General features: G+C 37.5%; 50 protein-coding genes and 6 tRNA genes (2 of these 56 running past the window's edge). 28 read left to right on the top strand and 28 right to left on the bottom strand.

What is annotated here, in order from left to right:
• Together H4J57_RS11720 and topA are read right to left on the bottom strand one after the other, a co-directional pair.
• On the bottom strand, positions 1 to 1901 hold the 5' portion of the coding sequence (locus H4J57_RS11720) for a fused MFS/spermidine synthase (RefSeq protein WP_182243021.1). Its footprint begins 175 nt before the window's first position; 1901 of the gene's 2076 nt are visible here — the first part of the coding sequence; its start codon is at positions 1899 to 1901; its stop codon lies beyond the left edge, outside the window.
• Positions 1902 to 2238: 337 nt separating this feature from the next.
• Complete coding sequence (gene topA / locus H4J57_RS11715) at positions 2239 to 4944, bottom strand: type I DNA topoisomerase (protein ID WP_182243019.1); 2706 nt, start codon at positions 4942 to 4944, stop codon at positions 2239 to 2241.
• 390 nt (positions 4945 to 5334) lie between these two features.
• On the opposite strand from topA, the gene H4J57_RS11710 reads away from it, so the two are divergent.
• Positions 5335 to 6441: an arginase family protein gene (locus tag H4J57_RS11710; protein ID WP_070376168.1), complete on the top strand. Its 1107-nt coding sequence runs from the start codon at positions 5335 to 5337 to the stop codon at positions 6439 to 6441.
• A gap of 85 nt (positions 6442 to 6526) precedes the next feature.
• Here H4J57_RS11710 and H4J57_RS11705 read toward each other — a convergent pair whose 3' ends face one another.
• A complete protein-coding gene (locus H4J57_RS11705) occupies positions 6527 to 9046 on the bottom strand; it encodes a hypothetical protein (protein WP_182215465.1) in 2520 nt (839 codons plus the stop codon).
• Positions 9047 to 9219: 173 nt separating this feature from the next.
• Between H4J57_RS11705 and H4J57_RS11700 the strand changes: the two genes are divergently transcribed.
• Positions 9220 to 10572 carry a dicarboxylate/amino acid:cation symporter gene (locus tag H4J57_RS11700; protein WP_182243017.1) on the top strand — a complete coding sequence of 451 codons (1353 nt, stop codon included), beginning with the start codon at positions 9220 to 9222 and terminating at the stop codon, positions 10570 to 10572.
• Between the two features lie 591 nt (positions 10573 to 11163).
• Here the strand turns inward: H4J57_RS11700 and kdsA are convergent.
• From kdsA to hemA, 7 genes are all read right to left on the bottom strand, one after another.
• Complete coding sequence (gene kdsA / locus H4J57_RS11695) at positions 11164 to 12012, bottom strand: 3-deoxy-8-phosphooctulonate synthase (protein WP_182243016.1); 849 nt, start codon at positions 12010 to 12012, stop codon at positions 11164 to 11166.
• 36 nt (positions 12013 to 12048) lie between these two features.
• On the bottom strand, positions 12049 to 13311 hold the full coding sequence (locus H4J57_RS11690) for a DUF819 domain-containing protein (RefSeq protein ID WP_070376163.1): 1263 nt from the start codon (positions 13309 to 13311) through the stop codon (positions 12049 to 12051).
• 71 nt (positions 13312 to 13382) lie between these two features.
• The gene (locus H4J57_RS11685) at positions 13383 to 14183 is read right to left on the bottom strand and encodes a SirB1 family protein (protein WP_070376162.1); all 801 of its coding nucleotides are present in this window, start codon (positions 14181 to 14183) and stop codon (positions 13383 to 13385) included.
• A 59-nt stretch (positions 14184 to 14242) separates the two neighbouring features.
• Positions 14243 to 14605 carry a SirB2 family protein gene (locus H4J57_RS11680; protein WP_182243014.1) on the bottom strand — a complete coding sequence of 121 codons (363 nt, stop codon included), beginning with the start codon at positions 14603 to 14605 and terminating at the stop codon, positions 14243 to 14245.
• Between the two features lie 20 nt (positions 14606 to 14625).
• On the bottom strand, positions 14626 to 15513 hold the full coding sequence (prmC, locus tag H4J57_RS11675) for a peptide chain release factor N(5)-glutamine methyltransferase (RefSeq protein WP_220470304.1): 888 nt from the start codon (positions 15511 to 15513) through the stop codon (positions 14626 to 14628).
• Positions 15514 to 15521: 8 nt separating this feature from the next.
• Positions 15522 to 16610, bottom strand: a complete 1089-nt coding sequence (gene prfA, locus H4J57_RS11670; RefSeq protein ID WP_070376160.1) for a peptide chain release factor 1 — start codon at positions 16608 to 16610, stop codon at positions 15522 to 15524.
• Positions 16611 to 16773: 163 nt separating this feature from the next.
• A complete protein-coding gene (gene hemA / locus H4J57_RS11665) occupies positions 16774 to 18033 on the bottom strand; it encodes a glutamyl-tRNA reductase (protein WP_070376159.1) in 1260 nt (419 codons plus the stop codon).
• Between the two features lie 232 nt (positions 18034 to 18265).
• Here hemA and lolB point away from each other — a divergent pair, with 232 nt between their 5' ends.
• From lolB to H4J57_RS11650, 3 genes are all read left to right on the top strand, one after another.
• The gene (gene lolB, locus H4J57_RS11660) at positions 18266 to 18901 is read left to right on the top strand and encodes a lipoprotein insertase outer membrane protein LolB (RefSeq protein WP_182243012.1); all 636 of its coding nucleotides are present in this window, start codon (positions 18266 to 18268) and stop codon (positions 18899 to 18901) included.
• A complete protein-coding gene (ispE, locus tag H4J57_RS11655) occupies positions 18894 to 19817 on the top strand; it encodes a 4-(cytidine 5'-diphospho)-2-C-methyl-D-erythritol kinase (protein ID WP_182243010.1) in 924 nt (307 codons plus the stop codon). The genes lolB and ispE overlap by 8 nt, the downstream gene beginning before the upstream one ends.
• A 129-nt stretch (positions 19818 to 19946) precedes the next feature.
• Positions 19947 to 20894 carry a ribose-phosphate pyrophosphokinase gene (locus H4J57_RS11650; RefSeq protein ID WP_070376156.1) on the top strand — a complete coding sequence of 316 codons (948 nt, stop codon included), beginning with the start codon at positions 19947 to 19949 and terminating at the stop codon, positions 20892 to 20894.
• A 119-nt stretch (positions 20895 to 21013) separates the two neighbouring features.
• On the opposite strand, the gene H4J57_RS11645 is transcribed toward H4J57_RS11650, so the two are convergent.
• Positions 21014 to 22135, bottom strand: coding sequence for an alanine--glyoxylate aminotransferase family protein (locus tag H4J57_RS11645; RefSeq protein WP_182243008.1), 1122 nt, complete (start codon positions 22133 to 22135; stop codon positions 21014 to 21016).
• Between the two features lie 344 nt (positions 22136 to 22479).
• Here H4J57_RS11645 and H4J57_RS11640 point away from each other — a divergent pair, with 344 nt between their 5' ends.
• The 10 genes from H4J57_RS11640 to H4J57_RS11595 all read left to right on the top strand — a co-directional run bounded on the left by H4J57_RS11640 (position 22480) and on the right by H4J57_RS11595 (position 26542).
• A complete protein-coding gene (locus H4J57_RS11640; protein ID WP_182215475.1) occupies positions 22480 to 23100 on the top strand; it encodes a 50S ribosomal protein L25/general stress protein Ctc in 621 nt (206 codons plus the stop codon).
• A 19-nt stretch (positions 23101 to 23119) separates the two neighbouring features.
• The gene (pth, locus tag H4J57_RS11635; protein ID WP_182215476.1) at positions 23120 to 23704 is read left to right on the top strand and encodes an aminoacyl-tRNA hydrolase; all 585 of its coding nucleotides are present in this window, start codon (positions 23120 to 23122) and stop codon (positions 23702 to 23704) included.
• Between the two features lie 43 nt (positions 23705 to 23747).
• The gene (gene ychF / locus H4J57_RS11630; protein WP_182243006.1) at positions 23748 to 24839 is read left to right on the top strand and encodes a redox-regulated ATPase YchF; all 1092 of its coding nucleotides are present in this window, start codon (positions 23748 to 23750) and stop codon (positions 24837 to 24839) included.
• 292 nt (positions 24840 to 25131) lie between these two features.
• Positions 25132 to 25479 carry a DUF3718 domain-containing protein gene (locus tag H4J57_RS11625; RefSeq protein ID WP_182243004.1) on the top strand — a complete coding sequence of 116 codons (348 nt, stop codon included), beginning with the start codon at positions 25132 to 25134 and terminating at the stop codon, positions 25477 to 25479.
• 216 nt (positions 25480 to 25695) lie between these two features.
• A tRNA-Met gene (locus H4J57_RS11620) sits at positions 25696 to 25772 on the top strand.
• Between the two features lie 37 nt (positions 25773 to 25809).
• Positions 25810 to 25894 (top strand) — tRNA-Leu (locus H4J57_RS11615).
• A 52-nt stretch (positions 25895 to 25946) separates the two neighbouring features.
• Positions 25947 to 26021: transfer RNA gene (locus tag H4J57_RS11610), tRNA-Gln, on the top strand.
• A 102-nt stretch (positions 26022 to 26123) separates the two neighbouring features.
• Positions 26124 to 26198 (top strand) — tRNA-Gln (locus H4J57_RS11605).
• 132 nt (positions 26199 to 26330) lie between these two features.
• Positions 26331 to 26415 (top strand) — tRNA-Leu (locus tag H4J57_RS11600).
• Positions 26416 to 26467: 52 nt separating this feature from the next.
• Positions 26468 to 26542, top strand: a tRNA-Gln gene (locus H4J57_RS11595).
• 101 nt (positions 26543 to 26643) lie between these two features.
• On the opposite strand, the gene H4J57_RS11590 is transcribed toward H4J57_RS11595, so the two are convergent.
• The gene (locus H4J57_RS11590) at positions 26644 to 27855 is read right to left on the bottom strand and encodes an FAD-dependent monooxygenase (protein ID WP_182243002.1); all 1212 of its coding nucleotides are present in this window, start codon (positions 27853 to 27855) and stop codon (positions 26644 to 26646) included.
• A 252-nt stretch (positions 27856 to 28107) separates the two neighbouring features.
• On the opposite strand from H4J57_RS11590, the gene miaB reads away from it, so the two are divergent.
• The 6 genes from miaB to H4J57_RS11560 all read left to right on the top strand — a co-directional run bounded on the left by miaB (position 28108) and on the right by H4J57_RS11560 (position 35336).
• Positions 28108 to 29550, top strand: coding sequence for a tRNA (N6-isopentenyl adenosine(37)-C2)-methylthiotransferase MiaB (gene miaB, locus H4J57_RS11585; protein WP_182215480.1), 1443 nt, complete (start codon positions 28108 to 28110; stop codon positions 29548 to 29550).
• 36 nt (positions 29551 to 29586) lie between these two features.
• Entirely contained in the window at positions 29587 to 30633 is a 1047-nt protein-coding gene (locus H4J57_RS11580) for a PhoH family protein (protein ID WP_182215481.1), read from the top strand.
• Positions 30633 to 31091 (top strand): rRNA maturation RNase YbeY, encoded by a 459-nt coding sequence (ybeY, locus tag H4J57_RS11575; protein WP_182215483.1) that lies wholly within the window; start codon positions 30633 to 30635, stop codon positions 31089 to 31091. The genes H4J57_RS11580 and ybeY overlap by 1 nt, the downstream gene beginning before the upstream one ends.
• Positions 31092 to 31199: 108 nt before the next feature.
• Complete coding sequence (locus H4J57_RS11570) at positions 31200 to 32075, top strand: HlyC/CorC family transporter (RefSeq protein WP_070376146.1); 876 nt, start codon at positions 31200 to 31202, stop codon at positions 32073 to 32075.
• Positions 32076 to 32080: 5 nt separating this feature from the next.
• Entirely contained in the window at positions 32081 to 33658 is a 1578-nt protein-coding gene (lnt, locus tag H4J57_RS11565) for an apolipoprotein N-acyltransferase (RefSeq protein WP_182243000.1), read from the top strand.
• A gap of 16 nt (positions 33659 to 33674) precedes the next feature.
• A complete protein-coding gene (locus H4J57_RS11560; RefSeq protein WP_182242997.1) occupies positions 33675 to 35336 on the top strand; it encodes an amidohydrolase in 1662 nt (553 codons plus the stop codon).
• A gap of 61 nt (positions 35337 to 35397) precedes the next feature.
• On the opposite strand, the gene H4J57_RS11555 is transcribed toward H4J57_RS11560, so the two are convergent.
• Together H4J57_RS11555 and H4J57_RS11550 are read right to left on the bottom strand one after the other, a co-directional pair.
• Entirely contained in the window at positions 35398 to 36366 is a 969-nt protein-coding gene (locus tag H4J57_RS11555; protein WP_182222684.1) for a diguanylate cyclase, read from the bottom strand.
• 2 nt (positions 36367 to 36368) lie between these two features.
• A complete protein-coding gene (locus H4J57_RS11550; RefSeq protein WP_182215489.1) occupies positions 36369 to 37478 on the bottom strand; it encodes a response regulator in 1110 nt (369 codons plus the stop codon).
• A 173-nt stretch (positions 37479 to 37651) separates the two neighbouring features.
• Between H4J57_RS11550 and tpx the strand changes: the two genes are divergently transcribed.
• Positions 37652 to 38314, top strand: a complete 663-nt coding sequence (gene tpx / locus H4J57_RS11545) for a thiol peroxidase (RefSeq protein ID WP_182242995.1) — start codon at positions 37652 to 37654, stop codon at positions 38312 to 38314.
• Positions 38315 to 38609: 295 nt separating this feature from the next.
• Positions 38610 to 39101, top strand: coding sequence for an Hsp20 family protein (locus tag H4J57_RS11540; protein WP_182242993.1), 492 nt, complete (start codon positions 38610 to 38612; stop codon positions 39099 to 39101).
• A gap of 136 nt (positions 39102 to 39237) precedes the next feature.
• On the opposite strand, the gene H4J57_RS11535 is transcribed toward H4J57_RS11540, so the two are convergent.
• The 4 genes from H4J57_RS11535 to H4J57_RS11520 are packed head-to-tail and all read right to left on the bottom strand — an operon-like array spanning position 39238 to position 43180.
• On the bottom strand, positions 39238 to 40473 hold the full coding sequence (locus H4J57_RS11535; RefSeq protein WP_182230468.1) for an ABC transporter permease: 1236 nt from the start codon (positions 40471 to 40473) through the stop codon (positions 39238 to 39240).
• Positions 40466 to 41206, bottom strand: coding sequence for an ABC transporter ATP-binding protein (locus tag H4J57_RS11530; protein WP_310733593.1), 741 nt, complete (start codon positions 41204 to 41206; stop codon positions 40466 to 40468). The genes H4J57_RS11535 and H4J57_RS11530 overlap by 8 nt, the downstream gene beginning before the upstream one ends.
• A 33-nt stretch (positions 41207 to 41239) precedes the next feature.
• Positions 41240 to 42445, bottom strand: a complete 1206-nt coding sequence (locus H4J57_RS11525; protein WP_182242991.1) for an efflux RND transporter periplasmic adaptor subunit — start codon at positions 42443 to 42445, stop codon at positions 41240 to 41242.
• Positions 42446 to 42460: 15 nt separating this feature from the next.
• Complete coding sequence (locus H4J57_RS11520) at positions 42461 to 43180, bottom strand: YIP1 family protein (protein WP_182242989.1); 720 nt, start codon at positions 43178 to 43180, stop codon at positions 42461 to 42463.
• 312 nt (positions 43181 to 43492) lie between these two features.
• On the opposite strand from H4J57_RS11520, the gene H4J57_RS11515 reads away from it, so the two are divergent.
• The 3 genes from H4J57_RS11515 to H4J57_RS11505 all read left to right on the top strand — a co-directional run bounded on the left by H4J57_RS11515 (position 43493) and on the right by H4J57_RS11505 (position 45450).
• Positions 43493 to 44467 (top strand): methylenetetrahydrofolate reductase, encoded by a 975-nt coding sequence (locus H4J57_RS11515; RefSeq protein ID WP_404842436.1) that lies wholly within the window; start codon positions 43493 to 43495, stop codon positions 44465 to 44467.
• Between the two features lie 73 nt (positions 44468 to 44540).
• Positions 44541 to 45245 (top strand): ABC transporter substrate-binding protein, encoded by a 705-nt coding sequence (locus H4J57_RS11510; protein ID WP_182242987.1) that lies wholly within the window; start codon positions 44541 to 44543, stop codon positions 45243 to 45245.
• Positions 45246 to 45261: 16 nt separating this feature from the next.
• Complete coding sequence (locus tag H4J57_RS11505; RefSeq protein WP_259366450.1) at positions 45262 to 45450, top strand: hypothetical protein; 189 nt, start codon at positions 45262 to 45264, stop codon at positions 45448 to 45450.
• On the opposite strand, the gene H4J57_RS11500 is transcribed toward H4J57_RS11505, so the two are convergent.
• Genes H4J57_RS11500 through H4J57_RS11490 form a run of 3 tightly spaced genes read right to left on the bottom strand, consistent with a single transcriptional unit; the run spans position 45451 to position 47834 of the window.
• Entirely contained in the window at positions 45451 to 45789 is a 339-nt protein-coding gene (locus tag H4J57_RS11500) for a HopJ type III effector protein (protein ID WP_182222109.1), read from the bottom strand.
• A 28-nt stretch (positions 45790 to 45817) separates the two neighbouring features.
• On the bottom strand, positions 45818 to 46957 hold the full coding sequence (locus H4J57_RS11495; RefSeq protein ID WP_182242985.1) for an RNA polymerase sigma factor: 1140 nt from the start codon (positions 46955 to 46957) through the stop codon (positions 45818 to 45820).
• Between the two features lies 1 nt (position 46958).
• On the bottom strand, positions 46959 to 47834 hold the full coding sequence (locus H4J57_RS11490) for an alpha/beta fold hydrolase (protein ID WP_182242983.1): 876 nt from the start codon (positions 47832 to 47834) through the stop codon (positions 46959 to 46961).
• Between the two features lie 197 nt (positions 47835 to 48031).
• Between H4J57_RS11490 and H4J57_RS11485 the strand changes: the two genes are divergently transcribed.
• A complete protein-coding gene (locus H4J57_RS11485; RefSeq protein WP_182222105.1) occupies positions 48032 to 48271 on the top strand; it encodes a hypothetical protein in 240 nt (79 codons plus the stop codon).
• A 260-nt stretch (positions 48272 to 48531) separates the two neighbouring features.
• Here the strand turns inward: H4J57_RS11485 and H4J57_RS11480 are convergent, their stop codons facing one another.
• The 6 genes from H4J57_RS11480 to H4J57_RS11455 all read right to left on the bottom strand — a co-directional run bounded on the left by H4J57_RS11480 (position 48532) and on the right by H4J57_RS11455 (position 54330).
• The gene (locus H4J57_RS11480; protein WP_182242981.1) at positions 48532 to 49449 is read right to left on the bottom strand and encodes an ABC transporter permease; all 918 of its coding nucleotides are present in this window, start codon (positions 49447 to 49449) and stop codon (positions 48532 to 48534) included.
• Positions 49446 to 50306 carry an ABC transporter ATP-binding protein gene (locus tag H4J57_RS11475; protein ID WP_182242979.1) on the bottom strand — a complete coding sequence of 287 codons (861 nt, stop codon included), beginning with the start codon at positions 50304 to 50306 and terminating at the stop codon, positions 49446 to 49448. The genes H4J57_RS11480 and H4J57_RS11475 overlap by 4 nt, the downstream gene beginning before the upstream one ends.
• Entirely contained in the window at positions 50303 to 50659 is a 357-nt protein-coding gene (locus H4J57_RS11470) for a GntR family transcriptional regulator (RefSeq protein WP_182218583.1), read from the bottom strand. The genes H4J57_RS11475 and H4J57_RS11470 overlap by 4 nt, the downstream gene beginning before the upstream one ends.
• A gap of 251 nt (positions 50660 to 50910) precedes the next feature.
• Positions 50911 to 51300 carry an acyl-CoA thioesterase gene (locus H4J57_RS11465; protein ID WP_070376128.1) on the bottom strand — a complete coding sequence of 130 codons (390 nt, stop codon included), beginning with the start codon at positions 51298 to 51300 and terminating at the stop codon, positions 50911 to 50913.
• 135 nt (positions 51301 to 51435) lie between these two features.
• Positions 51436 to 52914, bottom strand: a complete 1479-nt coding sequence (locus H4J57_RS11460) for a VCBS repeat-containing protein (RefSeq protein ID WP_182242977.1) — start codon at positions 52912 to 52914, stop codon at positions 51436 to 51438.
• Between the two features lie 531 nt (positions 52915 to 53445).
• Entirely contained in the window at positions 53446 to 54330 is an 885-nt protein-coding gene (locus tag H4J57_RS11455; protein WP_182222102.1) for an alpha/beta hydrolase, read from the bottom strand.
• Between the two features lie 294 nt (positions 54331 to 54624).
• On the opposite strand from H4J57_RS11455, the gene H4J57_RS11450 reads away from it, so the two are divergent.
• Positions 54625 to 57075, top strand: a complete 2451-nt coding sequence (locus H4J57_RS11450; RefSeq protein ID WP_182242975.1) for a DUF748 domain-containing protein — start codon at positions 54625 to 54627, stop codon at positions 57073 to 57075.
• A gap of 170 nt (positions 57076 to 57245) precedes the next feature.
• Here H4J57_RS11450 and H4J57_RS11445 read toward each other — a convergent pair whose 3' ends face one another.
• Positions 57246 to 57671: the 3' portion of a LiaF domain-containing protein gene (locus tag H4J57_RS11445; RefSeq protein WP_070376125.1), read on the bottom strand. 216 nt of this gene lie beyond the right edge of the window; only the last 426 of its 642 coding nucleotides appear in the window; the start codon falls outside the window, past its right edge — the gene reads right to left on this strand; the stop codon is at positions 57246 to 57248.

The raw sequence follows: 57671 nt of genomic DNA, 5'->3' as shown, positions 1-57671 counted from the left end.
GCTAGCGTTTCCACATAAACAATTTCTTTATCTAATACATCGGCTAAACCACGCACTAAAGGTGTTAAATTAAGGTGTGAATTAGAAATGTGTATCGCTAATACGCCATCTTTTTTTAGGTGCTTAAAATAAAGCAGCAATGCTTCTTTTGTTAATAAATGCTGTGGGATGGAATCACCCGAGAAGGCGTCAATGACTAATGCATCAAACTGTTTGCTTCCTGAATCTTCAAATTGTTGCTTTAAACTAACCCGACCATCACCTAAAACCACTTCAATGTTGGCAGCAGAATCTTTTAAGTAACTAAAATAGTTATTAGCGGCAAAAATAACCGCAGGGTTTAATTCATAAAATATATAGTGGTCAGTTTTATTACCATAAGCAGCTAAGGTACCTGCGCCCAAGCCCACAAATCCGGCATTTATATTTTGAGCACTCCCCTCTTGTACTCTTTGTTTGGTCAGTTGCTCAAGTGTAAGAGCAACACCGGTATTTTTTCTATAGTAACTTAATGGCGTTTTTTCATTGCCTTTCTCTAATGATTGCGTACCGTGTGATGTTGTTCCATCAATCAAACGACGTTGCACTTTATTATTAACTTCTACATCTTTAACACTTAAAATTCCGTAAAAATTGCGTTCACTTGCCACATTAGTTTTAACAAAAAGCGTATTAAGATAAAACAATCCCACGGTAAAACTGACCGCTAAAATAAGATTAGATGCTACCAACCAAGTTTTTGTTTTTATTGCCGTATTTCTTTGTGAATAAATACTCAAAGCTAAAAGAACAAAGACACTAATAATGGCTAAAGGAAACTCTAAAAATTGATCAAAGATATTTTGCGCAATAAAAGCAACAAAGGCACTACCTAAAAAGCCACCCAATGACATAAATAAGTAAAACAAAGTTAACTGCTGAACTTGCGGTTTTAAACGTGCTAATTCCCCATGACAAATCATACACGCACTAAATAATATACAAGCGTAAATAACCACTTGTGAAATAATGTCGAGTTGCGAGCCAATAAAGTACATCAACAAAGCTAAACAAGCCGTGAGTACAAATAGCGCAAACCAATATTCTCTGACATACCACTTAGAGCTATGAAAACTAATAATAAAAGTCAGTAGGTATAAACACAGCGGCACTATCCATAAAAAAGGCACAGGGGGAATATTTTGTGTCATAGCATTGGTGGACGCCACTAATAAAATAACACCAACCATGGCTAACGCTATCCATAAAACTTTATCCAATAATGTGGTTGTTACGACACTTTTATCCAACGCTTGCTGAGTACTTTGCTCAACAGAAGTAAAGCTTAATTTTGACATTTTTAATAATAACGTTACCAGTAGTAACGCATAACAACCATACCCGAACGTCCAATAATTTGATTGTTGAGTTGTGGTTAGCAGCGGTTCAAATAGAAAAGGAAAACTAATTAACGCCAGCAAAGAACCTACATTGGATAATGAATACAATTGATAAGGGAGTTTTCCTATTTCGATATAAGTTAACCATCGCTGTATTAACGGGCCCGTTGACGACAAAATAAAATAAGGTAACCCTATCGATACGGTTAATAACAGTAGAATATTTTGAAGTGGCGAACTTGTCTGTGATATATCACCCCAATCTTGAATGCCAATAGGAAGAAATAACACACTGACAAGTAGAAAGACCGAGTGAATAATTAATTGTTTTTTGACAGATTTAACTTGTGTTAAACAGTGAGCGTAAAAATATCCTAATAATAGAAAAGCTTGAAAAAACAATAAACATGCAGTCCAGACAGCTGAACCACCGCCAAAGTATGGCAAAATCAATTTAGCAATAAGGGGTTGTACTTGGAATAATAAAAAAGCACTTAAAAAAATAATCGCCAGATATAGCATTTAATATATTTCTCTTAATCGTCAATCTAACTAGCTAATTGCTGGTTACGCTTGTGTTACCTAATGTGGGCATTTTTTAATCCCCTTTATCATGAGCACGTCATTCTTTCACATCGACGTACATGGATGTATTAATGCCGCGATGTCAAAGAGCGGCCATGTGATCATGACATACTATTCATCCTGAACACGTCATTATTTCACATCGACATACATAGATTTATTAATACTGTGATGACATGGCTGTCAAAAAGCGGCCATGTCATCATGCATACTGTTCATCCTGAACATAAAAAAAGCGCTACATAGCGCTTTTTTTTATTTTAAGCTAAATATATTATTCAGCTTTCGGTTTTGCCTTAGCTTTAGCTTTTGGCTTTGCTTTAGCCTTGGCTTTGGGTTTTACTTTTTTCTTTGCTTCTTCAACCCATTTACCCTCAACATACTTTGCATTCCAGCCCGTTGCTTTAGGTTTTGCGCCATCAGCTTCAGGTGCAAGTTCCGTCATGACATACTGTTCTTTGGTTTTACGACTATAGCGCACAACGGCTAAGTTTCCGTCAGGATCCTTAATAGGCGCATCGGCTAAATAATAAAATTTACTCGATATTCTGTCTCTAAAACGCTGTAGCTCTTCAACTTTAGGTGCACGTGTTTCTCTTGAGCGCGGAAAAGTGTTCGCAGCCAAGAAAATACCCGCTGCGCCATCACGTAAGACAAAGTGTGCTTCTGACTTTTCACAAAGCAATTCAGGTAGTTGCACAGGATCTTCTTTTGGAGGAGCCGCTTCACCACTTGCTAGTAACTTACGTGTGTTTTTACATTCTGCATTGGTACAATCAAAATATTTACCAAAACGGCCTGACTTAAGCTCCATTTCAGCCTCACAACGATCACATTCTAAAATGGGACCATCGTAACCTTTTATTTTAAACTCGCCGGTCTCAACTTCAATACCATCACAAACAGGGTTATTACCACAAACATGTAGCTTACGCGTTTCGTCAATTAAATAACTGTCCATCGCAGTACTACATTTATCACAGCGTCGCATGGCACGTAATGCATCAGTTTCTTGGTCTTCCACTAATACACTGACCGCTTCTTCGCCAGAAGTAAGGTTCATCGTTTGCGTACAGCGTTCTTTTGGCGGTAAAGCGTACCCAGAACAACCTAAGAAGACGCCAGTAGAAGCAGTACGAATACCCATTTTACGACCACAGGTCGGACAATCAATATCTGTTAATACAGGTTCATTATTACGCATGCCACCTTCTTCAGTAGGCATATCAGCTTGGCTTAACTGTTTAGTGAAGTTTTTATAGAAACCGTTAAGGACATCTTTCCAATTAGCTTTACCCTCAGCCACTTCATCAAGCTCTTGCTCCATGTTGGCGGTAAAATCATAATTCATTAAGTCTTTAAAACTTTCAGATAAACTGTCAGTAACAATTTCGCCCATTTTTTCGGCGTAAAAACGTTTTTTATCTAAGCGAGCGTAACCACGGTCTTGAATAGTAGAAATAATTGACGCATACGTTGATGGGCGACCAATTGAACGCTTTTCTAATTCTTTTACTAGTGATGCTTCACCAAAACGAGCTGGTGGTTTAGTGAAGTGTTGCGCTGGATTTAACTGCTCTAGGGTTAATACTTCACCAACAGATAAATCAGGTAAATGCTTGTCATCACCTTTTGATAATTGCGGATGGACTCTTGTCCAACCGTCAAATTGCATGACGCGACCTTTGGCCTTTAAATCAAAGCCTGAAGCACCTACAGTAATGGTACTAACGGTATAGCGCGCAGCTGTCATTTGACAAGCAACAAACTGTCGCCAAATTAGGTCGTAAAGCTTCTTAGCATCGGCTTCAATGCCTTCCATAAATGCAGATTCTATTTTAACATTTGATGGACGAATCGCTTCATGGGCCTCTTGTGCACCCGACTTACTGCTGTAAATTTTCGCTTTTTCAGGTAAATAATTTTCACCAAAGTTTTTAGCAATATAACCACGACACATTTCAACCGCATCTTTACTTAGATTGGTTGAATCGGTACGCATATAAGTGATGTGACCTGCTTCGTATAAACGCTGAGCTAAACCCATAGTACGCTTTACGCCAAAACCTAATTTAGTACTTGCTGCCTGTTGCAGTGTCGACGTAATAAAAGGAGCAGAGGGGGTACTTTTTGACGGTTTATCATCACGTTTATTTACGGTATAGGATGACTTTTCTAAGCTTGCTAATGCTGTTTTCGCATCTTTTTCGTTGGTCGGCTTAAATGCTTTACCATTTTCGTGGGTAACATCTAATGGAAAATCTAAACCAGAAGCGGTTTTTGTGTCAGCGGTGATTTCCCAAAATTCTTTCGGGTCAAACGCTTTAATCTCACGTTCTTTTTCAACAACTAATTTAACAGCAACCGACTGTACGCGACCGGCAGATAAACCACGGGCAACTTTTTTCCACAATAATGGGCTAACCATAAAGCCAACAACACGGTCAAGAAAACGTCTTGCTTGTTGAGCATTAACACCTGGCATACTTAATTCACCGGGTGTAGAGAAAGCTTGCTGGATAGCGTTTTCAGTTATTTCATTAAAGACAACACGTTTAAATTTGCTGTCATCGCCGCCGATAATTTCTTTTAAGTGCCAAGCAATCGCCTCTCCCTCGCGATCCAAATCGGTTGCGAGATAGACAGTGTCGGCTGAACCGGCAAGTTTAATTAATTCAGCAACAACTTTTTCTTTGCCTTCGAGTATTTGATAATTTGCTTCCCAATCGTTTTCAGGATCAATACCCATGCGGTTAACAAGTGCTTGCTTATCTCGTTTAGCTTTATATTTAGCTTTTGCTGCAGGTGCCATTTTTCTGACTTCAGCAGGAGATTTCGCGGCAACTTTTTTACCAGTACTACTGTGAGGAAGATCACGTACATGACCGACACTAGATTTCACAATAAAGTCTTTACCAAGATATTTGTTAATTGTCTTCGCTTTGGCTGGTGATTCGACAATAACCAGAGATTTTGCCATATATATATACTTTCCTACGTCACTGGCTATTTTTTTTGCCAGTATAATTACATTTCGGTCAGAACTGTCTAAAAATTAGCCGAGCAACTCATTTTTAGCACAAAAAAACCATAAATCATTGAAATTAGAATTCCTATTAGATATATCGGTAAATAAGCAAGCTGACAAGTTATTATTTTTAATAACATCGCCTAATTGAGCTGTTTTCGTTATAATGACGTAAATATTTCGGTATTACTATTATAAAAACTTTCCTGCCAACGATAATTTAATTCTATCTTAAATTCAATTGTTGCCAGTCAAAAAGCCTATATCACCGTGTAAAACAATATTCATTTAATTCTTACTATCAATGTAAATTATTCGGATAAATAACAAGAGTACAAATATATGACAACATCATGGACTAACTTACAGGAAAAACTAACCAACTGTTTATGCCCAGCAGGTAACGGTGTTTTTACCGTCAATACCGCTAAAGAGCGTAAAGAGCAATTGCATCAAGCCTTGTTCGGTCAATCGACAGACATTGATAATATTTGGAAAGAGTCATTAAAAGGGCTTCCTGATGCGTCAAATGCCGTTATTTTAGGTGTTGCCTCTGATTGCGGTGGCGGAATTTTACGTGGAGCAAATTGGGGGCCATTATTTGTCCGTTCAACTTTACTTGAACAATACCCTGAGCTTGAAGCATTTGATATGGGAGATGTTCGCGTTATTCCACATTTACTTCATGATAAATATTTAAATGAAGCAACGCTTTCTAACTGTAGAAAAGCCCTTTATAAAGATGAAAACAGCCCTTATGCTGTTAGCCCATTAACCATTACTGAAGATGTATTACACGACTTTTATGCTGAGTTCCCACAAAAAGGTATTTTCGGCATTGGTGGCGATCACTCAGTAAGCTACCCGTTAACAAAAGCTTACTTGCAAGCAAAGAAAAAGCGCGGCATTCGTGCAGCTATTATTCATTTTGATGCTCACACTGATTTATTGGTTGAACGCCTTGGCATTGATTTATGCTTTGGCTCTTGGTGTACCCATATTTTAGATGATTTACATGAAAAACATCATTTGATTCAAGTGGGTATTCGCTCGAGCGGTCGTCCTAAGTCGCATTGGGAAAACACTTTTGGTGTAAGACAACATTGGGCTCATGAAGTGAAAGAGCTGGGCGTTGAAAAAATCATTGAAAATATTTTAGCGCAATTAAAAGATGAAAACATTGATGAATTGTATGTAAGCTTTGATATTGATGCACTTGATGAAACTGTCGCTGCTGCCACAGGCACACCAGAGCCAGATGGTTTATTTCAAAATGAAGCGATGGATATACTTCGCGCTTTAGCAGCAAAATACCGTATTACCGGTGCCGACATGATGGAAATTGCTCCTTTTACCGACAGTACAGGTTTAGGAAAAGAGAGTCGTGATAAAACGTTAGCGGCTGGCGCAGAGATCTCTGCCTTTTTAATAGCAGAGATGGCTAAATAAATTTTTAGCTTTATCTGTTATCGATAAACAAAAATAAAAAAACCGCTTAACAAGCGGTTTTTTTTATAGGTGGAAAAGTTAATTATTATTGAATAATAATACTAACACCACTAAATACAGTTGTTACACCACCAGGGGTTTCAACTTTTATTTCTAATGGTCCACTGGTTGGTTCCGCTTTACCTTTAATCGCAACACTAAATTGACTACCGCCGTTACTAGAATCCCCTGGCCATGTATAACTAGGGGTACCAACGACAGATCCAACACTAGCTACAAATGACACAACAGTACCAGCCGGCATAGGTTGATTGTGTAAATCAGCGATAACAACACTAACTGTTCCGGTACTTTCGCCAGCAATATAGAGAGAAATATCGTTTCGGTCAAAGTTTGGTGACGTATCTACAACGGCATCGTTTGTTGCTGTGACGGTTATATACGGTGACGTACCTGACATAATAATAACGGTAGAGCCACGAACATTGGTTGACACTTTTTGCGCTTTTTTGGTCGGATCAGGTTCATCATCTGGATTAGCACAATATTGATTGGCTACCTCGGTACCTGGATTCGTTATATCATTTAAACCACATAAAATGCCATTATAGACACTGTTTTCTATATCGAAAATTCCATTGCTATTAAAGTCAACAAACTCTTCTAACTCACCACCAGCTTGTGTGCTCACTTCTACTGGATTGTATAAATTGTCTTCATTATGGTCAACAAAGGCCTCCTTTAGGTCGTAAAGTCTATCGCCAACATCTTTTCCTTGAAACAAAGTGTACTCACTCTCATCAAAGCGACCATTACTATTTTTATCAGGAAATGACTCTTCACCAATAGCGGTTGCTAATATTGTCACTCTTCCGCCATATTCCTGTCCAAGATAATTATTACCATTTGGCAAAGGTTGGCGAGCACAAAAGATCGCTGGATCATCATTTTCAGCCACACTACAAAAACTACTGGTTAATACTTGTCCAGCTGGACGAGGGTTTTGACTGGTCCACATAACAGAGCATGCACCATTAGTTGTTGTACATGAGGAACCTACAGAACCACCTTCAGTAGTAAAGTTAACAGCGGTTCCATCTGGTACTGGATTATTAAATGCATCAGCCATGCGAACAACAACAGGTACTTCTACACCATCAATGCCCCAAGCTTCAGGGTTTGCGACCCCCCGAGCCAAGCTAAAGCTATCTTGGTCCGGTAAACCCGTTGAAACGACGAGTTGACTAGATTGAGTAAATACAAAAGTGCCACCTAATGACTCTGTCGATGCTGTAACACGCACTGTAGTTGCAACAGAGCCTGAATTAACAACTGTTTGTACTAAACCTTGGTCGTTAGTGGTCGCAAAATTTTGACTTAATTTTATACCACCCACATTGGTATTTAAGGAAAAATTCACTCGACGGTTATTATAGGGATTACCATCGGTATCTTTTACTTTGAACATCACCGTTGAACTTTCAGAGCCTCCAACAATACCAGCGCCTATTATACCAATATGCTCTGGCGATGCAGACACATACTCGATACTACCAATGTCAGCAGCTAAAACGCTAACAGATGCTGTTGCTGATAAATTAATGCCCCCAGCATTAGCAGTGACATTAATCGTGTCATCACCTACACACCCCTGTGCTAGATAAGTACTTGTCGCCGCACCATTAGAGGTAGTAATCGGTGTACTTAGTGTAGCGGTTGATTGTGCCGTACACCCAGATGAAAAATTAACATCTACAGGTTCAGTAAATAGATTACCTTGATCATCAACAATTGATACTGAAATAACACTCGTTCCGCCTGCAGAAATATTAGTTAAACTGACATCAGCAACACCTTCTATAAATGGGCTACCTGCTCCCATAATGACAGTTGAAGAACCAACAACAAAAATTGTTTGACCCGATTCTCCACTGGTAATTGATGCAGTAATAGTTCCTGCACCTAAGTTTTCACCTGCATAGATATCAACAATCGCTTGATTATTTGCATTTGTGATAGCAGATGGGATAGGTATATCACCTACAGTAGAACTAAAAGTAACAATCAAAGGAGCACTAATACCATCAATTGTCGCAATTATTCTTGCCGGTTTTGATGACGTAACCGTGTCAGTGGCATTGCTATCACCATCTATTAAAGTGACATTAATATTAATATCACCGACAACACCTATATCATCACCTTGTGTTTTAAAGCCTAATGGTACTAACGAGATCTCACCAGAAGAAAGAGAAGCGGATATCTCACCAGCACCACGAACACTACCTGCTGTGAGGGTAATCGTAGCGATACCATCTTCATTTGTTAAAGCAGAACCAGAAGATGGCGAAAAGGCTCCTAAATTTGTTGCGAAGGTTACCGCTCTGTTTGAAACAGGAGCACTGCCTTGCATTACTGTTGCTGTAACCGTTACCGGCGCAGCACCGGTCACCGTACTATCGGAAATATTGAGTGAAATAGTACTGGCAACAGATCCACCTGCAACCGGAGTTTCCACTCTAGATAAACCGCCATCACCACTACCACCACAACCACTTAGTGCGATAATTAAAATCCAAAAACTCAAACGTTGAAGCAGTGCCATACAAGCATCCCTTAGTATTTTTATTTACATCTCTATTTATAGTAACTTATATTCTAAAAATTTCATTAAAAATAGCGCTATAGTTGCTTTTTAATCAATAGCTTTTTTATCAATGAATTACCTGTTAATCTACTATTCATAATTTATAATAAAAAATAACGTTGCATTTCTTTATGACTGATAAAAAAAAAGCTAGTTTAACCGCTAGAATTGTTACTGGCATGCTTGCCGGCATCGCGGTAGGCGTATCCTTACAATTTCTTATGCCAGACAAATCAGACTTTGTTATCCCACTCTATTTCTTTGAACTTTCATTACGATCATTTTTGGTTGACGGGATTTTTGAAGTCATTGGACAAATTTTCATTTCAAGTTTAAAAATGTTGGTAGTACCACTGGTTTTTGTATCGCTGATTTGTGGGACTTGTTCCTTAAAAGATACCACAAAACTTGGACGTATTGGCGGTAAAGCCATTTCACTCTATTTAATTACAACAGCTATAGCGATTAGCTTTGCAATGTTTTTAGCGTTATTAATAAGCCCTGGCGAAGGGGTCAACATGGCCTCGGACACAACGTTCACTAGTCGTGAAGCGCCTTCTTTAGCGCAAGTGTTTATTCAAATGTTTCCGAGTAATCCGTTTGAAGCTTTTGCAAAAGGCAATATGCTTCAAGTCATTATATTTGCTTTGTTATTTGGTATTGCTATAGCGCTTTCAGGTAAAGCCGGCGAACGTGTTGCTAGTTTATTTGAAGACATGAGTACCGTTATCATGCGCTTGGTAACTATATTAATGAACCTTGCTCCTTATGGGGTGTTTTGTTTATTAGCGAGTTTATTCACTGATATGTCACTTAAGGTATTCGGCAACCTAATTGTTTACTTCTTAGTCGTTTTCTTTGCACTAATTTTACATGCTACGGTAACTTATTCTACTATCTTAAAAGTAATGACTGGTTTAAACCCAATTACTTTTTTGAAAAAAATGCGTGATACCGTTATCTTTGCATTTTCAACAGCCAGCAGTAATGCAACCATTCCGGTAACACTTGAAACTGTTACCAAAAAAATGGGTGTTAAAAATTCAATCGCTTCGTTTACCGTACCTCTAGGTGCAACCATTAATATGGATGGCACGGCTATAATGCAAGGCGTAGCTACTGTATTTATTGCGCAAGTGTTTAATGTTGATTTAACATTTAGTCAATATTTAATGGTAATACTTACCGCGACCTTAGCTTCAATTGGCACAGCTGGTGTCCCAGGAGTAGGTTTAATTATGCTAGCCATGGTACTAGACCAAGTAGGTTTACCTGTAGAAGGCATAGGTTTAATTATAGGTGTTGACCGTTTACTTGATATGACACGAACCGCCGTTAATGTCACGGGTGACAGCATGGTCTCAATTGTTGTAGCTAAATCAGAAAATCAGTTTGATGAAGATATTTTTTATGATGAAAATGCAGGAAGTAAAATTGAGAATATTGATTTTCAAGACTTAGAAAAAAACCAAAGTGGCGATTAGCATTTACAAGACAGAATAATAAACAAAAAAAAGGTGCTTTAAAGCACCTTTTTTATGTTTTGGGTATTTAAAACATTAATACTTATAATACCTTGCTAAGCAAAAACAATATTGCAAGCGCCCTTATAAGCACTATCAAATTTGTACAGATATCACCTTATCAACGGATGTTTACCATACACTATTTGCAATGTCATAGTGGTAGTAAGCCGATCGCTGGTGCTAATATTCAAGTTAAATAATACTAATTTCTAGTAGAGTATCACGTTAAACTGAAGCTGGTTTTCGACAGAAAAATAGCTAAAGTTGATACCGACAGCTTAAAGTCGGCTCCATGTCGAGGTGATGTCGCCGGTATTATTATACTGCTCTACTTACTCACCTACAAAACTCAATCAAAAGAGCCAGATGAGGATCACCCTAAGTGATTTCAGCGCAATTTAGTATTGTTCCATACTCGTGCTAAGGACACCCCCGAATAACCACTATAAAAAAATACGACTAAGATGACTAAGCAAGATATTATATCAGCTATAAAAAAACCTGAGTAGCTACTCAGGTTTTTGTGTTTTAACGCCGCTTTTATTGTTACTAATCAGTCAATAATGGTTCAAATGATTTAACTAGATCGTCAATTGATTTCATTTGCTGTAAGTAAGGCTCAAGTTTATCAAGCGGCAACGCACAAGGGCCATCACATTTAGCGTTATCAGGATCAGGGTGTGATTCTATAAATAAACCTGCTAAACCTAATGCCATACCACTACGCGCTAATTGTGCAGCTTTAGCACGACGACCACCTGCAGAATCAGCTCGGCCGCCCGGCTGCTGTAAAGCATGAGTGGCATCGAATATGACTGGCGCATAATCTTTCATTTCATCCATGGCTAGCATATCAACAACAAGATTATTGTAACCATAACAACTACCGCGCTCGCAAAGAATAACTTGCTCATTGCCTGCTTCTGCGAATTTATTAATAATATGGCGCATTTCATGTGCTGCTAAGAACTGTGGCTTTTTAACATTAATAATCGCATTGGTTTTTGCCATAGCAACCACTAGGTCTGTTTGGCGCGCTAAAAATGCCGGTAATTGAATAATATCAACCACCTCAGCTACAGGTTGCGCTTGATGTATTTCATGCACGTCGGTAATGATAGGTACGTTGAAGGTCGACTTTATTTCTTCAAATATTCTCAGACCTTCCTCTAAACCTGGTCCTCGGTATGAATGAACAGACGAACGGTTCGCTTTATCAAAAGATGCTTTGAATACGTAAGGAATATTGAGCTTTTGTGTCACTTCTACGTAGTGCTCTGCAATGCTCATTGCTAAATCACGTGACTCTAATACATTCATACCACCAAATAAAACAAACTGTTTATCGTTAGCGATTTCAATATCGTATTTAGTCAATTTAATTGAAGTTATTGTCATAATTTTTCCAAAATAAAGTCTGGAGCTAACAAACGATTAGCTACCAATAATTCTTAATAACTGGCCACATAACCAAGCCATATAAGTACCTAAAGCATAACCTAACACCGCCAGTAGTACACCGACCGGCGCTAAAGAAGGATGAAATGCTGATGCGATAACGGGCGCAGAAGCAGCACCACCGATATTGGCTTTACTGCCAACAGCTAGATAGAAGATCGGTGCTTTAATCATTTTGCCAACAATAAGCAGTAAAGCAACGTGGACCAACATCCAGATAACTCCAATGGCTATGTATTTCGGTGACTCAACAATTTGAGTAACATCCATATGCAAACCTATTGTCGCGACTAATACATATAATAAGCTACTACCAACTTTCGAAGCTCCTACGGCTTCAAGTTTTCTTACTTTAGTAAACGACAATGCCAATCCTATCGTAGTCACTAAGACGATTATCCAGAATAGTTTTGAATGTAAGCTAAATTTTTCTAATTCAGGAAAGTTTGTCTGAAAATAAGGGACTAAAAAGTCAGCGGCAAAATGTGCTAAACCAGCAGCGCCAAAACCTACCGCTATAATCATCATAAAGTCTTTTAGTAACGGCAACTTGATATTTTCACGTTGAGCAGACTCTACTTTATCAATTAATCTATCAATTGCTGAAGTGTCAGCGCCACTCTTCGCATCAATACGCTTATGGTTTGCTGCTAAATAAAGTAATACCGCCATCCACAAGTTGGCTACAACAATATCAACGGTCACCATAATGGTGAATATTTTGCCATCAGCGCCATAAATTTCTTTCATCGCCAACATATTTGCGCCGCCACCAATCCAACTACCCGCAAGCGCAGCCATACCACGCCAAACAGCTTCAGGACCAGTTACACCAAGTAATTCAGGCCAAATAGCAGAAATAACTAAGAGCGCAATTGGGCCGCCAATAACCACACCAACCGTGCCGGTTAAAAACATAATAATCGCTTTATTACCAAGACCAACAATTGCTTTTATGTCGATGCTCAAAGTGAGTAAAACCAAACAAGCCGGCAATAAATAATACTTGGCGACTTCGTCTACTTGACTCAATTCTGCACTAACAATGCCAAAAGTGTTTAGCAAAGAGGGTAATAGGTAGCACATAAGTAATGCTGGCACGTATTTATAGAACTTCTTAAATGCGGGGTGTTCACTATTTGAAGTATAAAAAACGAATCCAAGTATTAGTGCGAGTAACCCCATAACCGTGGCGTCATTCGTGATAAAAGGTGTATTGTTGATAATTTGATCTTCCATTGATTAACCTTGTTATTTTTATTTGATTTATTGGTTTTATTTGTAAACTACAGCCTTATTTCTAAGGCTTATTAATGTAATACCGTATCAGCTATAGTGATTTTGTCCAATTGCATTTTTAATAATTGCGCAGCAGGATCTTTTGGACATTTGTCGACAAAATATTGGTAATCATCGTAAGCGACTTTAAAACAATCGAGTTGATGCAACAAAAAACCTCGGTCGCGACGCTCAAACGGATCTTCTGGGCGTAACGCTATTAATATATCGACACACTTTAATGCTTGAGCAAACTGCCCTTCGCGGATCAAAGCATTTTTCAATGAGCTAACGTGCTTAACAATTAAGCTTAACCTTGAAATATCTTCAATTTGGTCGCTTTGTGGATCGCCATCAAGTTCATCCATACATAAATCAAGCTCCTGCCAATTTAAAGACTCTCCAGTAATGGGATCAAAAACAATCGCATAAACATCATCACAGACGACGCGAATCATATTTTTCTTTGGTACGTACACCACATCAGCTTCAAAACCACAAAGACGAAATATATGGCAAAGCACTATACTTTTTAGCGCCGGGGCCATTAACTTAAAATCGAGTCCACTTTGTAACTTATGAGCACTAACGGGCCAAAAATCACGTTGATTATCAATAAAAAGTTGCCCAATGAAAAGTTCATTGATTAATTGCTCAGCTTTTTCAAGATACTCTTCTGTATCAGAAATTAATTCTGAACATTGTTCAACTATTTGACTAAGGTTTGTTGGCTCAAAGTCACTATCACCAAAAACAACTTCTTCAATAAGTACAAAAGCTTCAATAAGTGATTTATCGTCATCATTGAGCTCGGAAAATAATAATTCATTCATGCTGTAATTTTTAATTGCTGACTCTATTTATAGTTATTGCTTATTTCAGGGTATATTTATTATAAAAATATCGTTTGTTTTGTTGTCGCTATTCGCACCACTAACATAATCCAGCCCATAGCTACTAAATAACCTATCACTTGCATCATTCGGTTACGAGCTAACTTCAACGTGTAATAGCCGGTAAAAATATAAAAAATAATGGCAAGTATCTTTTCGCCTAGCCATAAATATTCTATTGGATTTATCGCTAACTTGACAGCCAGACCAACACCTAATAGTAATAAAAAAGTGTCAACGATATGAGGGCTGATTTTCAACCATTTTTTATCTAATTGTGCTGAATTCATCAAGGTTAATGCAAACCGGTAGGTGAACAATATAATGCTTATTGCCGCCAGAGTCATATGTAAATGTTTCATGCAAAACCTTATATTTATCTTTATTCTTCTTGTTGTACATAAATACAGCAAGTAACTCGGTCATTTCCGCCGTAATCTTTAAATGTTTCAATCGACTGATAACCCAATTGCTTTAATATATCGCTAACGCCAGCCGCTTGTTCAAAGCCATGTTCAAAATAGAGTGCACCATTATTGGTTAAATAACCTTGTGCGTCTTTGGCAATACGTTTGATATCTGCAAAACCATTATCCCGAGCAACCAGAGCAGATAGCGGTTCAAACCTGACATCGCCTGCAATTAAATGCTGATCGGCTTCATCTATATAAGGGGGGTTGCTAACGATAATATTAAACTTTTTATCTACGGCTACATTAGAGAACCAATCACTTTGATAAAGCTCTACCTGTGGTAACTTTAGCCGTTGAGCATTTTTTTTAGCTAAACTAATCGCAGCGTCACTAAAATCAATGCCGTGAACTTGCCACTGCTTTTGTTCTGAAGCAAGCGACAGAGCAATAGCTCCGGTACCCGTACCGAGATCCAAGCACGATAAATCACTTGCTAGATGGCGTGCTAAAATATGTTCGACCAGTAACTCTGTATCTGGACGAGGAATTAAGGTTGCTGGTGATACGTAAAAAGGCAGTGACCAGAATTCACGTTCTTGTGTAATATAAGCAATAGGCTCGCCTTGCAAACGGCGCTCAAACAAAGCTAAAAAAGCGTAGAATTCATGCTCTGCTAACTTTTTGTCAGGCCAAGTTAACAAATAACTTGTTTCTTTATTTAAAACAAAGGCAAGTAGGATTTTACAATCGAGTTTTGCGCTATCAGAAAAGGCAGCGAGTAACTGCTGCCCTTGATTAATTATTTCAGCAAAACTCTGCTGGCAATATGTTATTGACGGTTTTAAGGATTCGCTCAAACCAATAACTAGTTTTGCTCAGCAAGAGCCGCAAGTAAATCGGCTTGATTTTCTAACATAATAGGCTCTAGGACCAAATGCAAGTTACCTTCAAGGACTTCGTTCAAACGATATAAAGTCAAGTTAATACGGTGGTCCGTCATACGCCCTTGCGGATAGTTGTAAGTACGAATTCGTTCTGAACGATCACCACTTGCCACTAAATTACGACGTGAAGACTCTTCTTCACTGCGGCGTTTTTCATCTTCTGCTTGTTGTAAGCGAGCTTGTAATACCGACATCGCCTGCGCACGGTTTTTATGCTGAGAGCGTTGTTCTTGACACTCGACAACTACGCCTGTTGGAATATGGGTAATACGAATGGCAGAATCAGTTTTGTTAACGTGCTGTCCACCCGCACCTGATGCGCGAAAAGTGTCAACTTTTAAATCTGCTTTATTAATTTCAATCGCGTCAGCTTCTGGTATCTCAGGCATAACAACAACGGTACAAGCAGAAGTATGCACTCGACCTTGAGATTCAGTTTCAGGAACACGTTGCACACGATGACCACCAGACTCGAACTTCATTTGTCCGTAAACGCCTTCACCAAGCACTTTGAAAATGACTTCTTTATAGCCACCTTGTTCACTTTCATTGGTGTTCATAACTTCAATACGCCAGCCTTTCTTTTCACAGTAACGGCTATACATGCGGTATAAGTCGCCAGCAAAAATTGCCGCTTCATCACCACCGGCTCCTGCACGTAATTCAACAAAACAGTTATTGTTGTCGTTTGGATCTTTAGGTAATAGTAAAATTTGTAATTGATCGGCTAATTCTTCAATGGTTTTCTTAGCTGATTTAAATTCTTCTTGCGCCATTTCACGCATTTCAGGGTCTTCATCTTTTAGCATTTCTTCAGCTAAAGCAAAGTCTTCTTCTGCGCTTTGGTAGTCATTAAACACACTAGTGACTGCTTCTAATTGAGAAAACTCTTTTGATAAGGCAATAAATTTTTCTTGATCTGAAAGTGTTCCAGGATCAGAAAGCAAGGCTTGAACTTCTTCAAAGCGCTCGACTAATATTTCAAGTTTTTGATAAACAGATTTATTCATTAAGAAATCTTATAATTAGGAAACAGCGGATAAAAATTGGTGATGTGCAGTTTAAAGGGTTAGTTGAGCACTTTCAATCAAAGGTGTAAAAAAGCTGTAAATACCCAGCTAAGCTCAAATGTTCATCAAAATACGGTTTGGGTGTGTTGTAAGGTCGAGACCGTTATTTAATGTTATAAATATCGCGTAAGTATACCAATTTATCTAATTCGCCACCTTGGGCAGCCGATTGAATAGCGCTAGTGGGTGCATGCATAAATTTATTGGTCAACTTAGTGGCTAACTCAGCCAAAATAGCTTCTGGTGACTTATTACCCTGCAGTTGTAACAATGCTTTATCAAGTAACAGATCGCGATGTTCTAAACATTGTTTACGGTAATCTATAACGGTATCTTGGGTATTTAAGCCACGAAGCCATGACATAAACACATCAGATTGAGTAGAAACTATTGCCTCAGCTTGAACCGCTTCTTTGCGACGATTGGCTAAATTTTTCGCGATAATGCCTTGTAAATCATCAACCGTATATAGAAAAACATCTTCTAGATCACCAACCTGTTCTTCGATATCACGAGGAACCGCTAAATCAACCATAAAAATAGGACGATGCTTACGCTTTCCTAATGCGTGTTCAACCATACCTTTACCTATAATGGGTAAAGTACTACCGGTTGAACTAATAACAATATCGGCATCAGCCATTTTGTCAGGGATTTGCGCCAAGGTAATAACGTCAGCGCCAATAGCACCAGCCATTGCTTCTGCACGGGCAATTGTGCGGTTAGCAACAGTTATTTTACCCACTTTATTCTCGTATAAATGTTTAGCAACCAGTTCAATCGTTTCACCGGCCCCCACTAATAGTACTTTTACATTTTCAAGACTGGCAAAAATATGTTTTGCTAGATTTACCGATGCAAAAGCAACCGAAACCGCACTCGCGCCAATTTCAGTTTCAGTGCGAACTTGTTTAGCAACACCAAAAGTACGTTGAAATAAACGGTCCATGACTAAAGACATAGAACCAGCAGCTTTCGCTTGGCTATAGGCTTGCTTCATTTGACCTAAGATTTGCGGTTCGCCTAAAACTAAAGAGTCTAAGCCACAAGCAACCCGCATCATGTGGTTAACGGCCTGTTGATCAGTATGCCAATATAAACTTGGCGTAATAGTTGAAGCAGGAACATTGTGATGTTTTTCTAACCAGCGGACAACTTTTTCTTGGGTAACCCTTACATCGCCTTCTTGAACTAAATACAGCTCTGTACGATTACAAGTTGATAAAATAGCCGCTTCACGACATTCTACGTTTCCAAGTAATTCAGTTAATGCCACACTTAAATTGTCGGGATTAAAAGAGATTTTTTCTCTCACGGCAACAGGGGCAGTTTTGTGATTGATTCCAACAGCAACTATAGACATAACGGAACGATTCAGCCTTTTTAAGACGATTAATACCAGAAAGAAAAATTATCGATAAGCAATTTTTTTCCATTAATCTTTTTATTAACGACATTATTAATCAAGTTTTATAAAAAACCTATGATCTATGATAAATAATGATGTTAATTTTACGAAAAATCGAAGAAAATTAAAAGCATCAAATACGCGATAACGCAATATTATGGCGATTAACTCAATAATAATGGTTTATATGAATAAAATTACCTTATCGCTGACACTCTTTTTCAGTTTTTTACTGATATTTCTATCTGGTTGTAGTTCTTTAACGAATAACCATCAGCAAATTACTGAACATCAAAACATTACCGAGCGCACTAAAAAGCTCACAGCAATGTCGAATTGGAAAATAAAAGGGAAAATGGGCGTAATTAGCCCTAATGAGCGTCATAGCTTAACATTAAATTGGCATTACCAAGGAGATAAAAATCGCCAGATGCTAAATTTAACCACAGTGCTCGGTATTCAAGTTTTTACTTTAGAGTCGGTCAATAATATGCATGTTATTAATGTCGATGGTGAGCGCTACCAAAGCCCTGATTTAAACTCCCTGCTTGCTTCGTTAACAGGTTTTACATTACCGACACACGCGATGACTTTCTGGTTAAAAGGCTTACCTTATTTAGCTAGTGATAAAATAACCTATAACGAAACAACACAATTACCCCAAACATTGACCAGCTACTCTGGTGAAAAAAAATGGTTTATTAAGTATAGTGGCTATCAACAAGTAGACCAATATCAATTAGCAACGAAGTTCACCATAAAACAAGATAACATCACCATTAAAATTAATGTTCATCAATGGGACGTGACAAGTAATGACTAAGACTAACCAGCAATTTTATAGTTTTCCTGCACCGGCAAAGCTTAATTTATTCCTCCATATTATTGGTCAACGCAACGACGGCTATCATCAGTTAGAAACTATTTTTCAATTTTTAGATCACAGCGACACCATAGAAATAAGAAAGACTCAGGGTAATAGTATTGAATTACTCACGCCGATTGATGGTGTATTACATGAAGATAACTTAATTGTAAAAGCAGCTCGGTTACTACAAAACCACCTATTAAAAAATCCGACTACTTTTAATAACGTATATTTAGGTGCACAAATAAAAATAACAAAAATTCTCCCTATGGGGGGTGGATTAGGTGGCGGGTCATCCAACGCCGCTACTATTTTATTGGCATTAAATACTTTGTGGCAGGCCAACTTGTCTACCACCGATCTAGCAAAACTTGGCCTATCGCTAGGTGCTGACGTACCGATTTTTATTCATGGTTTTGCTGCTTTTGCTGAAGGTGTTGGTGAAGAACTCACTGCTGTTTATCCTCAAGAAAGCTGGTTTTTAGTCAGTAAACCTGATGTCAGTATTTCTACTGCCAGTATTTTTACTGATGCTGACTTAACTCGCAATACGGCAAAAGTTAATTTAAATGATGATATTAGTAAGTTAGACATAGACTTATGCCACAATGACTGCCAGACATTAGTAATAAAAAAGTATCCCGAGGTTGCCAAGTTACTGGCTTGGTTGGTAGAATACGCCCCGTCTCGAATGACTGGTACCGGAGCGTGTATTTTTTCTCGTTTTGATACTGAGCAAGAGGCTTGTCGCATCCAGTCATTACTTCCTAATGGAATAATTTCTTTTGTGGCAAAAGGTGTCAATACATCTCCATTACGCAATGCCATTAACAACTTAGTAACATTGCAAGTAGAAAATGCAGACTATTAATACCATTGAGAATTTATTTTCATAAAAATGCCAAGAACCACTGGAAAAAATTTAATAATTTGCTGATAGTAAACTCAAGGTTTACTAATAGCGTAACTTAAAATGTCAATAGTTTCCGAGGAACTGACCGTGCCTGACATGAAAATATTTACGGGTAATGCCACCCCTGAACTGGCCAAGAAAGTAGCTGATCGTTTGTATATGACTTTAGGCGATGCCAAAGTCGGTAGTTTTAGCGACGGTGAAATCAGTGTTGAAATTAACGAAAACGTACGCGGTGCGGATGTTTTTATTATTCAATCAACTTGTGCGCCAACGAATAATAACCTAATGGAATTAATTGTGATGATTGACGCATTACGACGAGCATCTGCTGGTCGTATTACTGCAGTTATTCCATATTTTGGTTATGCTCGCCAAGATAGACGTGTACGTAGTGCTCGTGTACCAATTACTGCGAAAGTTGTCGCTGACTTTTTATCAAGTGTTGGTGTTGACCGAGTATTAACGGTTGACCTACACGCTGAGCAAATTCAGGGTTTCTTCGATGTACCGGTAGATAACGTATTTGGCACACCTATTTTACTTGAAGATATGCTTTCTCGTGATCTAGATAACCCAATAGTAGTTTCTCCTGATATTGGTGGTGTTGTTCGCGCTCGTGCCGTAGCTAAATTACTCAATGAAGCCGATCTTGCTATCATCGATAAGCGTCGTCCAAAAGCCAATGTTGCACAAGTTATGCACATTATTGGTGATGTTGCTGACCGCGACTGTATCATTGTCGACGACATGATAGATACTGGTGGCACATTAGCAAAAGCGGCTGAAGCATTAAAAGCACATGGCGCTAAACGCGTTATTGCTTATGCTACTCATCCAGTTCTTTCTGGTAATGCTGCGCAAAACCTAAGAGATTCTGTTATTGATGAGTTAGTGGTAACAGATTCAATACCACTTACCGACGAAATTAAAGCGCTTGGTATTGTTCGTCAACTTACTTTAAGCGGTATGTTGTCTGAAGCGATTCGCCGTGTGTGTAACGAAGAATCTATTTCAGCAATGTTTGACAGTTAAGCATTCCTGATAAAAGAACTTCATAAATAATAAAGCCCCGAGTCATATTTTGACTCGGGGCTTTTTTATTTAACACAACACTGGAGCTACGCTCGCTTAATTCTTTTGTCAGACGTTGACTATTTCTCTAAAACATCCGCTAAAGCCGCTAAACATAAAGTCACATTTTCAGTTCTTGCCGCATAGCCCATTAAACCAATGCGCCATGCTTTACCAGCAAAACCACCTAGGCCAGCGCCAATTTCTAAATTATATTCATTAAGTAAGGTTTGGCGAACAGCTGCATCATCAACGCCTTGAGGAATCAATACCGTATTTAATTGTGGTAAACGGTATTGCTCTTCAACAACAAACGCTATGCCTAGTTTTTCTAATCCCGTTTTTAATTTCAGGTGTTGGTTTTTATGGCGTTGCCACGCATTTTCTAAACCTTCATCTTGTAACATCACTAAAGATTCATGCAAAGCATAGAGAGAATTCACCGGTGCCGTATGATGATAACTACGTTTACCTGTACCGCCCCAATAGCCCATAACCAAAGATAAATCTAAAAACCAACTGGGCACTTTAGACTTTCTACTTGTTAATTTTTCAACGGCTTTAGTACTAAAGCTAATCGGTGATATGCCGGGCACACACGATAAACATTTTTGACTACCCGAATAAATAGCATCGATTCCCCAATCATCAACCTTTAGTTCAACACCACCTAATGAGGTCACTGCATCGACGATAGAAAGCGCTGAATTTTCTTGAGCTATGGCACATAAGGCTTTTGCATCAGACAATACACCAGTAGATGTTTCAGCATGAACAAAGGCTAAAAACTTAACATCACTATTGTCTTTAAAAGCTTGTTTTACTTTATTGACATCGACAGGCGTTCCCCAATCATCGTTTATAACGATGGCTTGAGCCCCTATGCGTTGAACATTTTCCACCATACGCGAACCAAAAACACCATTTACACAAACAATCACTTTTTCGCCTGGTTCAACTAAGTTAACAAAACAAGTTTCCATACCTGCCGAGCCTGGCGCTGAAACCGCCATCGTCAATTCATTCTTGGTTTGAAATGCGTATTGTAGTAATGATTTAATTTCGTCCATCATCTGCACAAACTCTGGATCTAAATGACCAATGGTCGGACGACCTAAAGCAGATAAAACACGGGGTGAAACATCACTAGGACCGGGGCCCATTAAAGTACGAGGAGTTGGATAGAAAGATGTAATTGTCATAGTTAATTCTCTTATCGACATTAGGCATTAGAAGTTATGAGGCACGTATACCCGCTCAATTTCAGGACGCAGGTTGCTAGAGTGTATTTTGAATGGTAACGGGTCTAACACCTAAATTTCAATAAAAAATTATCTATAACGGTCATTTAGCCCAATGATACCCATAATAAGGAGCCATGATTAATAGTTTATTAATCATATTAACGTTGGATATGTTTAAGTTGAGGTGTTATTATGCCGCGCCTTTTATGATGATTGAATTATTTTTATTGTTGTAAAGGTTCATTGTTGTTTTTGGTCGCAAAAAACAACTCAACTAACTCTTTAATATTAGGTATTAAAAAATGACTGATTTATTTACTTTAGAAGCTGAAGTTCGTACTGACCTAGGGAAAGGTGCGAGCCGCCGCCTACGTCACGCAAACAAAGTTCCTGCAATTTTATACGGTGAAGGCCAAGAGCCGATTTCTTTAACGTTAGAGCACAAAAATGTTTACCGTGCACAACAAGAAGAAGCATTCTACTCTCACGTTTTAACTGTAAACATCGACGGTAAGCCAGTTGAGTGTCTTTTAAAAGACATGCAACGTCATCCGTTCAAGCAACTTGTAATGCATTTAGATTTTTTACGCATTGATGCATCTCATGCAGTTCACGTTAACGCTCCTATTCACTTCCTTAACGAAGAAGAAGCAGAGAAAAAAGGTGGCAACATTACTCACCAGATTAACGAAATTGCGATTAGCTGTTTACCTGCTGACATTCCAGAATTCATCGAAGTTGATGTTGCTGATTTAGAAGTTGGTCAAACATTGCATTTATCAGACGTTACTTTGCCTAAAGGCGTAACATCTGACGAATTAGCAAAAGGCGAAGATCATGATCAAGCTGTTGTTTCATTAAATGCACCGAAAGGCGTAACTGAAGAAACTGATGAAGCTGAAGAAACTGAAGCTACTGAATAATCATTAAGTATAAGCTTAAATGACTATTCAACTAGTTGTGGGCCTGGGTAATCCAGGCCCCGAATATACAAAAACTCGTCATAATGCCGGAGTTTGGTTCGTCGAAGAACTTGCTTCTCGCTACAACATCTCCCTCAGACCAGAAAAAAAATATTTCGGACTTTACGGCAAAGGCCTAATAGGTAACGAAGTTGTTCATTTGCTTGTTCCAACAACGTTTATGAATAGAAGTGGTCAGTCTGTAGCGCCTCTTGCAAATTTTTTCCGTATTCCCGTCGATAATATCCTTGTTGCTCATGATGAGTTAGACATGGAACCGGGCGTCTGTAAAATTAAAAAGGGTGGCGGGCACGGTGGACATAACGGCTTACGCGATATTATTTCGTGTCTGGCTAATAACAAAGAATTTTATCGGTTACGCATTGGTATAGGCCACCCAGGTCATAGAGATCGCGTTACCGGACATGTACTTGGCAAAGCACCAGCTATTGACCAAGACAAAATAGATCAAGCGATTGATGAAGCAAGCCGATGTATCGACATCTGGCAAACAGACGATTTAAAGAAAGCTCAAAATCGTTTGCATTCATTCAAACCGCTATAACTAAACTTTTAAAACAATTTTGCAACACAATTAAGGTATTATCATGGGATTCAAATGCGGTATTGTTGGCTTGCCCAACGTAGGTAAATCAACACTTTTCAATGCATTAACAAAAGCAGGTATTGAAGCAGCTAATTTTCCATTTTGTACTATTGAGCCGAATACGGGTGTAGTACCCGTGCCCGACCCTCGTTTAGATGCATTAGCCAAAATTGTAAACCCTGAACGCGTTCTAGCAACTACTATGGAATTTGTTGATATTGCAGGTTTAGTGGCTGGCGCTTCAAAAGGTGAAGGTTTAGGAAATAAATTTCTTGCTAACATTCGTGAAACCGATGCAATTGGTCACGTTGTGCGTTGTTTTGATAATGACAACATTATTCATGTTGCCAATAAGGTTAGCCCTAGTGATGACATAGAAGTGATCAATACTGAGCTGGCTTTGTCTGATATGGACACAGCGGAACGAGCAATTTTCCGCTTAGCGAAGAAAGCCAAAGGTGGCGATGCAGACGCTAAATTTGAAATGCCGGTATTAGAAAAGATATTAAAGCATGTTGAAGAAGGACATATGATACGTTCTTTAACATTGTCTAAAGAAGAAAAAGCAGCGGTAGACTACTTAAACTTTTTAACACTAAAGCCGACCATGTATATCGCGAATGTGAATGATGATGGTTTTGAAAATAATCCTTACCTAGATCAAGTTCAAGCAATTGCTGATGCCGAAGGTGCTATCGTTGTTGCTGTTTGTGCTGAAATTGAAAGTGAATTGTCTGAAATGGATGATGAAGACCGTGTTGAATTTATGGCTGACCTTGGACTAGAAGAACCTGGGCTTAATCGTGTTATTAATGCTGGTTATTCTTTGCTTCACTTGCAAACTTATTTTACGGCAGGTGTAAAAGAAGTACGTGCATGGACAGTAAAGCAAAATGCTACTGCTCCACAAGCTGCGGGTGTTATTCATACCGATTTTGAAAAAGGCTTTATTCGTGCAGAAGTTATTGCCTATGAGCACTTTATCGAATTTAATGGCGAGTCAGGGGCTAAAGAGGCCGGTAAATGGCGTTTAGAAGGTAAAGAGTACCGTGTTAAAGATGGTGATGTGGTTCACTTCAGATTTAACGTGTAATGTTTACGCTTTAACGCGAATAAATTAAATAGTAAAAGGAGCTTCGGCTCCTTTTTTGTCTCTAAAAATAAGTTATTACTCGTCATTAAAATTTAAAAAAATGACTAAAAAAGAAAAAGATATAAATAATAAACAATGAAAACAATAGACTACTTAATTTAAAAAATTTAAAAATATCTTGTTTTATTTCTAAAATATACCACAATTATCATAATACCAATCTGATATAAGTTAAAATCATCAACGTCAGACCAACAACCTATTACTTTAATAAACAATAAAAAGGCAGACCATGAAAAAAACACTCCTACTTGCTAGCTTAATTGCCGCTTCAGTAACTTTTGCCCCTGTGACTAAAGCCGATAATATATCTCTTCGTATTTGTGAATACGTTGCGGCTAATGATAAGAACCGCTTACGTTCATTTATGAAACAAAATAAATTAAAAATTCGTGCACTTTTTGGTAGTATCGAATGTAACGGTCAAAATTTATTAGTTTTTGCTGCATCTAATAGCGCTTTAGAAACAGGTGAATTTATTATTGGTAAAGTTCCTTCAAAAGAAGTTGCTAAACATATCACCGATATTGGTAAATACTCAAAACATTTAGAAGAAGAAGCAAAAGAACGCGTAAAATAATCATAAGTTGATATCTACGCTTCTTTAAAATAAAGCAAGAACTTAGCGTTCTTGTTTTTATTTTAAAGAGATTGCGCTTTCCTAGAATATTAAACGCCCAATTTGTAGACTAAACAAGCAAACAGAAAGAAATTAGCATTTATTATAAAAAAACGGTTGACGTAGCCTAAGCAGATTTGCATAATACGCGCCACTTGCTGAGAGGCAATACGGAAAGGCTACATAGCTCAGCTGGTTAGAGCACATCACTCATAATGATGGGGTCCCAGGTTCAAATCCCGGTGTAGCCACCATTTAACTCTTAGTAGTGAAAGAAGTATTAGAAGAAATGCGGGTTTGGCGGAATTGGTAGACGCGCTGGATTTAGGTTCCAGTATCGAAAGATGTGAGAGTTCAAGTCTCTTGACCCGTACCATTCTAACTAACAGTTATCATCATGATATTTGTTAGAAAGTAAGTAACATTGCAGGGGTATAGCCAAGCGGTAAGGCAGCTGGTTTTGATCCAGTCATTCAGAGGTTCAAATCCTCTTACCCCTGCCACTTTCTTGTTTAACATTCCTTTTTTAAAACTCAATCAGTCTTTATTAAAACTAATATTAAACATTATAAGTGTCATATTTACTTGTTATTTAGAATACCTACAGGGGTATAGCCAAGCGGTAAGGCAGCTGGTTTTGATCCAGTCATTCAGAGGTTCAAATCCTCTTACCCCTGCCACTTTATTGTTTAATATTCCTTTTTTAAAACGTAATTAGTCTTTATTAAAAAAATAGTAAACATTACTGAGTGACATAATAATTATTTGAAATATCTACAAGGCTATTAACGCTTAGTAGTATTAGAAGCAATGCGGGTTTGGCGGAATTGGTAGACGCGCTGGATTTAGGTTCCAGTATCGAAAGATGTGAGAGTTCAAGTCTCTTGACCCGTACCATTCTAACTAACAGATATCATCATGATAGTTGTTAGAAAATAAGTAACATTACAGGGGTATAGCCAAGCGGTAAGGCAGCTGGTTTTGATCCAGTCATTCAGAGGTTCAAATCCTCTTACCCCTGCCATTCTTTTTGAATCTTACCTTAAACACCCAATACATATTATCTTAAGACTTAATCTCTTACTGCATTGAAAAATTTCTTTTAAGATCCATTATCACTTCAACTTATACACCACAAGCGTAAGCTAAAGCCTTATTTTTCAAAAAAGGTATCTTATTTGCCATTGTCAGCCCTATGTTTCGAAAGAGTTTAATAGCTGGTGATGGGTGGCTAAAAGTTGCATACAGTGAATCCATCGTTGTCATCATCAATAGATTGTCTATTCGTCGCTTAGATTCGTAACGTGATAAAACCTCAGGCAAGTGCCAACACTCATTATTACCAATGGCACTGGCTATGACGGTTTGTAAAGCCTTAACATCTTTAAAGCCAAGATTTACTCCCTGCCCTGCCATGGGGTTAATGGTGTGCGCTGCATCACCTAATAATAATACTCGACCTTTTTGATAAGTATTAGCATGTCGACGAGTCAGTGGAAATGCCCCTTTATTAATAACCTTTATTTGACCTATTCGTTGTGGAAATTTTTCAATGATTTCACTTTGCAGTTGTTCATTAGATAAAGCCGACAACCTTTTTATCTCGTTTTTTTGATGATACCAAACCAAGGAAGCATAACCACCTAATTGACTTTCTCCTGGCAGCGGTAAGAAAGCAATTGGGCCAGTCTGAAAAAATTGTTGCCAGGTAATATCTTGTTGTAAATGTTGAGTTTCAACATTAATAAGCATTGCTGATTGCTGATAATCCCAACCCGTTATACCTATATGAGCTAGTTTTCTTACCTGTGAATGAGCGCCATCAGCCGCAATTAATATTTGAGTGGTAATTTTTTCTATTTCGCCACACTCTTTTTCAGCCGGTTTAATTGCCAAGCTTACTGCGATTTCATTTTGATGTTCAGTAAAGCTCTCTAAACTCGCTGGTGCAAATAAAGTCACCTTACTGTGAGTTTTAATTTGCTGCCATAAGGCAAGCTGAACTAAGCGATTTTCAATAATATGGCCAAGATGAGATTGCCCAATGTCATCGGCGTTAAACTCGGTATAACTTGTCTGATTTTCCCAAACACCTAATCGTTTATAAGGACACATTCGCCATTGTTTTAATTGTGGCCAAGCCCCCAATTGTGTCAACAAATGCTCAGAAGCAAGCGATATAGCTGAAACACGTAAATCTAGTGCTTGTGTTTCATTAAAACAGACGGGTTGCTTTGGTTCGACAATAGCCACAGTTAACCCTAAGTTTGCCAAAGATAACGCACTAGCAGCGCCGACCATACCACCACCGACCACGACACAATCAAAATTGCTCATAAAATTTACACTTTTTATTTAATGATTTTTCAAAGTTATTCTAACCAACCTATATCAGTTATACGAATATTATTAATGGTTGCGGTCAATAATTGAGATCAGATAGACCCGCGCCACTTAAAGTTGAATCGGGTACTGGCGTCAAGCGTCAAGAAGGAGTAAAATATGCATCCTTAAATTGAACTAACTGCGAAGCAATAAATTTCATGTTAGTTTGTCTAAATTTTTAAATATTTAATGAGTGGAAAGTTAATGAGTAAAAAGCTATATATCAAAACTTGGGGTTGCCAAATGAACGAGTATGACTCGCAGAAAATGGCCGAATTATTAGATTCAACGCATGGTTTTGTATTGGCTGACGAAGCTGAAGATGCTGATGTCATCTTATTAAACACTTGTTCTATACGCGAAAAGGCACAAGAAAAGGTTTTTCATCAGCTAGGGCGTTGGAAACATCTAAAAGACAATAAACCCGGTTTATTAATTGGTGTTGGTGGCTGTGTTGCTTCTCAAGAAGGTGATGCTATTCGCCAGCGTGCGCCTTATGTTGATATGGTTTTTGGTCCACAAACATTGCACCGCCTACCTGAAATGATCCAACAAGTTACTGGTGATCATAATCCTGTTGTTGATGTTAGCTTTCCTGAAATTGAAAAGTTTGATCGTCTTCCTGAACCTAAAGCTGATGGCGCTAGCGCTTTTGTATCGATTATGGAAGGCTGTAGTAAATACTGTACCTTCTGTGTTGTACCTTACACTCGTGGTGAAGAAGTCAGTCGTCCACTTGACGATGTATTATATGAAATAGCTCAACTTGCTGCACAAGGTGTACGTGAAGTTAATTTATTAGGACAAAACGTTAATGGCTATCGTGGTATTACGCACGATGATGAAATTTGTCGCTTTTCAGAATTATTGCGTTTGGTTGCTACGGTTGATGGCATTGACCGTATTCGCTATACAACATCACATCCGATTGAATTTACTGATGATATCATTGAGGTCTACAAAGACGTTCCTGAATTAGTAAGTCACCTACATTTACCGGTACAAAGTGGCTCAGATAGAATTTTAACGCAAATGAAACGTGGTCATACTGCATTAGAATATAAATCACAAATTCGAAAATTAAAGAAAGCACGTCCAGATATTTGCATGAGTTCAGACTTCATTATTGGTTTTCCTGGTGAGTCGGATGCTGACTTCCAAGCAACAATGGATTTAATTAAAGCGGTAGATTTCGATTTAAGCTTTAGTTTTATTTACAGTGCGCGCCCTGGTACACCGGCAGCAGATATGATTGATGATATTTCTGATATCACTAAAAAAGAACGTTTAAAAGTGCTTCAAGACCAAATTACCCATCAAGCATTACGTATTGCACGTCAAATGTTGAATACAGAACAACGTATTCTTGTTGAAGGTCCTTCAAAGAAAAATCCGATGGAATTACGCGGTAAAACAGAAAATAACCGCACGGTTAATTTTGTTGCTCCTCACACGGTTATTGGTCAATTTGTTGATATTAAAATTACTGATGTTTATGCTAACTCGCTGCGCGGTGAATTAGTGCGCGAAGAAAGTGAAATGGGCTTGCGCATTGCGTATTCTCCACAAGACATCCTAGCGAACAGTCATCATACGAGCAAAAGTAGTAACATCGACGAGTTAGGTGTTGGTAGTTTTACGCCTTAATAATTAAAACCTTAGCCTATAAAAACGGATATAAATTTGACTACAAGTATTAGCAAACAATTTGACTTAACACCGCTTGATAATAATCGCCTAGCGAATTTATGTGGTTCAATGGACGATAACTTAAAAACCATTGAACGTCGCCTTGGTGTTAAAATAAGTTACAGCAGCAATGAATTTAAAGTGATGGGTGAACCCGCAAATTGTGAAGCCGTCATTGTCTTGCTTAAGAATTTATATATTGAAACGGCAACCGTAAAAAATGAGCTAAAAGAAATCACAGAAAAAATGGTCCATCTTGCTATTTTAGACGCAAAAGTGCTTGAGCAAGAGCCCACTAAAGTTGATGTTGATTTCGACAAGTTAGTGACTATAAAAACCAAACGTGGTGTCGTCAAACCTCGTAATCCAAACCAGCAAAGTTATGTGCATAACATTATGAGTAATGACATTAGCTTTGGCGTTGGTGTTGCGGGTACGGGTAAAACCTATTTAGCCGTTGCTTGTGCTGTTGAAGCTCTTGAAAAACAAGAAGTTAGACGAATTCTGTTAACACGCCCTGCCGTTGAAGCGGGTGAAAAATTGGGATTCCTTCCAGGTGATTTATCACAAAAAGTGGATCCTTACCTGCGCCCTTTATACGACGCACTCTTTGAAATGCTGGGTTTTGAAAAAGTTGAAAAGCTTATCGAGCGCAATGTCATTGAGATTGCTCCTCTTGCCTATATGCGTGGCAGAACATTAAATGATGCTTTTATAATTCTTGATGAAAGTCAGAATACGACCGTAGAACAAATGAAAATGTTTTTAACCCGTATTGGCTTTAATGCCCGTGCTGTTATCACCGGTGATATTACCCAAGTAGATTTACCACGTGGTGCTAAATCAGGCTTACGTCACGCGATTGAAGTGCTTGACGATATTCCAGGCATTAGTTTCAACTACTTTGAATCAAAAGATATTGTCCGCCACCCGGTGGTGGCTAGAATTGTTGATGCATATGATGCTTTTGAACAAAAAGAAAAACGTTTAAAAGATGAAAAAAGAAATAAAGCGGCACTTGATGCTATGGATAATCAATAGTGGCAACACTACTCGATCTTCAACATGCTTGTGATGCCAAAAATTTACCCAGCAATGAACAGTTTCAATCTTGGGTAAATATCGCTTTAAATAATGATAAAACGGATTTTGAACTTACCATTCGTCTCGTTGACGTTAAAGAAAGCCAGTCTCTGAACTTACAGTATCGTGGAAAAGATAAACCGACCAATGTTTTATCATTTCCTTTTGAGGTACCAGCAGAAATTGAACTAGACTTACTCGGTGATTTAGTTATTTGTGCTGACATCGTCGCCCAAGAAGCCAATGAACAGCACAAAGACCTGCATAATCACTGGGCTCATATGGTGATTCATGGCTGCTTACACTTATTAGGTTACGATCATATTGATGAAGTTGAAGCCACAGAAATGGAAGCACTGGAAACAAAATTACTTAAAGCACTCGATATATCCGATCCTTATATTATAAATGAATAAATTTATCCTTTATAATTCATAGATAAATAACCACTTACTACTTGAATTTACTTTCGATTGATTAGAAAATAAGCAACAAGTTAACCTTACAGGAAATAAATAAGCTCTATGAGCGATGACCACCCCCACTCTAGCAACGGCTCTGCAAATCGATCGATACTTGATAAAATAGTACAGGTCTTTACCGGAGAGCCCAAAAGTAAAGACGAATTGGTTGATGTATTAAATGACGCTGAAGACCGCGACTTAATTAAGCCAGAAACCAAGTTAATGATCCAAGGTGTATTAGAAGTTTCTGATATGCGAGTGCGTGATATTATGATCCCAAGATCGCAAATGGTCACGCTTGATATCAACGATCCGATTGAACATTCTTTACCTATCATTTTAGAGTCTGGTCACTCTAGATTTCCTGTTATTAACGACGATATTGATCACATTGAGGGAATTTTACTCGCTAAAGATCTGCTCGCTTACGGCTTTGGTCAACAAGAAGAATGCATCATAGCCAAAATAATTCGTCCATCGATTATTGTTCCAGAAAGTAAAAGAGTTGAACCGTTATTACAAGAGTTTCGTTCTCAGCGTTATCATATGGCAATTGTTGTTGATGAATATGGTGGCGTTTCTGGTGTTGTCACCATTGAAGATATTCTTGAATTAATTGTTGGTGAAATTGAAGATGAAACAGATGATGAAATTGAACTAGATATTAAGTATCTTGCCGGTAATGTTTATCAAGTTAAGGCATTAACAGAGCTTGATGACTTCAATGAATATTTTAATACTGAGTTTGATGGCAACGATGCCGATACTATTGGTGGCGTAGTGTTACATCAATTTGGCCATATGCCTAAAAAAGGTGAAATAATGACGATTGGTGATTTTGAATTTAAAGTCACCGCTGGCGATAATCGCCGTATCCAAAGCTTACATATTACGATTCCAAAAGACCATAAAATCAATGGAAAGATAGTCGACTAACCTCAATGGCGATCAAGACACTAGGCACTCGCCTACTAAAACGACTACGCGATAACTTATTTAATAAGCGTAACTGGCTCAGCTTCCTTGCGGGGCTCAGCTTAGTGCTCGCCTACGCACCTTTTTCGCTATGGTGGCTGATGCTTATTGTGCTGCCGTTATTTCTCCATTCTATTAATGGTACTGATGTAAAGACAGCCACTAAACAAGGTTTCATCTTTGCTCTTGGTTGGTTTGGTAGCGGTATTAGTTGGGTGCATGTCAGTATTGATCAATTTGGTGGTTTGCCACTATTTTTCTCATTGTTATTGATGGTGTTATTGTGTTGTTATTTGGCACTTTATCCAGCACTTGCTTGTTATTTATCAACGAGGTTTGCGCCAAAGAAAAAATTCTCTCTATGGTTACTGCCACCCTGCTGGCTTATTTCAGAATATTTGCGTGCTAACATCTTGACTGGTTTTCCCTGGCTTTCAATTGGCTATAGCCAAATCGATGGTCCACTAGCGAGTTTTGCACCACTGATTGGTGAAATAGGAATAAGTGCTTTGCTGCTGGTAATCAGTATTGCGGTTATTAATGTTGTAAATAACTGCTATCGTAAGACACATATACTCTTATTGATTGCTGTGTCTATCTCCGCTTATTTTTTAACGAATGTTGCTTGGGTAACACCGACCAGCAAAACAATTACCGCTGCTTTAGTACAAGGTAATGTTGAACAATCAATGAAATGGCAGCCCGAAAAAGAGTGGCCCATCCAATTAAAATACCTAGATCACAGCCGAGAAAATTATGATGCTGACATTATTGTTTGGCCGGAGTCAGCAGTAACAGCATTAGAACCCGCTGCACAAGACTTTCTCAGTATGGCCGATAGATCTGCCGCACTCAATGATAGTGCTATTATTACCGGTATTTTAGATTACAAATATCAATCAAAAACCTATTTCAATTCACTGATTGTCATCGGTAAAAAAGAAAGTAACGACGATACTGGGCATTACCGTTATAACCATAGTAACCGCTATTATAAAAACCACCTGCTACCCATAGGTGAATTTGTGCCTTTTGGTGACATATTAAGAAAAGTTGCGCCAATATTTAATTTACAATATTCTTCTTTCACCCGAGGTGACTATATTCAACCCAATCTTGTTGCTAAAGGCGTTCATCTATTACCGCTTATTTGTTTTGAAATTGCCTTTCCTGAGCAATTAGCCGCTAACTTTACCGACGAAACCAACATTTTACTCACGGTTAGTAATGACTCTTGGTTTGGCGATTCACATGGTCCACATCAACATTTAGACATTGCTCGCATGCGCGCTTTGGAATTTGGTCGACCACTACTACGTGCCACCAACAATGGGGTAACCGCTATCGTTGATCACCAAGGAAATATTCAAGCCACACTGCCACAATTTACTGACGCTGTGCTTAAAGCTGACCTTGAACTCGTCCAAGGAAAGACTTTTTATAGTCAATATTGGCAACTTATTCATTGGTTATTACCATTAATACTATTAATTTTATTTTTCTGCCTTTATCCTATGCTCAATAAAAAACATAAAAAACAATAATACATAGGATTTATTTATGAAAGTATTGACTAAACACCTGGCCACTTTAACCTTATTTTTACTGACTTCTACCAGTTTCGCCTTCGCACAAACAACCATTATCACCAATGTTCAGGGCTATACTTTAGCTGACCAACAATTAAAGCAGTTTACGGCTATTCAATTTACCGATGATAAAATTGATAAACTTTTTATCGATGGTGAAGTACTACCTAAATCCGGACAGATGACTGTTATCGATGGCCAAGGTAAAACACTACTTCCGGGCTTAATTGATGCTCATGGCCATATATTAAGTTACGGCTTAAGTTTGATGCAAGCAAATTTACTTGGCTCACTTTCAGAAGAATCAGCGGTAAAGAAAGCCATAAATTATGCAAAGGCAAACCCAGATATTACTTGGGTACAAGGACAAGGGTGGAACCAAACTCAATGGGAAAACACCCAATTTCCAACAGCAAAATCGCTAGATAAACACTTTCCTAACAAACCCGTATTCTTAAGACGTGTTGATGGACATGCGGGCTGGGCCAATACCAAAGCGATGGAACTTGCTGGTATAACATCAGCGACACAAAGTCCAACGGGTGGCGATATAATTCGTGATGACTCTGGTCAGCCAACAGGAATTTTTATTGATAATGCCATGGATTTGATCACTAAAAGCATTGCCCCTTTGACCAAGCAAGAACAAAAATTAGTCTTAAAAAAAGCGCTTAATAAATTGGTCTCTTTTGGTTTAACCAGTGTTCATGATGCTGGTATTTTTACTGATAACCTTGAACTATTCAAAGAATTGAGCAATGAAAACGCCCTCCCTATGCGTATCAACGCTATGTTGTATTTACCCTCTGAAAATTGGCAGGAAACACTCAAACAAGGACCATTCACTAGCCGTGATAACATGCTTAATTTTAATAGTGTGAAAATTCAAGCCGATGGTGCTTTGGGTAGTCGTGGCGCCTCTTTAATTGCTGATTATTCAGACCATACTGGTCATAAAGGTTTAATGTTACATGACAAAGAAAAGTTAACCTTGTATATGAATACTGCGATGAAGGCAGGTTTTCAGGTGAATACTCATGCCATTGGTGATAATGCTAATAAAGTGGTTCTAGATTTATATCAACACCAAATAAAAGCAACAAATACCGAAGCGCTTCGTCATAGAGTTGAACATGCGCAAATATTACAATTAAGTGATATTCCTCGCTTCGCTGAGCTCAACATTATCGCTTCAATGCAAGCTACACACGCAACCAGTGATAAAAACATGGCTGTTGACCGAATTGGTGAAGAACGTATTTTAGGTGCTTATGCATGGCGTAAATTGATGAATGCCAAAGCTATAATCGCTGCAGGCTCAGATTTTCCAGTGGAATCTCCTAATCCATTTTTTGGTTTACACTCTTCAGTCACCCGTCAAGATCATCAGAACCAACCGAAAAATGGCTGGTTCAGTGAAGAAAGTATGACACGCTTAGAAGCCTTACGAACTTTTACTATTGACGCGGCTTATGCAGCACACCAAGAAAATACTTTAGGGAGCTTAGAAAAAGGTAAAAAAGCTGACTTTATTTTATTAGAAGATAATTACTTTACGGAAAACCAACAAGATATCTGGAAGAATAAAGTCATAGCAACTTGGGTAAATGGAAAAAAAGTTTACGCTCACTAAAGTAAATATTTTATATAAAAAAAGCCCTTACGGGCTTTTTTTGTGACTTATTGGTAACGAACTAAACTAGTTGCTTAGGGTGCAAGGCTATTTGATTACGGCCATTATCTTTTGCTCGGTACATAGCGGCATCAGCACACTCAATCCAAGCTTCATAACTTTCAATACTAATGTCTATTTCAGCAATCCCCATACTTACCGTATATTTAACATCAATGTCGTTATATTTCACCACAGATTTTTCAATCTCTTCTCTTAATCGTTCAGCAAATACTTTACCATTATCTAATGGTGTGTCCGCTAATAATATAACAAATTCCTCACCACCGTAGCGCCCCGAAACATCTGTTTCACGCACATGATGGCGAATAAGTCCTGAGATATGGCGAATAACTTCGTCACCAACGACATGGCCATAGGTATCGTTAACCACTTTAAAATGATCAATATCAATCATCACTAAGCAACTAGGGTTTTGACTACGGATCCAACGCTTGTATTCCGCTTGCAAGCAATGCTCCCAGTGCGTGCGATTAAACAGTTTTGTTAGGCCATCAGTTTGACTCAAAATAGCTAATTCTTTATTCGCCTTAACTAAGTCTTTTTTATGAGAAGCATTATCAGTCACATCATAAATAATGAGACATAAATGAGTCACTATTCCTGTCGCTGACATCAAAGGAATAAAAGTAGTATTTTGATACATATAATCAGCCGCCCCTGTGATAGGACGATAATTTTGAAACTTAAACAAATAAGGACGTTGTTCCCAAATTGTAAAGGCTTTATTTTTTAGTAAAAAGACTGATTCAGCTTTGCGCTTAAACCATGCTTCAGGTATTTCATCAAACAAAGGGAATAGCACTTTATCTTTCACTTCACGGGGTAACAGACCGCTATGATTCTCCATAAAACCATTCCATATTTGTACTTTATAATCTCTATCTAGTACAACCAATCCTACATCGATGGTGTGTAACATTTCCATTAACCAATGTAATTCATTTATTTGTGATGTTTCTAATGACATAGTTAATCCAGTAAGTAAGAGATTTTATTATTGAGTGTACGCATAGACTCTTCGGTAAAGAGTAAGAGTAAATCACATTTGATTGAATAGTCTTCAATGCTATAACTAATTTCGATAGCTAAGGTACGCTTCCATTTTTTAGAGTTGGTCGCTATCAACTCAGATATTTTTTTATGTTGTCCTAAAACAACGGGGTGGCCTTGGCTAAAAGGCATATCTAATTGGGCAGAAACACCATTTAAACAAGCACCAATAAGTACATTGGCTAGATCCATTAATAATTCAAGCTCAGTACTTTCATCAACTTCATACTTATAATTCATTAATGAAGCAACATCTTTAAAACTTGAGTCATTTAAAATAAGTAGTGCTTCACCAGAAATACCCGCGCCAATAAATCCTTGGCAAATTCCCGAAGTACTTTCTTGTTCTTCTACATCAGAGAGCGCCATGCTCAGTTCACTAACTTCAATTAAGTTGACATTAGGAATGGGGAGAACAACAAACACATCAAGTAAACGCGCTAATAAATCTCCTGCTTGTCCCATAGCGACGTTGGCTATTTCTTGGTAACAGTCTCGAAGTTCAGGGTCTAAGAAAAACGCTTCATCTGATTGTTCTCTTTCAATACTAACTGTCTCTGCCGCTTGTGTCAGTGGTGCCAACTCGCTATGTTTAGGAGCTGGAGCTATCACCGGTGGTTTTTCGATTTCAACGGGTAAAGGCTTTTCTTCTTCGCTGTCTTGGGTAAAAATACCGTAAGCCAATAATATTTCTGTTAGTTTGGTTTTATTGACTGGCTTTTGAATAAAGTCTAGAGCACCTAAGCTCGTAACACGTTGGTGTGCTTCTGGCTGTATATCGCCAGAAATTACAATCACCATAGTGTTTAAGTCTTCTTTAATAATAGTTTCAAGGACTTGGTAACCGTCCATCACAGGCATATTTAAATCAAGTAAAAGTACATCACCTTTACCAGCTTTTATTGCTTGAATGCCTTCTTCGCCGTTAGTAGCAAAGCTTATCTCGACATCCCAATCATCAGGTAAAGAACGTGCTACCTGCTTACGCGCCATATTTGAGTCATCACAAATTAACAAGGGTATTGACATATTTTCGTTATTCCTATTTTCAGATAATAGTTGTGGTGATGATTTTTCAACATTTTACTGTTTATCTATAAATAACAATAGATAATATTTGAAATAAAGCACTAAATAATGGCTATTTTTTATCGTCAAAGTTAACATCTCTTTATCCAAAATTTTTAAGCGCGCTTAACATTATGAAATTTTCAACCGTATTTCTTACTTTTTCACTGATTTTAACTTTAAATAGCCTGAGCACTTTTGTCGCATCTGCAAAGCCACTTGATGAAGATAATTTACAACAAACAACTGACTTAGTTAAGGCAAATAACAAATTCATCACGCTATTAGGTACACAAGTTGATGTTGGTCAAAAAGCCCCTAATTTTAAAGTGGTTAATGCCAGCTTTGTGCCGGTAACTCTCGAAGCATTCTCAGGAAAAAACATTCTTATCTCTGTGGTACCAAGTTTAGACACGGGCGTCTGTGCCTTACAAACAAAACGTTTCAACGAAGAAATGGCTAAATTACCCCAAGACATTGTTGTGTTAACGATTAGCAATGATTTACCTTTTGCGCAAAAACGTTTTTGTGAAGCAGAAAGTATCGATAAAATAACGGTCTTATCTGATTCAGTGTGGCGCAACTTTGGTAGTAATTACGGCTTACTCATTAAAGATATGGGCTTATTAACGCGAGCGATATTTATTATTGATTCATCAGGAATGATCGCTTACAAGGAAATTGTTGCTGATATTTCAAAGCACCCTAATTATGAATTAGCCCTTTCGACCATACAAGCATTAAGCCCAAGTGAAACACTGGATATGGAAACGGTTCAAGAGAATAACGACAAATAATAAATCACAACATTTCAAAGACTTAAATTAAAATCAATTTTAATTTAAATTTAAAACTTGAAAAATAAAACATCGCGCCCATCTTTATTAATGTAGTCGCCACAAGCTAAACGGGACTACATTAACCGCCTGTTCAATATTGAAAGGCACCTTAAATCTCTGAGAATAATAATTTCAGCCTAGCTATATCGCGACTTTATGTTGGTTATAGTAAGCACAGAAATATTCAAAAGAGATCCCATATTGCTAATACCCTTACATCTCAATTATGGGTATAACTAATAGGATATGAATTATGCGTATACAAACAGATATCAGCCCACTTTACCGTTCATTTATTGGCTTTGAACACTTAGCGGGTTTAATTGAAAAAGCGTCTCGTACAGACAAGCAATCATCTTACCCCCCTTACAATGTAGAATTACTTGCCGAAGACCAATATCGTATTACTATGGCTATTGCTGGCTTTGCCGATGAAGACCTTGAAATTGAATCAAAAGAGAACACCTTAATCGTTACCGGTACCAAACCTGTCAACGATAATGGTTCACCAAGAAACTTTGTACATCAAGGTATTGCTGAGCGTAACTTCGAACGTAAATTTCAACTCGGTGAACATGTCAAAGTCATCGGTGCTTTTATGGAGCATGGTTTGCTGCATATAGATTTAGAGAGAGAAATACCTGAAGCGTTAAAACCAAGAAAAATTGCGATAAATGGTAAAAGTTTACTGCAAAAACGTCCCGTCTCTACGGTTAATAAATCAATAGCAGGCAACGAAAGTTAACCTTTTTTGATTGATTGTGTTTATCCCTTATATTTTTTGCCCAGTCAATGACTGGGCTTTTTTTAATCAATTAAATATTGGCTTACTTTACTTAACCTCGAAGATAAGTGGTCCTTACCATTAATACTCGCGTTAGTTATTCATAGCGTAGTGCGTCAATAGGATCTAAGTTAGCCGCTTTCGCAGCAGGTATAATACCAAATAATAGCCCAACTCCCGCGCTAAAACCAAACGACAACATCACCGCCCACAACGGAACTTCTGCAGAGGGTAAGTCGATTAAATTACTCACTAATGCGCCAATACCATAGCCAATAGCTAAGCCAATTAGTCCTCCTAATAAACACAAGAACACCGCTTCAATTAGAAATTGTAGCAGTATGTCAACTCGCGTTGCGCCAAGCGCTTTTTGAATACCTATTTCGCGGGTGCGTTCAGTCACTGAAACCAGCATAATATTCATAATACCAATACCGCCTACCAATAATGAAATACCAACAACACCACTGAGCACCATAGTCGTACTTGAGGTAATACTATTGACGGTTTCAAGCATTTGCTCTGCGGTACTAATTTTAAAATCATCCGCTGTTTCTTTAGATATATTATGATTTCGACGCAGTAGATTTTGAATATGCTGCTTAATACTTTCAAGTTGATTTGCATCGTCCACTTGCAGCGAAATACTGATATCGGGTTCTTCAGCACCACCTAACAAAGCTCTTGTTGTTGTATAAGGCAACAGTATAAAGTCATCTTGATCAAAGCCAAAAAGTTTACCACGCTTTTCTAGCACGCCAATCACTTTAAACCACTCACCGCCAATCATAATATACTGACCAACAGCAGAACCTTTGATTTCAAGTTTGTCTATAATCGAGTCCCCTAACACGGCTACGCGGCGTCGAGACTTATCATCATTTATATTAAAAAAGCGCCCCGTTTCAGGAAAGATGCCATATAGGGATTGATAACTAGAGCCAGTACCGACAACGCGTGTTGCCGTTGACTCCCCTTTATACTGAACTACGCCATTTGGGCCTGTTGCGGCAACCGTTGGAGTGATATGGCTAATGCCTGAAACTTTATACTGTATTTCTAAAAAGTCACGGTAAGTTAATTTGGCAACTTTGCCTTGAAGACGTTCTTTTAGCGGCGTAAAAGCATTAATACTGACAACATTAGTGCCCATATCGTCGAACTGCGAAGTAATACTGCTGCTTAATCCTTGTACGACAGAGACAACAGCAATCACTGAGGCAACGCCAATAATAATACCTAAGGTTGTTAAAAAACTTCGAAAACCGTGAGCACGCACCGAATGTGCCGCTGAACGAGTACTCTCAACAATTTTAAAGAAAACACTAGACATTAGCACTCTCCTTTATCAGTTGCTGCTCTTTATAGTGCTGTTCAATATTTGGGTTTAATGAATCAGCAACTAAGCAGCCATCAGTTAAGCGTATAACTCGCTGACAACGATCGGCTATTTCCTGTTCATGGGTTACAATAATTAGGGTTTGGCCATCTTGGTGAAGCTCATCAAACAGTGCCATAATTTCCATTGTGGTTGCTGAATCTAAATTCCCGGTAGGTTCATCTGCTAACAATATCGCAGGTTCAGTGACTAATGCCCGAGCGATAGCGACACGCTGACGTTGTCCACCAGACAACTGATTCGGTAAATGGTCAATGCGGTCTTTTAAACCGACCCGGGTTAAGGCTAGCTTAGCCTTTATACGGCGTTCTTTGATTGGCATGCCTCGATATATCAATGGTTGCATGACATTTTGTAAAGCACTTGATCTGGGTAATAAATTAAAACTTTGAAAAATAAAGCCAATTTCTAAATTTCTAATACCCGCCAGAGTTGTTTCATCAAGCTTAGCTACATCTCTGTCTTTAAGTTTATATTCACCACTTGTTGGATAATCTAAGCAGCCAAGAATATTCATCAAGGTCGATTTACCTGACCCCGACTGTCCGGTTATAGCAATAAAGTCATTATATTGAATATCCAAATCAAAATTATTGAGTGCATAAAACGCTTGATTACCCATTTTATAAAGGCGAGCGATATTTCTTAATGAAATAATTGGCGCTATCACTTTTTTTTCTTGAGAAATGTTAGACATCATTTATGCCTCTTTATCGATCACTTTCACCGACTGAGCATCTTTTAATTTACCAAGTGCTCTTGCGGGTCCAATGATCACTTTATCACCTACTTTTAGGCCTAAAGTAATTTCTTGTAAGCGATCATTTGAGATACCTAGCTCAACATTCTGCTTTACAGCCTTACCATCAATAAGCACAAATACGTGGTCAACATTATCTGCAAGCGCTTCGTTATCGGTCTCATCGTCTACTTGAACGTTCTTGCCCTGTGTAGCAAAAATGACTGACTCACTGGGTACCGCTATCGTTTTACTTTTACTCTGGGTATATATTTCGGCGCGACAACTCATACCAGGTCGAACGGCGATAGTATTTGAGTCAGACAATAATATTTTAACTTTGAAGCTTAAACCTTGTCGTCCTTGTGCGCGCTTAGCTGTGGTGGCAATGCTCTGAACTTGCCCCTTAAGCGCTTTATCAGGAAAGGCGACCGCAAAGATATCGGCTTGCTGTCCAACAAGAATATTTGCAATATCTGCTTCGTCGACCTCTACTTCAATGAGAATAGAAGAGGGATCAGCTAAAGTAATTAAATTCGATCCTGAAATATTTGTGCTGCCACTAATGGCTGTTTCGCCTTGTTTAATATCAACTGACGTCGCAATACCCTTTATAGGAGAACGAAAAACGGTTTTATCTAAACGCTCTTGTGCTTTATCAAGTGTAGCTTGCGCTTGCAGTAAAGATTCTTGACGAGAACGTAAATCAATTTTTGCTAATGCGTATTGATTGTCGATAAGTTCATAAGCGTCACGGTCAAGAATTTTTCGTTGATATAAGTCATGTTTGCGCTGCCATTGAGATTTTAAGTTTTCAATTTTCTTGCTTTGATGCTCGATGGCAATCTTTTGAATACGAACAAAAGCCGCTTGTTGCTCAACATCAGCACGGAAAGTACGAGGTTCAAGGCGCATTAATACTTGTCCTTTAGTCACCTCATCACCTTCTTCTATTAACATTTCACTGACTTGGCCAATAACTTCAGAGCGTAACTGAACCTGCTCTTTATAAACTAAAGTGCCTGAGGCCAAAATTGAACGTTTAATGTTTTCAGCAGCCACTTGCTGAACCTTAACTTCAAGCGTCTGGGATTGACCCGTTTTTTTAAAGTAAGCTAAACTGACTAGCCCAATAATAACCGCAATAATAATCAGTATTTTTTTCATAAAATCGTGCTCTTTTTAAGCGATAAACATTATGTATAAAGCCCAAGAAATAAAGATAAGTATTTGTGGAGCAGCAGCAATAAAAAATGCTTTTTGAGTGTTAATATTCAACCAAGAGCGCAGACCGATAGTGGTCACTGCAATCAGCCAAAATGAAAATAAGTTAATCGCTTCAAGCAGGCCAAACCAAGCATTGTTTGCCTCAACAGAAAATAATAAGCTATTAAAACTTGTTGGCTGCAAATCTTGCATTGACACCCTACCATCGCCAGCAAATATAATAACAAGTGCACTTAGCACGACAGAGATAATAGCAGGAAAACTTGCCCACCAAGTAAACGCAAACCATTGAGTAAATTTATACTCACTTGCCGCGCTGACTTTCGTCACTATGTGGTAATAGACGGCTGTCAGCATGTTAATAACCACAAAACCTAAAGAGCCACCAATAGCGGTTGTCCAAATCATGGTATCCTTTTGATAAAAACTTGCTACGGCTTTAAGCTCATCATCGGTCATCGGTTTTGACGCCGCAATTTGGTTAATCATTTGCTCTTTTAACCAAGTAAAATCAACAACACTAAAGTAATAGATAAATAACACAAAAGTAGAACTAGTCAGCAGAATAAAAGGTAACCATGACCAGCCTTTTTTCTCTTTAACCGTATCAAAAGCAACAAGGGGTGAAAGTATAGTATCCAAGCAAGCTTGAAAAGGGTTTGCAGACAATTTCATAATCTTCTCTTTTTAGTTTTTTTAGTTTTTTTATATACAGCAATAACTTGTTGAGTTCTATTGCCAACACTGTACAGCTAATTAAATATAGAGCTAACCTATCATTACGAAGTATTACGTCAACTCTTTTTGTAAACTATTTGTAAATTATTAATGATAACTTTGATAAAAAATAACTAAAATAAAAATGATTAATGCCATTTTTATTTTTTATTAACAATAAAATATAAATATCACAAAGATTTTTAGTGGCTAAAAAGGTATTATCATGACATCAGTTTTATCAAATTTACGGTATAGAATAAAGTGAACATAGGATCAGAATTAAGAGCTCGCTATAACGATAATACACGCGGCGTCTATTTTATTGGCACAACACCTCCTAAAAGTGATACACCAGCAGAGCAAATTGAAATTATTGCTAATAAGCTGCTTGAACGTGTCAGTGATATCGATTTTGATGGTTTGATTGTTTATGATATACAAGACGAAAATTCGCGTACCAATGTACCGCGTCCTTTTCCTTTTAAATCAACATTAGATCCCCGTTATTATTCATCATTACTGCAGAATCAATCTCAACGACCCGTAATCACTTATAAAAGTGTTATTCAGTCAAATAACGATGATTTTGATCAATGGGCAAATGAAGCTTGGCACACATATGGCATTCGTGACGTTGTTCTTGTTGGTAGCCCTTCGCAAAAAAACACGATTTCATTGCCACTTGCCAGTGCTTATAAAACCTTAGTTGATAATAAAAATGATTTCTTTATCGGTGGGATCACCATTGCAGAACGTCATGCAAATAAAGGTAATGAACATACTCGGTTGATAGAAAAACATCAACAGGGCTGCAATTTCTTTATTTCTCAAGCTATCTATAATCCACAAGCCACTATAGATATGTTGACGCGCTATGCGATTGAATGTCAGCAGCAAGGATTAAAGCCTCAGCGGATAATTTTAACATTTTCACCTTGTGGCAGTAAAAAAACACTCGAATTTATTGAATGGTTAGGTGTTAGTGTTCCTGAAGCGACTAGTTTACGTATTCTTAATGCGGAAAAACCACTATATGAATCTATTCGCATCTGTTTAAATACTTTACAACAAATACTCGATGCTGTTTTACCCTACGATTTACCATTAGGGTTAAATATTGAGAGTTTAACCAACCGTAAAGAAGAAATTGATGGCTCAATTTTATTATACAAATTACTGCGTTCAACCATGGAAAACTACTTGTCCAAACAAGAGCTCGAGCGATTAATTCATCAGAAGTAATAATTTAAGCACAAGCTATTATTTTTGTTATAATTGAGACAGAAGAAAACCGAAACAACGAGTCTTTTATAGCATGAAGTGGATTTGTATTTTATTGTTTATCAGTTTAAGCGCTCAAGCAGAAACGATAAGGGTGGCACTCTCCTTCGATGGAAAGCCTCCTTATTCATTTGGTGAACAAGAGCATCGCGGTATTTATGTCGAAGTGTTTCAAGAGATATTTAAACTAACCCCTTATCAATTAGAGTTTGTTTATCTCTCTTCTGCACGAGTACGTTCTAGCTTTACCGACGGTAAAGTCGATATCGAATGTTGTCCTATTGGCGCGTGGCGAGCAAACGAAACGGCTATTTCTATCTATAGCCAACCGCTATTTAAAACTGAAGACGTTTATGTATTTCCGAAAGGAAAATTAAGAAATATAGGTCCGTTAGCAGATGAAACCATTGCAACGATCAACGGATTTGGCTACGCTTTTGATACCGTTTTCACCCGTTATGATGTTGAAAGTGAACTGAAATTATTAAAACTTATTGAAGGCAATAGGTTACCAGTCGGCATTGTCGATAGAACCATAGTTAACTACCTGAGTAGAAGTCATCAGTTAACCGTTGTCATAGGTCAAGTTCATGAACATTCCCTACGCCCGTTACGTATACATAAATCTAAAGCGCATATCGTGCCGATCATAAACCAAGCTATTAATAGCTTAATAAATAATAGAAAAATAAGTGCTATAGTCAGTAAATATACCAGCACGTTAAAAGAAGAAAATTAAGCCATTGAAATTAATTATGAAAACAGCGTTTGATAATTTAAGAAACAATCCGCTCCATCAATACCAAAGCGACACTAATGGCGAAAAACAAGTCGTAAAAGTTTATTTTGGTGAGTCACTTATCGCCAAAATGATCAAACTAAAAAAATCTGTTCGATATTTTGGCGTAAAAGGTTACGAACAATACCTAATAGAAGAGGCATAATTACGAAAGCGCAACACCAAAAAAATTAATACCTTGCCAGCCCTGCTTAATGAAGTTTCTAATATTTCCGTGATCTGTCCCCGCAGAATTCAACATAACATCCTCGCGGTAATAATGACCAAAACACGCCAATGTTGCTTCTTTAGATAGCCCCTGTAATTGTGCAAAAGCAAAAATTTTACATGAACCTTCATTCGTGCCTGACAGATTAGTTAATTCACCATTTTCAAATGCACATGGCTGATAATGGTAATTAGCAGAAATAACCGCCATCACTTCATTAAATTCAATCAGTTCTGGGGTAGCATTTACCTTTTCAAGTAATTCATTTAATTGCATAGTGTTCCTATTTAAATCTATATTTTTATTACCAAAAAGTCGCAAAACGGCCGCTATTGTATAAACCAACAAGTAAACCTGACCCCCCCCCCAAGAAGCCCATTATCAAGCCGAACTGGCACCATAACTTATCTTTTTTTGATTGCTTAATCAAATCAGTGTCACTTAATTCTGTTGTAGCAATCGAAAGCCCCACGAGTGTGTTCACTTGTTGAGTTGAACGATAAATAAAATAAAATAATGTTATAAAACATAAACAAGGCATCCCCCAACCTTCTGTGAATTCATAACTTAACGTGAAAAAAATACCACTGAGGAACAATTGAAAAGCTGTTTTATTACGTAACACCTTAAGCTGAGCTTTTTGTTTTTCATCTACCATCTTTTCAATGACTTTGGACATACCAATATAACTTGCCACCATACCGAGTAAAGCGCCGATCATTGCGCCTCCTAAAGCCAATAGTACTTTTACTAACCAATGGCTTTGACTACTCACAATACTTTTCGTGACAACAGCTGCAGCAACAGGTGAACTCACTGAAAGTCCTGATAAAACTAACGCCGTAAAACCTAACGGGCTCGTTGATAAAATAACTTTGCCATAACGTGCTAAGACTTGTTCTTTTATTAATGCTCGTACGCGGCTTAAACGTTTTCTAACCGTCGCTTCGTTTAAACCTAATAGCAGAGCTACACACTGGCTACTTTGCTGCTCTCTGTAATATAACAAAACAATTTCTCGACTCTCGTCGGGTAGCTCTGCTAATAGCGTTTGAATTAAAGTATTTTGTTCTTCGCGCAGTAAACTTGCATCGCCCGAATGACTTGGGTCAACAAGTGTGGCAAGTAAAATATCGGTTTCATCACCTTTTACGTTACGGTTAACCTTTTCGTCTCTTATATGATTTAACGCGGTGTAACGGGTGATTTGTCGAACCCAAGGTAAAAAGCTTATATTCTCTTTAAGTTGGTTGATTTCTCGCCATACTTTAATGAAAACTTTTTGGCTCACATCTTCACTGCTATCGAGATCTTTGGTAATAGCTAAAGCAATAGCGCCTACGGTATTTGTTAGTTGTTCAATTAAACGGGTAAAGGCGAGTTGATCCCCCGATTTTGCTAGTGCGATATCAGGAAGTAATTGTTGCTCATCAGTAAATAGCATTTTATAACACTCCCTGTAAGAATATATCTGTTTGTGCCATTAACCATTTATTATCATCCCACATAATAAAATGTCGAGCATCAATGTTGGTAATTAAATGGGCATTAGGCACATTTTCTATTTGTTGTTGATATAACACGGTAGCAAATCGTCGAGATTCTTCATCGGTAAATGCACCTTGCGCAGCAATAAGCAGTAAGGGCGTTTTCACTTGCTTTAATGGCTCTCGTAAATCATTGAGTAATAAAAAATGCAAAGCTGAAGCCACTGTTTTTTGATCAGACACTTTTGCCATAGCAATAACCGCTTGCTGATTTTCTATTGATGTGGCTTGAATAGCAATGGTTTGTTTAGTCATATCAGCCATTTGCTGAGTCGTTGCTTGTTGATACATACTTCGAATGTAGTCAGCTTGTCGTTGCATATCTTTTGGTATAGTCGCAGCTGTTTTTGTAAATATTGGCGCAATATAAGGTAAGCCGTCGACCGCAATAATGGCAGAAAATAGTGCCTCATTTTTTATCGCTAAACTATAAGATAAAAAAGCCCCTAAGCTATGCCCTATTAATACTGATTTTTGTAATTGATGTTTTTGTATGTAGCTCAATAATTCAGATTTTACCGCGGGTATAATATTATCTGCACTAGGGCATGGGGCTGTCGTTGCAAATCCTGCAATACTCACCGTATGCACCTGATAATTTTTTGCTAGATATTCTTCACTTTTCTGCCAAACCTCGCCGTTACTCATTAGTCCTGGAATTAAAATTATCGGTTGTCCTTCACCGTGCACCTCAACACTAATGCAACTTTCAGCTTTGGTATTCAGGCTTATCGAAATCACGAGTACGGTTAATATTATATGTACTATATTCATCATTTTTCCTTGTTGTAATCGATAGGAAGACAGAAACTTCCTATTTCATTACCAAGACACCATCACTTTTTATTTCGTGACATTTTTTTAAATTAACTTTCGAAACCTCATGTAACATTTGTAATTAATTTGGCTATAGAGTGAATAAGATAACTTTGCTAAGCTAATTCATATTGAACAAAGAAGAGAAATAAAGCATGAAGATATTTCAAAATAAAGAAGTGCAAGGTTTGTGCTTATGTCTTGCCGTAATGGGGTTAACCTATACACTGTTATTAATGGTTTTAATTTTATTTACGGGTATTAAGTTATATAAAACAGTGATTATTGTTATCACGCTTTCAAGTATACTTTTTACACTAGGGCTCAATAAGCAGGTTAAAAATCGCTTAAAGCTACAAGTTGAAGGTTTTTTTGCAAAAATAGTTACCGCTTAATTTATCTTTATCACGCTATAGTATCAACTATAGCGTATCTAGTTTTCAGCAAGAATAACCGACTCCTTACCTGTTCACACATTAATAATTTATTCTGCTACATTCAGAATAGAACTGCCTCAAGTATATTTAACAACAAATAATAACTCATCTTTATTCTGGTTAATTAATTTAACCCATAAAAAAAACTGCATCATTCACATATTGAATATGTTGGTGATGCAGATTTAAATAATAAAGATTAATGTTCTGTAATTGAGTTACACCTCAGCTTTATTCTTTCTTAACCAATATGTGCCATAAAGTAATGAAATACCCACTAATACACTTCCTATATTTAATTTAGTAATAAGTGCTTGCAATGGTACCGTTCTGGCAAAATTTTCTTGCCCTTGTACAGATTCAACAAATTGTGATGAAAGTGAGAAATACTCAAGTAATAAGCCACCTATATAGAATTGCGATAAATGGAAGTAGTGCACGACAAAGCCTTCCACTAATAAAACAACGGCGACAGGTAATATTGCCCATAAAAATGGTGCTTTCTTCGCATACATAGACGCTAACATTAACCATGCAAACAAAGGTAACATCCAAATAGCAAGAGGGATAAGGTGTAACCAAATAAGTGATACTCCACTTAAAATATCAGCTTCAACCCACAATGCCCATAAGCTAGCATCGTAACCAACCGACAATATAATGCAAACTAAAAACGCTAACAAAAGAATCAAGCACAAAGTAGCGGTTGCGGCTCCTAAAAATATAGCTGGAATTGCCAAGGCTCCGGTAATTAATTTGGCAATAATTGCTGTGACATCAGAAACAGGTAACGAGCGCCAAAACATAATAGATAAATCTCTGCGTTCATCAAATAGACATACAGTAAAATAATAAAGCTGAATGATTAACGCCACCACTAAAAAGGGTGCAAATAAAGAAAGAGCCATTACAAAGAATAACTTAGGAATCATTGGTGCATGCTCAGCAGAAAAAAACTGTTCAGGGAATGTCGTTAAAAACTGAAATAAGTCACTAAAACTTTCATTACTTTGCATAAAAATAGCGAGAGGCATCACGATGACCAAAGCAGCGATAACCATGGGCACCCATTTTAGAATATTGCTAAATTCCCATAATTCTTTTTTAATTGAAGTTGTTAATACTTTCGTGTTCATGAACATATCTCCTTGGTCATCACGCCAACAAAAATGTCAGCTAAACTCGGTACGCTTATTTTACCCAACGTTTGTAAGTCCTCATTTTTTTGATTGTCAAAAAGCATGGTCGTTAACCCCATTAAACTATTTGAAAAGAGCGGTTTAAATTGCTTTGCTTGCTCGATATTGTCCTGAGTTACGGTTAACAATGTAAAACGTTCACGAATATTTTCAGTGCTTTCAGCTATAACAATTTTACCTTCTTGAATAAAGGCAACATCCGTTAAAATATGCTCAATTTCTTCAATCTGATGCGTAGTTATAAGAATACATTTATCTTCCGTATAAAAATCCTCTAATAAGTGCGTATAAAACTGTCTACGGGTTAAAATATCTAACCCCAACGTTGGTTCATCTAAAACAAGCACTTTAGCGTCTATAGCTAACACTAAAGATAAATGTAACTGAGTAACCATTCCTTTAGACAAAGCCTTCACTTTATCATTCATATCGATATTAGTTTTTGCCAGAAATGTACGTGCTTTTTCAATATCGAAATTAGGATGAACATCATTCATGTAGCTTAATGCTTGAGTAACTTTTAAACATTTGGGCAATATAGCGACATCTGAAATATAGGCGACATCGTTAAGCATCTTTTCACGGTCTTTTCTTGGATGATGGCCAAGAACATTAATATCACCTTCAAAATCAATTAAACCTAGCATCGATTGAAGACATGTGGTTTTACCCGCACCATTAGGACCAACTAAACCAACAATTTGTCCTTTATGAATACTTAAGCTCACATCAGACACAACATGTTTCTTACCGTAAGATTTGTTTAAGCCTGTTATAGAAATCAATTCATTCATAACTTATCTCCTGTTAGCAACTGCTCAGCAGAAAGTTTTAATCGCGTTATTTGTTTTAATATTTCTGGCCATTGCTGAACCAAGAAAGTTTCGCGCTCTCGATCAAGCATTAGCTCTTGCGCTCCTGATTTAACAAATAAACCTTTTCCACGCTGTTTTTCTACAACTTGTTCATCCTGTAACATTTGATACGCCTTAGAAATAGTAATTGGATTCACTTGATATTCTGCAGCCACTTTTCGGACTGATGGCAATGCTTCGCCTTCTTTGATATAACCATCGAGAATACGAGCAACAACTTGCTGGTATAACTGTAGGTATATCGGTTTTTCATTATCCCACTGAGGTGTCATAATATTTCCTAACGGTAGTTATGCTTAAGTTCTGTTATTTATGTTTAAATAAAAACAATATAGGTGTTATACACCACCAACACACTAACACACAAGAAAAATATCTAGATAAAATAATCTACATATGTAAATAAATATTTCAAAATGATTCTTTAGCGGAGTAAAATCAATAAAAAAACTAAAAAAATCAACAGAAAATGTTGATTTTTTATGACAGGGATATTTTTGATGAGAATCTAAACTGGCGTGATTTATTCGGCTTCTTGAGCTTGTAAAGCTAGTAAGGTTTTTCCATGTGGGATAGGTGCTTTAGTTTCAGGGTCGACTTGTACAAAGACAATATCATCAGCTAAACAGATGGTCTTTTTAGTAATTTTATTACGCATTAAACAAGTGATTGTTATTGACGTTTTCCCCACACTTTTGGTTGATAATCCAAACTCAACTACATCACCCTGCACGGCTGGTGATTCAAAATTTATCGCACCAATATGTTTAGTCACTAAACAGTTAGTCTCTAATTGACAAATAGCAAAAATAGCAGCCTCTTCATCAATCCAGGCTAATGCGCGGCCACCAAAAAGTGAGTTTGCATAGTTTAAATCATTAGGAAGAACCAATCTACGGGATAAAAAGCGCATAATGTGACCTTAAAAATTGTCATGATGTTATTCATAGCACCATGACATTGCTAAAAAAGAGGGAAGGCTTTTGATTTGCTTGCAGCAAAGAACATCGGCATTCACCCGTGATAGTATAGCGAACTTTAGTGTTAATTAACTCGCTGATAACCATAATGTCAGTTTATTTTCGCCCACTTCTTTCTCTTCATCTTCATCATAGTGGGTGCCATATAAAAAGAGGATGTCTGCTTTACCATCATTATTAAAATCTTTAATTTCAGTGCGGACACTTTTAGGTAAGGAAATTTCATAATCAGCGCCACGTTTAGCAAATAAACGTTTGCCTTTAGCCCCCGAGTAGATGGTAAATTCTTTATCATCAGTTTTAAGGATCAAGTCATTAATGCCATCACCATTAAAGTCGCTAACATCGGTTAGTGCCTCACCGTCACTGCCAGAATTAATTGCTATTTCAACTTCATTTTCATAAACAGGCTTTTTTACATACTTACCGTTTTTTTCCAACTTATAGAAGCGTAAATCCATATCTATAGCACCAGACATTGCCGACATCATAGTACCTATGCCCATTTCAACACTTAAGGTGTAATAATCTTTCAAGCCATCACCATCAACATCTTTAAACTTTATCATACCTTCACCATCAAAAGTCGCATGACCATCAGCTTCCTTTTTGTACTGCATCAGACCATTTTCTATGAACCCATAACGTATCATCAGGTGATTAGTTCTAGACATCATGCCTTCTCGTACTGACTCTTTGGTGACAATATCAACGAGCCCATCACCATTTATATCTTCAATGGTTTCAAGCTTTACAGAAGCACTTTTTTCACCTTGCTGTTTTTTTATCTTAGAATTCTTATTTTCTAAATGTGCATTTAAGTTAATAACCATGGGATTATGATCAAATAACTGAGTAGGTGTTTGAGCAAAGACCATCAATTGATCATCAATTTGGAAGGCGATATCTTTTTTGTCATCGTGATTAAAGTCAGCATGGTAAAAATTTTGTGGGGTAAATGACAGACCACGCCCTGACTTTTCAATACGAGGTGATATAGCAAAGGATTGTTGAGTAAATGCTCCCGTAGCGTTTTGCAAATATATATGAGTTGTATCTAAACTATGAGTAATAAAATCGCTTAGGCCATCCTGATTAAAATCGTGGACAAAATCACCAAAGTTTACCTCAAAAATGCCTTGGTACTTGTATAAGGTATCAACGTCTATCAATTTACTGATGGTTTTATCTTCTAGATTGTAAGACATCACCGCATTAGTTGTTAAGTAAACAATCACTTCGCCTACTTGCTTCGCCAATGTTGCTTGATTAAAGAACTGTGCGTTTTCTGGAATATCAATAATCTGTGCTTGTTCAACTAATCCACTCTCACTGATACGGGGATAATAACTAAAGCGGTTATCATCATGAATAAGTAGATCAACATCACCATCTTTCTCATTTAGATACAGCAACTTCCCTGTTATTTTGTGCTGCGAGCTTTGCTGAGATTTATTAAAATTTAATTTATTAGCTTTTGCTAGAAGTAGAGGAGAAGCTAAAGTCGTTAATAATAAAACCATCGTTATTGTTGCTATCTTTGACATAATAATCCTTTGGTGTCTGATTTATTGCTAGCCTTTATGCCCATCTAAGTGAACACAAAGATATTGAACTAATATTGATTACAAATAATTAACATAGTTCAAATTTAATAGCATTATCCTCTAATACCAAGTAATAAATGGTAACAATGGCTGTTTTTACAAAGTTGAGCTGCCTGACCTATCATTGAATAAGGATGAGTTGTGCTTGTCGTTATGTTGATTTTATCTTTTACTAGGGTTATTAAACAAAGTATTTATCTAGGATTAATCCTAGATAAATACCTACAACAAGGTTATTCATTGATAACACCTTCATGTTTACGCATCACATCATTTTATGTTGTCGGTGGGAGGGTAGAGGAATAGCTTTTACCCTTGCAGCATTCAGTAAAGGCGATTGCAGCAACTTTTTAAGTACTAAAGTATAGGCTAAATATCTACACTGAATTAATAACATTATTGACTTAATAAGGTATCGGATAAAAGGTTATCTGTATAACCACTTAAAAAACGACCTAACGGTTCGGTAAGTCAGTGAGATTTTAACCATTTTACTAACTGTGGATAGTGATCAATTCTAGCATTAGGATGAGTAAGAATATTAATGTGATCGTAATTTTGCATATTCCCTGAAGATTTTGACAACAAAGTAAATTTCGCTTTCGGATTATATTCTTGAATGAAAATATTTACATCGCTGGCATGTCCTAACACTTTATCTTTACTACCAGTAAAGTGCCATGTTGGAGGCCAATCAATTGACTTAGCTGCTTGAAAGTAATCAAAACCATCTGTCGTATCATGCCAAGCACTTTTTTTAACCCAAGCGACGCTATCGGCTAACGATTGTTCGGTTTCATTATCAGAGCCAATACCATGCTTTTTAGCATCTAAAAATCCTTTGTTCCTTGCCAATTTAGGAGCGACATTATTCCAAACAATATCCACTTTAAACATTTTTTCTAAACTTTTTACCGTCACCATGCGCTTGGTACCAAAACAAGTTTTACTACGAATACGTTCAATTATTTTAGGAAATCTGGCCAACGTACTCGCCAATAAAACCCCTCCCCAGGAATGTGCAACAAGATGAATTTTTTGTTGTGTGACTTGAAAAATGTAATTTATAAAATGTGGAATATCTTCAGTGATCGCTTCAAATTGACCATGTACAGCATGTTTATCAATACGAGGCGTGCTTTCACCACGGCCACGTAAATCGGCGACATAAACATCAAAGCCCTGCTCTGCTAAGTAGCATGCTAGACCTTTACCTTTTTTAGTATAAAAAATAAGGCCATTTTCAATAGCACCATGTAACATAAAAATAGGCGTACCGCCCTTTTGTTGCCAAATATGCCTTAAATGAAGTTGATGATCTCCATGAGATAAAAATAAAGATTCTTGATTTGTCATAGGATTATTAAAATATTCGTGAATAGAAGAAAACAAAGGTCAGACCAGTTAACAATCAGCATACGGTGTTGGATACTGTTGAGCAACAAAAATAACTTAAGACTTGGATTACTGGCAAGATCCCAACCATAAGACTAGACAGTCGATAAAAAAGTCAATAACCTACTCACATTTACAATATTATTGCCGTTAAGCATCATTTGTGTAACAGAACATGATACAAAAGTATTAAAGATCCGCTTCATTTAATGAATAATAATTTTAATAACAACAGCTCCCTAAATTAGGAAAACTATGTCTTCTTCGATAAAAACCTTAGCTAAAGTAATTAAGTTTATTGGCTTATTTATTATTGCTCTTTTGCTAATTATCTGGCTCTCTTCACCATTTGTTAGTCGACATTACCTAACTAAATACCTTAATGAGCAGCAGCTCACCCTAGCTGATAAAACAACCATACGTTATAACCCTTTTTGGTCGAATTTAAATATACGAGAACTAGAGATAGTCAGCGTAGAAAATAGCGATAAGCCCCTTATATCGTTAAAGTCTTTAAACGTTACGGTGAGTTTATTTAAACTATTAACTGATACTTTGTATGTTTCAGAGTTTGCTATTGATGGCTTATATCTAGATGTTAATTTAAATGGTGAGGCACCGGTTATTGGTGGCTTTGTTATTGCCAATAATTCAAACGATACTAAAACATCCGTCGAAACACCTACAGCACAAACAACAGATTTAGCAAAAAATCCAAATAATGAGGTCGCCAATAATTATCAAGTTTCATTACCCTATTTTAGCCTTTCCAATGCTATTTTTAATCTAGGTATTGAACAAAGCCAACAAGAATTTATCATTAATTCACTTGTTATAAAAAATGCACTTGCCTCGACAAAAACACAACAAGCAGAGCTTGTACTTAATGCTTTAATTAATAAGGCCCCTTTGTTTTTAAAATTAAATGCCGATTTGACTTCAGAGCAGCGTAAAATAAGCTCTGAAATAACCTTGTCTGAATTAGCACTCACCCCATTACAGCCGCTGTTAACCGCTAATAGCCCCGAGCAAGAACCACTAACAATACAGGGTTCTATCAGTCTTAATAGCAAGCAGTCAATTTCTCTGTCGACTGATGTCACCGACATTAACGTTGAAACCTTTGAGTTAAAAACAACTGACTTTAAAGCGACACAAAAAAACAAAACGCTTGCACTTAATATTTTTCCGCTAACTTTAGAAAACTTTTCTATTGCGCTTGTTAATGAACAAGCGCCTAAAATAACCGGCACCGCTTCATTAAACATTAAAGATTTAAAGGCCTATGAAGGTGAAGGCGCGCAACTATTAGCTAAAGTATCAGCAATAAAACTTGATGATATTGCGGTGACTACAACAGAGTCATTAATAACTGCCAATATCAAAAATCTGATTATTGAGCAAAGTCTATTTGCTGAAAATACCACAGATGATTTTCCCCCTTTAGCCCAATTCAAAAACCTAAGTATTAATGATGTAACTGTCTCTCAGCAAGGTCTATTCATCGATACGATTAACCTATTAGGTTTAACTATTGATACCAACTTAGACGAAGAAAAAAATATTACTGGCTTACCCACTTCACCAAAAGATCAACCGCCCGTTGCCGAGCCGCTAGCCAAAACAATTAATTCACCAAAAACCATTGAGGGTGAAGTAGAAAGCGAAGAAAGCTTATTTTTATTGTCACTTAATTCTTTTTCATTTGGTGATAGCGCCGGTATTACTTTTATTGATCGCAGCACAAGTAATTATTACAAAAGAGCATTTAACATCACAACGTTTAACGCTGGCCCTTTTGATAACCAAAAGCCACAGCAAGAAAGTAATTTTATCTTAACCGGTAACAGTGATAAATACGCCAATTTCAACTTATCTGCCGTTGCTAAACCTTTTAGTAAAAAAGATTATTATAAATTGAATGGTTTCTTCAAAGAGGTCAGCTTGCCTTCATTATCGACTTATATTGCGCAAGCACTTAACTACGAACTTAAAAGCGGTCAGCTTGATGTCGATCTAGATGTAACCGTTGATGATAAAAAAATTGCTGGCAAGACCAAGTTATTTTTAAGAGGTGTGGAGCTAGGTGCAGCAAACGATCATGAAACAGGCACAGTGAAAAGCCAAACATCGATACCTTTTAACATTGCCTTAGGGATGTTAAAAGATGGTGATGGCAACGTAGAGCTAGATATTCCGTTGAAAGGTAGCACTGATGATCCTTCTTTTGGCATGAGTGGTTTTATTAATTTACTGGTAAAAAAAGCAACGATGTCTGCTGCTAAAGAATATTTGATCACTACCTTTGTGCCTTACGCCAATGTAGTTACTGTTGCTATGTCTGCGGGTGATTACTTATTAAAAGTTCGTTTTAGTGATTTAAACTTTCCAATAAAAGAAACACAATTAACGGCTCAGCAAAGCCAATTTTTGGCTCAATTTTCAGCCCTGATGACAGATAAGCTCGATACACAATTAACCTTGTGTGCTATTGCAACACCAGAAGACATTGATAAACCGTTAGGGACTAAGATTACCGACATAGATGATATAAAACAATTGGCTGAAATTTCTGGGCAGCGCCTTGAGGCTTTTAAAGATTATATGGTAAAAGAGCACGGCATCGCCTCTTCTAGGCTGTTACTTTGCTCACCAAAAATAGACTCTACTAAGGGTGCTAAACCAAGAATTACCTTTACAGACTAACTATTTTATTAGCGAATAAAAAAACGCTGACACGTAATGTGTCAGCGTTTTTATTTATCTATTAGGAGATTATCGCAAGTGCCTTTATTAAACGTTTCTCTACCAAAATTAAATTTACTTTCCTTGAAGAATAAAGCCGTTAATTTAACGTTGAAATAACATCATCTAGGCTAATAAAATATATCTTTTAACCCATTAGCAAAAGCGGTGAAACGTTCTTTTAAGGTACGTTTCAGCTTGATATCTAGTGCACCAAATAAAACTAAACCTTCAACATATATTGTTGGTGCATCAATATAATCAGTTGATGGCGCTTTATTGTCAATGCCACCAAAAATACAAAAAGCTTTCGAAACAACTTTAACATTTTCAGGTACGAATATATCAATTCCGCCAAACAAACAAAAAACTTTCACCGTAACTTCACGCTGAGTAAAAATAGCCTCACTAAAGTCAATATCACAACCACCAAAGACACTTATTGATTTAATTTCTTTAGCGACTCGCCATTCACCACTGCGGCCACTTCCACTAAAGATATTAATAAGTAAATCACTGTCATCTGTTGGCGTTGAAGAATAATTAAAGCGAAAGTC

Source organism: Colwellia sp. BRX8-7 (assembly GCF_014077275.1).
Lineage (GTDB): Bacteria > Pseudomonadota > Gammaproteobacteria > Enterobacterales > Alteromonadaceae > Colwellia_A.
The sequence above is the reverse complement of the archived record's forward strand: the minus strand, read 5'-3'. Positions and strand labels throughout refer to the sequence as shown.

What these genes read in the sequence shown, in the direction of transcription:
- topA (WP_182243019.1), bottom strand. Translation starts at nt 4,944, where the DNA reads ATGGCAAAATCTCTGGTTATTGTCGAATCACCAGCCAAAGCGAAGACA.
- H4J57_RS11525 (WP_182242991.1), bottom strand. Translation starts at nt 42,445, where the DNA reads ATGAAAAAAATACTGATTATTATTGCGGTTATTATTGGGCTAGTCAGT.
- prfA (WP_070376160.1), bottom strand. Translation starts at nt 16,610, where the DNA reads ATGAATAAATCTGTTTATCAAAAACTTGAAATATTAGTCGAGCGCTTT.
- H4J57_RS11480 (WP_182242981.1), bottom strand. Translation starts at nt 49,449, where the DNA reads ATGAACACGAAAGTATTAACAACTTCAATTAAAAAAGAATTATGGGAA.
- H4J57_RS11535 (WP_182230468.1), bottom strand. Translation starts at nt 40,473, where the DNA reads ATGTCTAGTGTTTTCTTTAAAATTGTTGAGAGTACTCGTTCAGCGGCA.
- H4J57_RS11465 (WP_070376128.1), bottom strand. Translation starts at nt 51,300, where the DNA reads ATGCGCTTTTTATCCCGTAGATTGGTTCTTCCTAATGATTTAAACTAT.
- H4J57_RS11490 (WP_182242983.1), bottom strand. Translation starts at nt 47,834, where the DNA reads ATGAATATAGTACATATAATATTAACCGTACTCGTGATTTCGATAAGC.
- H4J57_RS11470 (WP_182218583.1), bottom strand. Translation starts at nt 50,659, where the DNA reads ATGACACCTCAGTGGGATAATGAAAAACCGATATACCTACAGTTATAC.
- H4J57_RS11540 (WP_182242993.1), top strand. Translation starts at nt 38,610, where the DNA reads ATGCGTATACAAACAGATATCAGCCCACTTTACCGTTCATTTATTGGC.
- H4J57_RS11485 (WP_182222105.1), top strand. Translation starts at nt 48,032, where the DNA reads ATGAAGATATTTCAAAATAAAGAAGTGCAAGGTTTGTGCTTATGTCTT.
- ispE (WP_182243010.1), top strand. Translation starts at nt 18,894, where the DNA reads ATGACTAAGACTAACCAGCAATTTTATAGTTTTCCTGCACCGGCAAAG.
- H4J57_RS11495 (WP_182242985.1), bottom strand. Translation starts at nt 46,957, where the DNA reads ATGCTATTTACTGATGAGCAACAATTACTTCCTGATATCGCACTAGCA.
- H4J57_RS11455 (WP_182222102.1), bottom strand. Translation starts at nt 54,330, where the DNA reads ATGACAAATCAAGAATCTTTATTTTTATCTCATGGAGATCATCAACTT.
- lnt (WP_182243000.1), top strand. Translation starts at nt 32,081, where the DNA reads ATGGCGATCAAGACACTAGGCACTCGCCTACTAAAACGACTACGCGAT.
- H4J57_RS11550 (WP_182215489.1), bottom strand. Translation starts at nt 37,478, where the DNA reads ATGTCAATACCCTTGTTAATTTGTGATGACTCAAATATGGCGCGTAAG.
- H4J57_RS11500 (WP_182222109.1), bottom strand. Translation starts at nt 45,789, where the DNA reads ATGCAATTAAATGAATTACTTGAAAAGGTAAATGCTACCCCAGAACTG.
- H4J57_RS11625 (WP_182243004.1), top strand. Translation starts at nt 25,132, where the DNA reads ATGAAAAAAACACTCCTACTTGCTAGCTTAATTGCCGCTTCAGTAACT.
- H4J57_RS11505 (WP_259366450.1), top strand. Translation starts at nt 45,262, where the DNA reads ATGAAAACAGCGTTTGATAATTTAAGAAACAATCCGCTCCATCAATAC.
- H4J57_RS11560 (WP_182242997.1), top strand. Translation starts at nt 33,675, where the DNA reads ATGAAAGTATTGACTAAACACCTGGCCACTTTAACCTTATTTTTACTG.
- H4J57_RS11640 (WP_182215475.1), top strand. Translation starts at nt 22,480, where the DNA reads ATGACTGATTTATTTACTTTAGAAGCTGAAGTTCGTACTGACCTAGGG.
- tpx (WP_182242995.1), top strand. Translation starts at nt 37,652, where the DNA reads ATGAAATTTTCAACCGTATTTCTTACTTTTTCACTGATTTTAACTTTA.
- H4J57_RS11460 (WP_182242977.1), bottom strand. Translation starts at nt 52,914, where the DNA reads ATGTCAAAGATAGCAACAATAACGATGGTTTTATTATTAACGACTTTA.
- H4J57_RS11450 (WP_182242975.1), top strand. Translation starts at nt 54,625, where the DNA reads ATGTCTTCTTCGATAAAAACCTTAGCTAAAGTAATTAAGTTTATTGGC.
- H4J57_RS11680 (WP_182243014.1), bottom strand. Translation starts at nt 14,605, where the DNA reads ATGAAACATTTACATATGACTCTGGCGGCAATAAGCATTATATTGTTC.
- H4J57_RS11645 (WP_182243008.1), bottom strand. Translation starts at nt 22,135, where the DNA reads ATGACAATTACATCTTTCTATCCAACTCCTCGTACTTTAATGGGCCCC.
- H4J57_RS11510 (WP_182242987.1), top strand. Translation starts at nt 44,541, where the DNA reads ATGAAGTGGATTTGTATTTTATTGTTTATCAGTTTAAGCGCTCAAGCA.
- H4J57_RS11710 (WP_070376168.1), top strand. Translation starts at nt 5,335, where the DNA reads ATGACAACATCATGGACTAACTTACAGGAAAAACTAACCAACTGTTTA.
- H4J57_RS11555 (WP_182222684.1), bottom strand. Translation starts at nt 36,366, where the DNA reads ATGTCATTAGAAACATCACAAATAAATGAATTACATTGGTTAATGGAA.
- ychF (WP_182243006.1), top strand. Translation starts at nt 23,748, where the DNA reads ATGGGATTCAAATGCGGTATTGTTGGCTTGCCCAACGTAGGTAAATCA.
- H4J57_RS11590 (WP_182243002.1), bottom strand. Translation starts at nt 27,855, where the DNA reads ATGAGCAATTTTGATTGTGTCGTGGTCGGTGGTGGTATGGTCGGCGCT.
- H4J57_RS11475 (WP_182242979.1), bottom strand. Translation starts at nt 50,306, where the DNA reads ATGAATGAATTGATTTCTATAACAGGCTTAAACAAATCTTACGGTAAG.
- miaB (WP_182215480.1), top strand. Translation starts at nt 28,108, where the DNA reads ATGAGTAAAAAGCTATATATCAAAACTTGGGGTTGCCAAATGAACGAG.
- H4J57_RS11520 (WP_182242989.1), bottom strand. Translation starts at nt 43,180, where the DNA reads ATGAAATTGTCTGCAAACCCTTTTCAAGCTTGCTTGGATACTATACTT.
- H4J57_RS11570 (WP_070376146.1), top strand. Translation starts at nt 31,200, where the DNA reads ATGAGCGATGACCACCCCCACTCTAGCAACGGCTCTGCAAATCGATCG.
- H4J57_RS11700 (WP_182243017.1), top strand. Translation starts at nt 9,220, where the DNA reads ATGACTGATAAAAAAAAAGCTAGTTTAACCGCTAGAATTGTTACTGGC.
- lolB (WP_182243012.1), top strand. Translation starts at nt 18,266, where the DNA reads ATGAATAAAATTACCTTATCGCTGACACTCTTTTTCAGTTTTTTACTG.
- pth (WP_182215476.1), top strand. Translation starts at nt 23,120, where the DNA reads ATGACTATTCAACTAGTTGTGGGCCTGGGTAATCCAGGCCCCGAATAT.
- kdsA (WP_182243016.1), bottom strand. Translation starts at nt 12,012, where the DNA reads ATGACAATAACTTCAATTAAATTGACTAAATACGATATTGAAATCGCT.
- H4J57_RS11685 (WP_070376162.1), bottom strand. Translation starts at nt 14,183, where the DNA reads ATGAATGAATTATTATTTTCCGAGCTCAATGATGACGATAAATCACTT.
- H4J57_RS11705 (WP_182215465.1), bottom strand. Translation starts at nt 9,046, where the DNA reads ATGGCACTGCTTCAACGTTTGAGTTTTTGGATTTTAATTATCGCACTA.
- H4J57_RS11690 (WP_070376163.1), bottom strand. Translation starts at nt 13,311, where the DNA reads ATGGAAGATCAAATTATCAACAATACACCTTTTATCACGAATGACGCC.
- hemA (WP_070376159.1), bottom strand. Translation starts at nt 18,033, where the DNA reads ATGTCTATAGTTGCTGTTGGAATCAATCACAAAACTGCCCCTGTTGCC.